General features: G+C 72.4%; 52 protein-coding genes and 3 pseudogenes (2 of these 55 running past the window's edge). 33 read left to right on the top strand and 22 right to left on the bottom strand.

From position 1 onward, the window contains the following. The 3 genes from HHX37_RS21665 to HHX37_RS21675 all read left to right on the top strand — a co-directional run. Positions 1 to 729: the 3' portion of an FAD-dependent monooxygenase gene (locus HHX37_RS21665; RefSeq protein ID WP_182883577.1), read on the top strand. 444 nt of this gene lie to the left of the window's left edge; the window shows 729 of its 1,173 coding nt (coding positions 445-1,173); the start codon falls outside the window, past its left edge; it ends in the stop codon at positions 727 to 729. A 37-nt stretch (positions 730 to 766) separates the two neighbouring features. Continuing rightward, complete coding sequence (locus HHX37_RS21670; protein WP_182886545.1) at positions 767 to 1,348, top strand: TetR/AcrR family transcriptional regulator; 582 nt, start codon at positions 767 to 769, stop codon at positions 1,346 to 1,348. Between the two features lie 116 nt (positions 1,349 to 1,464). Further along, positions 1,465 to 2,217, top strand: coding sequence for an SDR family NAD(P)-dependent oxidoreductase (locus HHX37_RS21675; protein WP_182886546.1), 753 nt, complete (start codon positions 1,465 to 1,467; stop codon positions 2,215 to 2,217). Positions 2,218 to 2,223: 6 nt separating this feature from the next. On the opposite strand, the pseudogene HHX37_RS21680 reads toward HHX37_RS21675, so the two are convergent. Continuing rightward, positions 2,224 to 3,174: pseudogene (locus tag HHX37_RS21680) on the bottom strand (helix-turn-helix transcriptional regulator); the annotation flags it as partial. A 62-nt stretch (positions 3,175 to 3,236) separates the two neighbouring features. On the opposite strand from HHX37_RS21680, the gene HHX37_RS21685 reads away from it, so the two are divergent. Then, on the top strand, positions 3,237 to 4,346 hold the full coding sequence (locus tag HHX37_RS21685; RefSeq protein WP_182877768.1) for an epoxide hydrolase family protein: 1,110 nt from the start codon (positions 3,237 to 3,239) through the stop codon (positions 4,344 to 4,346). A gap of 92 nt (positions 4,347 to 4,438) precedes the next feature. Continuing rightward, a complete protein-coding gene (locus HHX37_RS21690; protein WP_259406652.1) occupies positions 4,439 to 5,518 on the top strand; it encodes a hypothetical protein in 1,080 nt (359 codons plus the stop codon). Between the two features lie 125 nt (positions 5,519 to 5,643). On the opposite strand, the gene HHX37_RS21695 is transcribed toward HHX37_RS21690, so the two are convergent. After that, on the bottom strand, positions 5,644 to 6,078 hold the full coding sequence (locus tag HHX37_RS21695) for a CBS domain-containing protein (protein ID WP_182877770.1): 435 nt from the start codon (positions 6,076 to 6,078) through the stop codon (positions 5,644 to 5,646). 53 nt (positions 6,079 to 6,131) lie between these two features. Then, entirely contained in the window at positions 6,132 to 6,494 is a 363-nt protein-coding gene (locus HHX37_RS21700) for a hypothetical protein (protein ID WP_117408357.1), read from the bottom strand. 90 nt (positions 6,495 to 6,584) lie between these two features. Between HHX37_RS21700 and lhgO the strand changes: the two genes are divergently transcribed. The 4 genes from lhgO (at position 6,585) to HHX37_RS21720 (ending at position 10,225) form a co-directional block, all read left to right on the top strand. Further along, positions 6,585 to 7,769 carry an L-2-hydroxyglutarate oxidase gene (lhgO, locus tag HHX37_RS21705; protein WP_182886547.1) on the top strand — a complete coding sequence of 395 codons (1,185 nt, stop codon included), beginning with the start codon at positions 6,585 to 6,587 and terminating at the stop codon, positions 7,767 to 7,769. Positions 7,770 to 7,787: 18 nt separating this feature from the next. Beyond that, positions 7,788 to 8,510 carry a response regulator transcription factor gene (locus HHX37_RS21710; RefSeq protein WP_117408355.1) on the top strand — a complete coding sequence of 241 codons (723 nt, stop codon included), beginning with the start codon at positions 7,788 to 7,790 and terminating at the stop codon, positions 8,508 to 8,510. Positions 8,511 to 8,588: 78 nt separating this feature from the next. After that, positions 8,589 to 9,683, top strand: a complete 1,095-nt coding sequence (locus tag HHX37_RS21715; RefSeq protein ID WP_182886548.1) for a helix-turn-helix domain-containing protein — start codon at positions 8,589 to 8,591, stop codon at positions 9,681 to 9,683. Next, positions 9,680 to 10,225: a hypothetical protein gene (locus tag HHX37_RS21720; RefSeq protein ID WP_182883571.1), complete on the top strand. Its 546-nt coding sequence runs from the start codon at positions 9,680 to 9,682 to the stop codon at positions 10,223 to 10,225. Before HHX37_RS21715 ends, HHX37_RS21720 begins: the two co-directional genes overlap by 4 nt. Positions 10,226 to 10,278: 53 nt before the next feature. Here HHX37_RS21720 and HHX37_RS21725 read toward each other — a convergent pair whose 3' ends face one another. Beyond that, entirely contained in the window at positions 10,279 to 12,222 is a 1,944-nt protein-coding gene (locus HHX37_RS21725; RefSeq protein WP_182886549.1) for an efflux RND transporter periplasmic adaptor subunit, read from the bottom strand. A gap of 133 nt (positions 12,223 to 12,355) precedes the next feature. Here HHX37_RS21725 and HHX37_RS21730 point away from each other — a divergent pair, with 133 nt between their 5' ends. The 9 genes from HHX37_RS21730 (at position 12,356) to HHX37_RS21770 (ending at position 22,733) form a co-directional block, all read left to right on the top strand. Then, a complete protein-coding gene (locus tag HHX37_RS21730) occupies positions 12,356 to 13,495 on the top strand; it encodes an efflux RND transporter periplasmic adaptor subunit (RefSeq protein WP_182886550.1) in 1,140 nt (379 codons plus the stop codon). Beyond that, the gene (locus tag HHX37_RS21735) at positions 13,492 to 14,232 is read left to right on the top strand and encodes an ABC transporter ATP-binding protein (RefSeq protein WP_182886551.1); all 741 of its coding nucleotides are present in this window, start codon (positions 13,492 to 13,494) and stop codon (positions 14,230 to 14,232) included. The genes HHX37_RS21730 and HHX37_RS21735 overlap by 4 nt, the downstream gene beginning before the upstream one ends. After that, complete coding sequence (locus HHX37_RS21740; protein WP_182886552.1) at positions 14,229 to 15,527, top strand: ABC transporter permease; 1,299 nt, start codon at positions 14,229 to 14,231, stop codon at positions 15,525 to 15,527. Before HHX37_RS21735 ends, HHX37_RS21740 begins: the two co-directional genes overlap by 4 nt. A 53-nt stretch (positions 15,528 to 15,580) precedes the next feature. Next, a complete protein-coding gene (locus HHX37_RS21745; RefSeq protein WP_182883566.1) occupies positions 15,581 to 16,195 on the top strand; it encodes a hypothetical protein in 615 nt (204 codons plus the stop codon). Next, complete coding sequence (locus tag HHX37_RS21750; RefSeq protein ID WP_182886553.1) at positions 16,192 to 16,881, top strand: response regulator transcription factor; 690 nt, start codon at positions 16,192 to 16,194, stop codon at positions 16,879 to 16,881. The genes HHX37_RS21745 and HHX37_RS21750 overlap by 4 nt, the downstream gene beginning before the upstream one ends. Next, the gene (locus HHX37_RS21755; RefSeq protein WP_259406653.1) at positions 16,856 to 18,367 is read left to right on the top strand and encodes a sensor histidine kinase; all 1,512 of its coding nucleotides are present in this window, start codon (positions 16,856 to 16,858) and stop codon (positions 18,365 to 18,367) included. Before HHX37_RS21750 ends, HHX37_RS21755 begins: the two co-directional genes overlap by 26 nt. 3 nt (positions 18,368 to 18,370) lie before the next feature. Next, positions 18,371 to 19,060 carry a PT domain-containing protein gene (locus tag HHX37_RS37835; RefSeq protein WP_220503044.1) on the top strand — a complete coding sequence of 230 codons (690 nt, stop codon included), beginning with the start codon at positions 18,371 to 18,373 and terminating at the stop codon, positions 19,058 to 19,060. A 116-nt stretch (positions 19,061 to 19,176) separates the two neighbouring features. After that, the gene (locus HHX37_RS21765) at positions 19,177 to 20,916 is read left to right on the top strand and encodes an ABC transporter (RefSeq protein WP_117410471.1); all 1,740 of its coding nucleotides are present in this window, start codon (positions 19,177 to 19,179) and stop codon (positions 20,914 to 20,916) included. After that, positions 20,913 to 22,733 carry a YfjP family GTPase gene (locus HHX37_RS21770; RefSeq protein WP_182886554.1) on the top strand — a complete coding sequence of 607 codons (1,821 nt, stop codon included), beginning with the start codon at positions 20,913 to 20,915 and terminating at the stop codon, positions 22,731 to 22,733. The genes HHX37_RS21765 and HHX37_RS21770 overlap by 4 nt, the downstream gene beginning before the upstream one ends. A gap of 22 nt (positions 22,734 to 22,755) precedes the next feature. Here the strand turns inward: HHX37_RS21770 and HHX37_RS21775 are convergent, their stop codons facing one another. The 3 genes from HHX37_RS21775 to HHX37_RS21785 all read right to left on the bottom strand — a co-directional run bounded on the left by HHX37_RS21775 (position 22,756) and on the right by HHX37_RS21785 (position 24,906). Next, entirely contained in the window at positions 22,756 to 23,868 is a 1,113-nt protein-coding gene (locus HHX37_RS21775) for an SPFH domain-containing protein (protein WP_182883563.1), read from the bottom strand. Positions 23,869 to 23,873: 5 nt separating this feature from the next. Then, positions 23,874 to 24,305 (bottom strand): NfeD family protein, encoded by a 432-nt coding sequence (locus HHX37_RS21780; RefSeq protein WP_117410474.1) that lies wholly within the window; start codon positions 24,303 to 24,305, stop codon positions 23,874 to 23,876. 109 nt (positions 24,306 to 24,414) lie between these two features. Further along, positions 24,415 to 24,906 carry a hypothetical protein gene (locus tag HHX37_RS21785; protein ID WP_182886555.1) on the bottom strand — a complete coding sequence of 164 codons (492 nt, stop codon included), beginning with the start codon at positions 24,904 to 24,906 and terminating at the stop codon, positions 24,415 to 24,417. A 123-nt stretch (positions 24,907 to 25,029) separates the two neighbouring features. Here HHX37_RS21785 and HHX37_RS21790 point away from each other — a divergent pair, with 123 nt between their 5' ends. Next, positions 25,030 to 25,683, top strand: a complete 654-nt coding sequence (locus tag HHX37_RS21790) for a response regulator transcription factor (RefSeq protein ID WP_182883615.1) — start codon at positions 25,030 to 25,032, stop codon at positions 25,681 to 25,683. 81 nt (positions 25,684 to 25,764) lie between these two features. Continuing rightward, on the top strand, positions 25,765 to 26,880 hold the full coding sequence (locus tag HHX37_RS21795; RefSeq protein WP_220499834.1) for a sensor histidine kinase: 1,116 nt from the start codon (positions 25,765 to 25,767) through the stop codon (positions 26,878 to 26,880). Between the two features lie 21 nt (positions 26,881 to 26,901). Here HHX37_RS21795 and HHX37_RS21800 read toward each other — a convergent pair whose 3' ends face one another. The 5 genes from HHX37_RS21800 to HHX37_RS21820 all read right to left on the bottom strand — a co-directional run bounded on the left by HHX37_RS21800 (position 26,902) and on the right by HHX37_RS21820 (position 31,643). Then, a complete protein-coding gene (locus HHX37_RS21800) occupies positions 26,902 to 28,053 on the bottom strand; it encodes a L,D-transpeptidase (protein WP_182886556.1) in 1,152 nt (383 codons plus the stop codon). Between the two features lie 143 nt (positions 28,054 to 28,196). Further along, positions 28,197 to 29,288 (bottom strand): fumarylacetoacetase, encoded by a 1,092-nt coding sequence (gene fahA, locus HHX37_RS21805; RefSeq protein ID WP_182886767.1) that lies wholly within the window; start codon positions 29,286 to 29,288, stop codon positions 28,197 to 28,199. Then, positions 29,285 to 30,457, bottom strand: coding sequence for a homogentisate 1,2-dioxygenase (locus HHX37_RS21810; protein WP_182886557.1), 1,173 nt, complete (start codon positions 30,455 to 30,457; stop codon positions 29,285 to 29,287). The genes fahA and HHX37_RS21810 overlap by 4 nt, the downstream gene beginning before the upstream one ends. Positions 30,458 to 30,599: 142 nt before the next feature. Further along, positions 30,600 to 31,253 carry an IclR family transcriptional regulator gene (locus HHX37_RS21815; RefSeq protein WP_259406654.1) on the bottom strand — a complete coding sequence of 218 codons (654 nt, stop codon included), beginning with the start codon at positions 31,251 to 31,253 and terminating at the stop codon, positions 30,600 to 30,602. Between the two features lie 186 nt (positions 31,254 to 31,439). Continuing rightward, positions 31,440 to 31,643 (bottom strand): EF-hand domain-containing protein, encoded by a 204-nt coding sequence (locus HHX37_RS21820; protein WP_117410479.1) that lies wholly within the window; start codon positions 31,641 to 31,643, stop codon positions 31,440 to 31,442. Positions 31,644 to 31,750: 107 nt separating this feature from the next. On the opposite strand from HHX37_RS21820, the gene HHX37_RS21825 reads away from it, so the two are divergent. After that, positions 31,751 to 32,665, top strand: a complete 915-nt coding sequence (locus HHX37_RS21825) for an SDR family oxidoreductase (protein ID WP_182886558.1) — start codon at positions 31,751 to 31,753, stop codon at positions 32,663 to 32,665. Here HHX37_RS21825 and HHX37_RS21830 read toward each other — a convergent pair. Together HHX37_RS21830 and HHX37_RS38250 are read right to left on the bottom strand one after the other, a co-directional pair. After that, a complete protein-coding gene (locus tag HHX37_RS21830; protein ID WP_182886559.1) occupies positions 32,649 to 34,853 on the bottom strand; it encodes a sialidase family protein in 2,205 nt (734 codons plus the stop codon). The genes HHX37_RS21825 and HHX37_RS21830 overlap by 17 nt on opposite strands. A 300-nt stretch (positions 34,854 to 35,153) precedes the next feature. Then, positions 35,154 to 35,441 (bottom strand): annotated as a pseudogene (locus HHX37_RS38250) (cellulose binding domain-containing protein); the annotation flags it as partial. Between the two features lie 22 nt (positions 35,442 to 35,463). On the opposite strand from HHX37_RS38250, the gene HHX37_RS38255 reads away from it, so the two are divergent. Continuing rightward, on the top strand, positions 35,464 to 35,679 hold the full coding sequence (locus tag HHX37_RS38255; RefSeq protein WP_396776528.1) for a hypothetical protein: 216 nt from the start codon (positions 35,464 to 35,466) through the stop codon (positions 35,677 to 35,679). Here the strand turns inward: HHX37_RS38255 and HHX37_RS38260 are convergent. After that, positions 35,637 to 36,284: pseudogene (locus HHX37_RS38260) on the bottom strand (SGNH/GDSL hydrolase family protein); the annotation flags it as partial. The gene HHX37_RS38255 and the pseudogene HHX37_RS38260 overlap by 43 nt on opposite strands. Positions 36,285 to 36,930: 646 nt before the next feature. Between HHX37_RS38260 and HHX37_RS21840 the strand changes: the two are divergent. The 10 genes from HHX37_RS21840 to HHX37_RS21885 all read left to right on the top strand — a co-directional run bounded on the left by HHX37_RS21840 (position 36,931) and on the right by HHX37_RS21885 (position 47,982). Next, positions 36,931 to 38,310 (top strand): cytochrome P450, encoded by a 1,380-nt coding sequence (locus HHX37_RS21840; RefSeq protein WP_220503045.1) that lies wholly within the window; start codon positions 36,931 to 36,933, stop codon positions 38,308 to 38,310. After that, entirely contained in the window at positions 38,307 to 39,209 is a 903-nt protein-coding gene (locus HHX37_RS21845) for a terpene synthase family protein (protein ID WP_182886561.1), read from the top strand. Before HHX37_RS21840 ends, HHX37_RS21845 begins: the two co-directional genes overlap by 4 nt. A gap of 2 nt (positions 39,210 to 39,211) precedes the next feature. Next, positions 39,212 to 40,777: a prenyltransferase/squalene oxidase repeat-containing protein gene (locus tag HHX37_RS21850; RefSeq protein WP_310740470.1), complete on the top strand. Its 1,566-nt coding sequence runs from the start codon at positions 39,212 to 39,214 to the stop codon at positions 40,775 to 40,777. Positions 40,778 to 40,981: 204 nt separating this feature from the next. After that, complete coding sequence (locus HHX37_RS21855) at positions 40,982 to 43,264, top strand: nitrate- and nitrite sensing domain-containing protein (RefSeq protein WP_182883555.1); 2,283 nt, start codon at positions 40,982 to 40,984, stop codon at positions 43,262 to 43,264. Then, positions 43,261 to 43,695, top strand: a complete 435-nt coding sequence (locus tag HHX37_RS21860; protein ID WP_117409735.1) for a roadblock/LC7 domain-containing protein — start codon at positions 43,261 to 43,263, stop codon at positions 43,693 to 43,695. The genes HHX37_RS21855 and HHX37_RS21860 overlap by 4 nt, the downstream gene beginning before the upstream one ends. Then, the gene (locus HHX37_RS21865) at positions 43,692 to 44,066 is read left to right on the top strand and encodes a DUF742 domain-containing protein (RefSeq protein ID WP_117409736.1); all 375 of its coding nucleotides are present in this window, start codon (positions 43,692 to 43,694) and stop codon (positions 44,064 to 44,066) included. The genes HHX37_RS21860 and HHX37_RS21865 overlap by 4 nt, the downstream gene beginning before the upstream one ends. Further along, positions 44,047 to 44,634, top strand: coding sequence for a GTP-binding protein (locus HHX37_RS21870; RefSeq protein WP_117409737.1), 588 nt, complete (start codon positions 44,047 to 44,049; stop codon positions 44,632 to 44,634). Before HHX37_RS21865 ends, HHX37_RS21870 begins: the two co-directional genes overlap by 20 nt. A gap of 273 nt (positions 44,635 to 44,907) precedes the next feature. Next, on the top strand, positions 44,908 to 46,194 hold the full coding sequence (locus HHX37_RS21875; RefSeq protein WP_182883554.1) for an extracellular solute-binding protein: 1,287 nt from the start codon (positions 44,908 to 44,910) through the stop codon (positions 46,192 to 46,194). Between the two features lie 7 nt (positions 46,195 to 46,201). Then, complete coding sequence (locus HHX37_RS21880; RefSeq protein ID WP_182883553.1) at positions 46,202 to 47,128, top strand: carbohydrate ABC transporter permease; 927 nt, start codon at positions 46,202 to 46,204, stop codon at positions 47,126 to 47,128. Next, positions 47,125 to 47,982, top strand: coding sequence for a carbohydrate ABC transporter permease (locus HHX37_RS21885; protein ID WP_117409740.1), 858 nt, complete (start codon positions 47,125 to 47,127; stop codon positions 47,980 to 47,982). The genes HHX37_RS21880 and HHX37_RS21885 overlap by 4 nt, the downstream gene beginning before the upstream one ends. On the opposite strand, the gene HHX37_RS21890 is transcribed toward HHX37_RS21885, so the two are convergent. Beyond that, the gene (locus HHX37_RS21890) at positions 47,972 to 49,642 is read right to left on the bottom strand and encodes a glycosyltransferase family 39 protein (protein WP_182886562.1); all 1,671 of its coding nucleotides are present in this window, start codon (positions 49,640 to 49,642) and stop codon (positions 47,972 to 47,974) included. The two genes, HHX37_RS21885 and HHX37_RS21890, sit on opposite strands and share 11 nt — an antisense overlap. 118 nt (positions 49,643 to 49,760) lie before the next feature. Here HHX37_RS21890 and HHX37_RS21895 point away from each other — a divergent pair, with 118 nt between their 5' ends. Then, positions 49,761 to 50,657 (top strand): GNAT family N-acetyltransferase, encoded by an 897-nt coding sequence (locus tag HHX37_RS21895; RefSeq protein ID WP_182886563.1) that lies wholly within the window; start codon positions 49,761 to 49,763, stop codon positions 50,655 to 50,657. A gap of 369 nt (positions 50,658 to 51,026) precedes the next feature. Here HHX37_RS21895 and HHX37_RS21900 read toward each other — a convergent pair whose 3' ends face one another. From HHX37_RS21900 to HHX37_RS21925, 6 genes are all read right to left on the bottom strand, one after another. After that, positions 51,027 to 51,728 carry a hypothetical protein gene (locus HHX37_RS21900; protein WP_182886564.1) on the bottom strand — a complete coding sequence of 234 codons (702 nt, stop codon included), beginning with the start codon at positions 51,726 to 51,728 and terminating at the stop codon, positions 51,027 to 51,029. Between the two features lie 152 nt (positions 51,729 to 51,880). Further along, positions 51,881 to 53,878 carry a multicopper oxidase family protein gene (locus HHX37_RS21905; protein ID WP_182886565.1) on the bottom strand — a complete coding sequence of 666 codons (1,998 nt, stop codon included), beginning with the start codon at positions 53,876 to 53,878 and terminating at the stop codon, positions 51,881 to 51,883. Beyond that, the gene (locus tag HHX37_RS21910) at positions 53,875 to 54,333 is read right to left on the bottom strand and encodes a DUF6220 domain-containing protein (protein WP_182875491.1); all 459 of its coding nucleotides are present in this window, start codon (positions 54,331 to 54,333) and stop codon (positions 53,875 to 53,877) included. The genes HHX37_RS21905 and HHX37_RS21910 overlap by 4 nt, the downstream gene beginning before the upstream one ends. A 263-nt stretch (positions 54,334 to 54,596) precedes the next feature. Continuing rightward, positions 54,597 to 55,148, bottom strand: a complete 552-nt coding sequence (locus tag HHX37_RS21915; protein WP_182886566.1) for a hypothetical protein — start codon at positions 55,146 to 55,148, stop codon at positions 54,597 to 54,599. A gap of 195 nt (positions 55,149 to 55,343) precedes the next feature. Next, positions 55,344 to 56,393 carry a glycosyltransferase family 9 protein gene (locus tag HHX37_RS21920; RefSeq protein WP_182886567.1) on the bottom strand — a complete coding sequence of 350 codons (1,050 nt, stop codon included), beginning with the start codon at positions 56,391 to 56,393 and terminating at the stop codon, positions 55,344 to 55,346. Positions 56,394 to 56,490: 97 nt separating this feature from the next. After that, on the bottom strand, positions 56,491 to 56,612 hold the final stretch of the coding sequence (locus tag HHX37_RS21925) for a glycosyltransferase family 2 protein (RefSeq protein ID WP_182886568.1). The gene runs 715 nt beyond the window's last position; 122 of the gene's 837 nt are visible here — the last part of the coding sequence; its start codon lies beyond the right edge, outside the window — the gene reads right to left on this strand; it ends in the stop codon at positions 56,491 to 56,493.

Raw genomic sequence — 56,612 nt, forward strand, 5'->3', positions numbered from 1 at the left:
GACGGGCTGCGTTCGCGCACCCGCGCCCTCATCGATCCCGGCGCCCCGCGCGCCCGGTACGTCGGGCTGCTGAACACGGGCGGCTTCGCGGAGGGAGTGCGAGTGCCGGGCCGGCCGGGAGTGTCCTACTTCGTCTTCGGCAGGCGGTGCTTCTTCGGCTACCTGATCCATCCGGAGGGGCAGGTGTGGTGGTTCGCCAATCCGCCGAGTCGCAGGGAGCCCACGCCGGAGGAGCTTGCCGCGATCACCCCGGAGCAGTGGCGGGCCAGGCTCTTGGACCTGTTCGAGGGCGACGCCGGGCCGATGCGGGAGATCATCGCCGCGACGCCGCACATCCTGCCCGGCTGGAACACCTACGACTTCCCGACCGTGCCGAAGTGGTTCACCGATCGCATGGTGATCGTCGGAGATGCCGCCCACGCCACCTCGCCGTCCTCGGGACAGGGCGCGTCGATGGCCGTCGAGGACGCGGTGGTGCTCGGGAAGTGCCTGCGCGACGTGCCGGACACCGCGGACGCGTTCGCCGCCTTCGAGCGGCTGCGGCGCGAGCGGGTCGAGCGGGTCGTGGCGCACGGCAAGCGCAACGGTGACGGCAAGGCGCCGGGCGTCGCCGGGGCCTTCGTCCGCGACCTGTTCCTCCCGGTGGTACTGCGGCAGGTCGAGAAGCGCGACGCCCTGGCCTGGCTGCACGACCACCGCATCGCCTGGGACGACCGCGTCGCCGTTTAATTGACTGATCGTTCTCGAATGGCCTAGGGTCGGGGTCATGGCCAGGACCAAGGAGTTCGACCCCGACACGGTGCTCGAACGGGCGCTCGACCTGTTCTGGCGGCGCGGATACGAGGCCACGTCGATGGCCGACCTGGTCGAGCATCTCGGCATCGGCCGCGCCAGCCTGTACGCCACCTTCGGTGGCAAGCACGACCTCTACCTGAAGGCCCTGGAGCGGTACGTCCAGACCCGCGACCCGAACCTCGTGGAGTTGCTGTCCCAGCCCGGTCCCGCGCTGCCGGCCGTACGCGCCCTGGTCGAGCTGTACACCGAGGACGCGATCGGCGACCGCGACCGGCGCGGCTGCATGATCGTGAACGCCGCGGCCGGGCTGCTGCCGGACGACCAGCCCGTCGCCCGGTTCGTCGAGGCCAGCTGGACCGGCCTGGAGACGGCGCTGACCTCGGCGCTGATCCGCGCCCGGGCCCAGGGGGAGATCTCCGCGGAGGCCGACCCCCGGGCGCTGGCGCGGTTCCTGCTCATCTTCCTGCAGGGGCTGCGGGTGATGGGGAAGGGCGAGGGAGGACCCGCCCGCCTCCGCGACGCCGCCGCCCAGGCGCTCACGCTGCTGCGCTGACCTCCCGGCCGACCTGTCGGCGGGAGGGTTCGTCATGTGTCTATTTTTGACCGTTCGTTCCAGTTTCATTGCGGCCGCGGCTGATCGCCGCCGCGTCGACCGACCAAGGAGTGCGGATGAGGTTCGCGGACAGGGTGGTGCTGGTCACCGGAGCGGGTTCCGGGGCGGGCAGGGCGGTCGCCCGGGGGTTCGCCCGGGAGGGCGCCGTCGTCGTGGCGGCGTCCCGGGGGCGGGAGGCACTGGAGCAGACCGTCAAGCTCATCGAGGCCGAGGGCGGCCGGGCCGCCGCGATCACGGCCGACGTGACCGACTCGTCCGACGTGGCCGGGCTCGTCCGGGAGATCGTCACCCGGTTCGGCCGGCTCGACGTCGCGGTCAACAACGCCGGGATCTTCGCGGGAGGCGCCGTCGCGGACATGCCGGAGGAGGACTGGGCGCGGGTCCTCCACGTCAACACGACGGGCGTCTTCCTCGCCATGAAGCACGAGATCGCCGCGATGCGCGCGCAGGGATCCGGAGTGATCGTGAACGTCGCCTCGAACATCGGGGCCCACGTCCGTATCGCCGGTCTCGGCGCGTACGCCGCGTCCAAGGCCGCCGTCAGCGCGCTCACCCGTACGGCGGCGCTGGAGGAGATCCGGGCGGGCATCAGGATCAACGCGGTCAGCCCGGGGCCGCTGGACACGGCGATGTCCCTGCGGCCCGGCGAGTCAGCGGCCGACCGGGCGGCCCGGCTGGCGGACGTGCTGCCGATCGGCCGGGTCGGCGGCCTCGACGAGCTCACCGGGACCGTGCTCTGGCTCGCCTCCGACGACGCCGGCTTCGCCGTGGGGCTCGACCTGGTGATCGACGGCGGCGCCTCGGCGTGACCGCCCCGCGACGGCGCGGGCGTACCGGACGGTCAGGGTGCGCAGGTGGTCGACCAGTTCCGGCGGGCCGGTGACCTCGAAGTCGAGGTCGAGCAGGCCGAGGTGGACGGCGAGGGTGTTCGGGGTGTCCGCGCCCGTGACCAGCACGCAGGTGCGGCCGTCGACGTCCTCCACGACGCCGACGGCGGGGTTGATCCGCTGGGCGACCACCTCGGCGGGGGCGTGGACGAGCACCCGGGCGTGGTGCCGCCAGGCCGCCGCCGACACGCCCCGCGCGACGTACGCCGCCGCGCCGCCCTCGGGCGGGTCCCGGGGCGGGAAGCGGGGGCCGGTGGGCGTGCGCGGCGCGACGCGGTCCACCCGGAACGTGCGCCAGTCGTCCCGGCCGGTGTCCCAGGCCACCAGATACCAGCGGCGGCCCCAGGAGACGAGCCGGTACGGCTCCACGATCCGGACGCCGGAGGAGCCGTCGTGCGCCCGGTAGTCGAAGCGCAGCCGCTCGCGGTCGCGGCAGGCCGCCGCCAGGACGCCCAGCACGGCGGGATCGATCGCCGGGCCAGGCCGGTCCGGCGGCACCGGCTCGCTGTGCGTCTGCAGGGCTCCGACCCGGCGGCGCAGGCGCGAGGGCAGCACCTGTTCGAGCTTGGCGGCGGCGCGCTCGGCCGCCTCCTCGACGCCCGCCACGCCGGCGGCGGCCCGGAGCCCGATCGCCGCGGCCACCGCCTCGTCGTCGTCCAGGAGCAGGGGCGGCATGGCGGTCCCGGCGACCAGCCGGTAGCCGCCGTCCGTCCCCCGGGTGGACTCCACCGGATAGCCGAGCTCGCGCAGCCGGTCGACGTCGCGGCGCACCGTCCGCTCGCTCACGCCGAGCCGGTCGGCCAGGGCCGCACCGGGCCAGTCGCGTCTGGCCTGGAGCAACGACAACAGGCGCAGCAGCCGCGCCGAGGTTTCCAACATGTTCTCAGTCTGACGGCACTTCCGGACAGAACCTGTCCGGAAGGGTCCGTAACGTCTTCCTCATGAGCGAGAACACGCAGATCACTCCCTTCCGCATCGACGTCCCGCAGGCCGACCTGGACGACCTGAAGGACCGGCTCGCCCGGACCCGCTGGCCCGACGAGATCCCCGGCGCGGGATGGGACTACGGCGTGCCGGTCGAGTACGTGAAGCGGCTGGCCGACTATTGGCGCGACGGGTACGACTGGCGGGCCCACGAGGCCGAGATCAACCGGTATCCCCAGTTCACCACCGAGATCGACGGGCAGAACATCCACTTCCTGCACGTCCGGTCGCCGCACGAGAACGCCCTCCCGCTGATCCTCACGCACGGCTGGCCGGGCTCGATCGCGGAGTATCTGAAGGTCGTCGAGCCGCTGACGAACCCCGAGGACCCGGCGCGGGCGTTCCACCTCGTGATCCCCTCGCTGCCCGGCTTCGGCTTCTCCGGCCCGACGAGGGAGAAGGGCTGGAACCGCTACCGTACGGCGCGGGCCTGGGCGGAGCTCATGCGCCGGCTCGGCTACGACCGGTACGGCGCGGCGGGCAACGACGGCGGGTCGTTCGTCTCGCCCGAGGTCGGCCGGGTGGATCCCGGGCACGTCGTCGGCGTCCACGTCACGCAGATCTTCTCCTTCCCCTCCGGCGACCCGGCGGAGATGGCCAATCTCAGCGACGAGGAGCGGCGGGGCCTGGAGGTGCTGCAGTGGTTCTACGAGAACAAGATGTCGTTCAACATGGTCCACTCGCAGCAGCCGCAGACGCTGTCGTACGGGCTCTTCGACTCGCCGGCCGGGCTGCTCGGCTGGAACGCCCAGTTGTTCGGTGAGGACGTCGACGACGACTTCATCCTGACCAACACGATGCTCTACTGGGCGACCGGCACCGCCACCTCGGCGACCCGGTTCTACTACGAGGACGCGCACGCCGAGCACCCGAAGGAGCCGACGACGGTCCCGCTCGGCCTGGCGATGTTCGAGGGCGACTTCGTGTCCATGCGCACCTTCGCCGAGCGCGACCACAAGAACATCGTCCACTGGAGGTCCTACGGCGAGGGCGGCCACTACGCCGCCCACCTGCGGCCGGACGTGCTCGCCGCCGACCTGCGCGACTTCTACGACGCCCTGCGATGAAGCGGCGCATATCCGGGTTCTTGACCTGATCCGGGGCGTGCGGGGGAATGCCGGTCGCCGCACGCGGAGCGGGCATCGGGAATGATGACCACATGGGGCGAGCAACGGGGCGGACGCGGACGAGATGGATTCCGCGGGCCGTCCTGGCGCTCCTCGCGGCCGCGGGCGTGGCGCTGCCGGGCACCGTGCTGACGGAAACGGCGCTGCCGGGCACGGCGGCGCGGGCCGACGACGGGGAGCGCCTGCTGTTCCGGTTCCGGGACGAGCGCATCACCGAGTCGAGCGGCCTGGCCGTCTCGCCCACCCACAAGGGCATCGTCTACACCCACAACGACAGCGGCCACCTGGCGCAGGTCTTCGCGGTCGGCCCGGACGGCCGCACCCGCGCCACCTTCACGATCGGGAACGCCGAGGCCAGGGACTGGGAGGCCATCGCGGCCTCCGTCGATCCCGCCACCGGCCGCGGGGTGCTGTGGATCGGCGACATCGGGGACAACCTCGCGGACGGCGGGAAGAACGGCTGGCCGGACGTGTCCGTCTACAAGGTCGTCGAGCCCCGGACGATGGCGGACGCGACGCTGCGGGCCGTCCGGTACCGCTTCCGCTACGCCGACGGTCCCCGCAACGCCGAAGGGCTGATGGTCAACCCCCGCACCGGCCGGCTCTACGTCGTCAGCAAGGAGTTCTCCGGGAGCGTCTACGCCGCCCCCGCGAAGCTCCGTACCGACCGGGTGAACGTCCTGCGGCGGGTCGGCGACGCGCCCCTCATGGCCACCGACGCGGCGTACGCCCCCGACGGGTCGAGCTTCGTCGTCCGCACGTACTTCTCGGCGTCCGTCTACCGCGCGCCCGGGAAACCGCTCACGGGCGTCGCGATGCCGCCGCTCGATCAGGCGGAGTCGATCGCGTACACCGGCGACGGCATGGCCCTGCTGACCGGGAGCGAGGGCGAGAGGAGCCCGGTCTACCGGGTGGCTCTGCCCGCCGTCGCACGGCCCAGCCCCTCCCCGAGCCGGGTCCGGGCCTCCGCGAGGCCGCGTGCGGTGGCCGCGCGGGGCGAGGAGGCCGAGGGGAACGGCGGGCTGGGCGTGCCGATGCCGGTGTTATGGGCGGCGGTCGCCCTGGGAGCGATCGGGGCCATCGGGTTCCTCGCCTACCGCACGGGCCGCTGAGGCCGTTCCCGCAGACCGAGGGGCCGGGCGCCGACGGCGCCCGGCCCCTCGGGGGAGCTCCGGCGGATCACGCCCGGCCGCGCGCGGCCCCGGGCGGAACTCGCCGGACTCCCGGCGCCACGGCCTCAGCCGTGCGCGTACAGGCGGTGGACGAACTCGGCGAGTTTGCTGTCGGGCAGTTCCTTGGCGAGGTCGGCCTCGCTGATCATCCCGACGATGCGATGGTTCTCGATCACCGGCATCCGCTTGATCTGGTGCTCCTCCATCTTCACGAGGGCCTCCTCGACGCTGGCGCCGGCGTCCACCCAGACCAGGCCGCGGGCGAGCTCGCTCGCCGTGGTCTGGTCGAGGTCCTTGCCCTCCGCGACGCACTTGATGACGATGTCGCGGTCGGTGATGATGCCCTTGAGCCGGTCGTCGTCCCCGCAGATGGGGAGCGCGCCGACGTTCATGTCCCGCATCATCTCCGCGGCCCTGCGCAGGCTCTCGTGCTCGCCGACGCACTCGGCGCCCTCGTGCATGACCTGGCCCGCGGTCTTGTTCACTCCCTCTGTGGTCATGGCTAACCCCCGATTCCCTCTTTTGGGGGGTTATGCCCCGTTATATCCGTGATTCACAGTCGGGGTAGGAAGTGCTCCCCGCGCAGCGCGCGCTCCACGAGCGTGATCGACTCGGCCAGCCGTACGAGGCGGGGCCCCTCCCGCCGGTAAGCGTCCAGGACGGAGGCGACCGCGTGCGGCGGCAGGTGCTCCTTGAGATCGACGGCGGCGCCGCGGTATCCCTCCCTGGCCGCCTGGATCGAGGCGCCCACCTGCTGCCGGGCCATCCGGGCGAGCGCGAGCGGATACCGGCGCAGCACGCCGTACGCGCGGTAGTCCGGCGGCACGGCGTCGAGCAGCCACGACACGGCCGACGTCTCCCAGTCGGGGCTGCCCGGCGGGCGGACCTCCGGCGGCCAGCCGGGTGGCACGTACACCCCGCAAGCATACCGAACAGAGGTTCGATCACGACGTGGCGGCTCTGGTCGCGAGACAATGACCCACATGCTGTCGACAACCTTGGCGTCATGAGAATCGGGATCGTCGGTGCCGGCATCCTCGGCCTGGCCGTGGCGCGGCGGATGGCGCGCGAGGGCGCCGAGGTGACCGTGCTGGAGAAGGAGTCCCGCGTCGCGGCCCACCAGACCGGGCACAACAGCGGGGTCGTGCACGCCGGGATCTACTACCAGCCCGGCTCGCTAAAGGCCACGCTCTGCCGGGAGGGCGTCGCGATGCTGCGCGAGTACTGCGCCGAGCACGGCCTGCCGTACGAGGAGGCGGGCAAGCTCGTGGTCGCCTCGACCCGGGCCGAACTGCCGGGGCTGCGCCGCATCGCCGAGCGGGCCAGGGAGAACGGCGTGCCCGGCGTCGCCGAACTCGACGCGATCGGCCTGCGGGAGATCGAGCCGTACGCGGCCGGGGTCGCCGCCGTCCACTCGCCGCACACCGCGATCACCGACTTCGCGGCCGTCGCGCGCCGCCTCGCCGCCGACGTGGCCGAGGCCGGCGGGTCCGTACGGCTCTCGCATCCCGTACGCGCGATCCGGCAGACCACGGACGGCGTGCTCGTGGCGGCGGGGCGGGAGAGGTTCGCCTTCGACCGGCTGATCTCCTGCGCCGGTCTCGGCACCGACCGCGTGGCGGATCTGGCGGGGGCCGGCGGCGACGTGCGCATCGTCCCCTTCCGGGGGGAGTACTACCGGCTCGCCGGACCGGCCGCGGGCCTCGTACGCGGGCTGATCTATCCCGTGCCGGACCCCCGCTACCCCTTCCTCGGCGTCCACCTGACCCGCCGGATCGACGGGGAGGTTCTGGCCGGGCCCAACGCCGTCCCGGCGCTCGCCCTGGAGGGCTACTCGTGGCGCCGCGCCTCGCTGCGCGACCTGCGCGGCATCCTGTCCTGGCCGGGCACCGGGAAGATGGCGGCCGAGCACTGGCGGACCGGCGTGCGCGAGGTGTACGGCTCACTGGTCAAGCGGGCGTTCACCGCCGCCGTCCGGCGGTACGTGCCCGCGCTGACCTCGGCCGATCTCGTCCGCACCGGATCCGGCGTGCGGGCCCAGGCGGTGACCAGGGACGGCCGGCTCCTGGACGACTTCGCGATCGACGTGCGCGGGCGGATCGTGCTGGTGCGCAACGCGCCGTCGCCGGCCGCCACGAGCAGCCTGGCCATCGCGCGGCACATCGCCTTAACGGTTCCCTTAACCTCCTAGGTCTAGAGTTCTGGCGCCATGGTCGCTGAAACTTCCGAAGCCCGGCTGCTGATCGTCGAGGACGAGCCGAACATCCTCGAACTGCTCGCGGCCAGCCTGCGCTACGCCGGGTTCGAGGTCCACACCGCCTCCGACGGCGGCGCGGCGGTCGCCGCGGCCTACCGGCACCGCCCGGACCTGATCGTGCTCGACGTCATGCTGCCCGACATGGACGGGTTCGACATCGTACGGAGGCTCCGCGGCGGCGGCACCCACACTCCCGTCGTCTTCCTCACGGCGCGGGACGCGACCGAGGACAAGATCCGAGGGCTGACGCTCGGCGGCGACGACTACGTGACCAAGCCGTTCAGCCTGGAGGAGGTCGTCGCCCGCATCCGGGCCGTGCTGCGCCGCGCCGCCGGAGACCCGCTGCCGGTCCCGCCGCGGCTGACCTTCGCCGACATCGAACTGGACGAGGAGTCCCACGAGGTCTGGCGCGGCGGCCATGTCGTGTCGCTGTCGCCCACGGAGTTCAAGCTGCTGCGTTACTTCATGGTCAACGCCGGCCGGGTGCTGTCCAAGGCGCAGATCCTCGACCACGTGTGGGACTACGACTTCCGCGGCGACGCCGGGATCGTCGAGTCGTACGTCTCGGTGCTGCGCCGCAAGCTCGACAACGCCGAGTCCAGGGCCCATCCCCGGCTCATCCACACGCTGCGCGGCGTCGGTTACGTCATGCGCACCCCACCCACCCGGCCCTGAGCCGTAGCGGGGGCAACAATTGCCAAGGATCAGGCGTGGACCATCGCGCCTTCCGGGCAGTCGTGCGATTATCGCACTATGAAAGAGCCTGGTGAGTGGGCGGACATAGGTGAGCGCGTACGCGAGTGCCGCTTGGCGGCCGACATGTCGCAGGAGCAACTCGCGGCGGCGCTCCGGCTCGACCGGACGATGATCGCAAAAATCGAACGGGGGGTACGCCGAGTAGACGCGCTAGAACTCGCCAAGCTGTCCTCGGTGCTCAAGGTGCCTTTGACCTATTTCCTCGCTCCGGCACCGCTGGTCGTGTCTCGTCGTGCGGAACTGGCCGACGACACGCTTACGGACGCGGCGCGGCAGTCCTACCGCCTGGAAGTGGCGCTTTCCGCATGGCTGGCCGATATCCGTCAAATGATCGATGTAGGAGGCTTCTCTCCTTCAGGGATAGAGCGATATCCGGTAGCGATCCAGGACGCGTCGGACGCTCGGCGAGCGGCGCTGTGGGTGAGGGATCGGCTCGACCTCGGACGTGGCCCCATCGACTCGCTCATGAGCGTGTGCGAGCGGCTGGGGCAACTGGTCGCGGTGGTCGAAGTGCCGGGCGAGGGGGCCTCACTGGTTGAGGACGATCTGGCTGTTGCGGTCGTCAGCAGGCAGGGCGACCCCGGGCGCCGCCGCGCGACCGCGGCTCATGAACTGGGGCACCTGATCGTCGGGGACGAGTACTCCACTGACATAGGCGTCCACGTTTCCCGTGACGATCGAGAGGCGGTGATCGACGCCTTCGCCGCGGAGCTGTTGATTCCGGTCGAGGTATTCGCCGCTGTTCGTCGGAGCGAAGTGGTGAGGCGTGAAGACCTGGTGAGCCTCGCCGCGCGCTTCAGAACCTCCTGGTCGTTGACCATCCGGCAAGCCGTCGAATCTGGAATCATCGACGGGAACGCTGCGAGAGAGATGCGCAGAAGGAATCCGACTCGGGCGGAATTGATGGAAGCGGTCGGGTGGGCACCGCAACCCGACCTCGAAACGGTCCGGGTGCCCCCGAGTTACGCGCATGTGGTGGTGGAATGCTTCAAGAGGTCGCTCATCACGGCTTCTCGTGCCGTCGAGCTGATGCGTGGTCAGATCGTCGCAGCCGATCTTCCGCTGCCTGATGACGCGGAACCCGATATGTGAGCCAGACCCAGCCCGCCCCCGTCTTCGTGTTCGACGCGATGTGTCTCAACCACTTCGCCCGCGCCGAACGCCTGGACGTGTTACGCGATCTCCTGGCCGGTATCACCTGTCTGACCACTCATGTGGTGCGGGAGGAGATCCGTGCAGGAGTAGAGGATCACCCGGCCCTTCAGGCCGTGCTGGACACGGATTGGCTCAACATCGCGAGGCTGGACTCCTTGGAGGAGATCAGCTGTTTCGCGAAATGGGTGCAACGCATTGGATCCTCGGACCGCAATCTGGGCGAAGCGAGCGTGTTCTCAGCGGCTGAACTGGCTCGTGGGATCGCCATAACCGACGATCGGGAAGCTGTAAGGGTGGGAAGGGCACATGGCCTGGAAGTCCATGGCACGATCTGGCTTCTCGCTCGTGCCGAAAGGGACGGGAAGCTCAACGAGGTGGCTGCCGGGAACATCGTGGATGCCTTGATCGCGACCGGGATGCGCCTGCCGTGTTCCGGTTCGACCTACGGAACCTATGTTCGCCGCATCATGAACAGGTGAGTCCAGGGCCGGGCCGCTTAGTTTCATGAACATGGCGCTGGGTCCCTGGTGGTTCAGCGGGGGGCGGGGAAGCCTTCGTCGGGGAAGGCGGTGGTCGTCGTGGGGAGGACGACCCGGTCGCCTTCGGAGAGGCCGGTGACGACCTCCACGTAGGTGTCGCCGCGTACGCCGACTCCGACCGTCCGCCGGACCTGGGCGCCGCCGTCGGCCACCGTGACCACCGCCGTGCCGTCGCTCTGGACGCGTACGGCCTGGGAGGGGACGTAGAGCGCGTCGGCCGCCTCGTCGGTGGTCACCCGGACGGTGGCGCTCTGCCCCAGCAGCAGCCGGGCCGGGCGGCTGTCGAGGTCGATGCGTACGCCGTAGCGGACGAGCCGGTCGGAGGTGGTCGCGGTCGGGTCTATGTGGGCGACCGTCCCGCTGAATTCCCGTCCCGGTTGCGTGGGCAGCGTGACGACGGCGGGCTGACCGGTCTTCAGGAAGCGGATGTCCGACTCGGTGAACAGCGCCTGCACCTGGAGGTTGTCGAGATCGCCCAGGGTGACGAAGGCGCCCGAGGTGTAGCGGGAGCCTGTGGTCCCCGCGATCGACAGCACGGTGCCGTCCGCCGGAGCCTTGATCCGGACGCCCGCGAGGGCCTCCTTGGCCTCGGCCAGTTCGGTCGTCGCCTGGCTGACCTGCGCTTCGGCCTGTGCCTCGGTGAGCCGCGCGCCGCCCTGACCAGCCTGTCCGCCTCGGCCGTCCTGCCCGGCTTGACCCGCCTGTCCGCCTCGACCGCCGGGCTGACCGCCGCCGAGGCCCGTACGTCCCTGAGTGCCGTGACCTTCCTGTCCCTGCCGGTTCTGTCCCTGACCGCCCTGGCCGGGTGCGCAGGTGCCGGAGGGACGGCCGGGGGAGGGGCTCGCCGCGGCGGACGGCTTTCCCGGCTGCCCGGGTGACTGCTCGGGTGGTGCGGTGGGCGGAATCGAGATGCTCACCTCGGGATCGGGCCCGGTCCTGCCGTCGTGTCCGGGGTTCGGGCGGTGCGTCCGCGTCGGATGCGGATGCGGGTGCGGGTGCCGGCTGGGCGAGGACGTTGGCTTGGGTTCGGGCCTGGGTTCGGGCTTGGGTTCGGAACCGCCCCCCTGGTACGACACGAGCATGCTGCTCGCGGTGCCCGTCGTTCCGTCGCCCGCGTAGATCTCAGTGTCTTGGCTGATCGCGAGGGCGGTGCTCGTGCCGCCGGTCGGCGCGTACGCCGCGAGCAGGGCCGCGGCGGGCGCGGGCACCCGGGCCACATCCCAGGAGGAAACGGCCCGTGCCGCGGTGCCGGACGAGGGCCGGGCGGACGGGCGGGCCGTGGGACGCGGAGACGGCTGCGCGGTCGGGTGCGCCGAAGGGTGGGCGGAGGGCGTCGGGCAGGTGGCCTGGCCGCCGCCGGAACCTGCCCGCCCGGCTGATCCGGCGCCCGCCCCGGTTGCCCCTGCGCCGGTTGCCCCTGCGCCAGTTGTGCCCGGGCCCGAGCGACCGCTGGGGGTGCCGGTATTCGATCCGGCGGCGCCGGCTCCCGCTCCACTTCCCGTCCCGGTGCCGCGGGCGGATCCGGCCGCGGCGGTTCCCGCACCGGCGCCGCCTGAAGACGTGGCGGTGCCGTTCCCGACGTCGTCGAGGGTCTCGCGGGCGGCGGCGAGGGCGGCCTTGGCGGCCTCGTAGTCCTCCCGGGCGATGGTGTCGTCGATCCGGGCGAGGACCCTGCCCCGGCGGACCTTCTCTCCCACCTTGACGTAGACCTTCTCGACCACGCCCTCCGCCCCGAAGGCGAGATCGCGCACCCCCGTGTCGACGGTGTTGCCCGCGGCCGAGACGTACGCCGTGACCGTGCCCCGCCTGACCGAGGCGAGCGACATCCGGCCGGCGTCGGAGGGATCGCCGCCGGTGGCGGAGATCACGGCGACGCTCGCGATGACGATCCCCGCCAGCGCGAGCCCTCCGACGCGGTATGGAGCACTCGATCTCATGGCGGTCATCCTGCTGGCGCCACGTCACCGATGGCTTGGCCCTACCTGAAAGTTGTCTGTGTATGCGGACTGTCAGCAAACCCTCAGCATCGGCCGAGGTTGCCCGAAGCGGGGTTTGCCAGGGTTCCACATCGTGAAGCTGTCGACGAAGCGCCGGACGCTGGTCATCAACGGCGTCCTGGTGGTGCTGCTGCTCGGCGGGATCGCCGCGGCCTGGGCGTCACTGGGAGGCGACTCCTCCGCCGGGGCCGCGCCGCTGACGACCCGGGTGACCCGCGGCACCGTGCTCGCGTCGGTGTCGGCGTCCGGTTCCGTCGAGAGCGCCCGGACCCGGGCGCTCTCGTTCGGCACGAACGGTACGGTGGAGGCCGTGCTGGTCGAGACCGGCGACAAGGTCAAGAAGGGCCAGGTGCTCGCCCGTCTCGATGACACGGCGGCCCGGGAGAGCCTGGAGGCGGCCAAGGCGAGCCTGGACGCCGCCGACGACGCCGACACCTCGACGGCCTCGGGCTACTCGCAGTACATCAGCGCGAGGAACGCCTACCGGTCGGCGAAGCGGGCGCTGGCGGGAACGGTGCTCAAGGCGCCGTTCGCGGGGATCGTCACCGCGGTCAACGGCGCGGAAGGCGGGTCCTCGGGCGGGTCCGGCGGATCCTCCTCCCAAACCGGGCAGGGACAGTCCCAGTCCCAGTCACAGGGCGGGTCCGCCGGTTTCGTCGAGATCGCCGACCCCGCGCGGCTGCGGATCGTGGGCGACTTCACCGAGGCAGACGTCACCAGGATCAGGACCGGCCAGACGGCGACGGTGACCTTCGACGCCCTCACCGGGGTGACGGCCGCCGGCAAGGTGTCCGTGATCGACCCGCAGCCGCAGACGAACAACAACGTCGTCCAGTACGCGGTGACGGTCACGTTGACCGGCGTCCCCTCCTCCGTACGGCTCGGGCAGACGGCCACGGTCCAGGTGACGGTGGGCAAGGCGGACGACGTGCTCACGGTGGCGTCCTCGGCGGTCACCACGGCGGGCGGCCAGTCGCTGGTGACCGTGCTGGAGAACGGCAGGCAGGTGGTGAGGCGGGTGGAGGCGGGCCTGAAGGGCGACACGACCACCGAGATCAAGTCGGGGCTCCAGGAGGGCGACCAGGTGGTCCGGCCCCAGGCCACGACCACCGGCGGAGGCGGCGGCATCCAGTTCCCGGGCGGTGGAGGCGGATTCGGCCGCGGCTTCGGCGGCGGCGCGGGTGGCGCGAACAGGGGCGGGGGCGGCCGATGAACCCCACCCCGCCGCCCGTGCTCGTCCTCGGCCAGGTCACCAAGGTGTACGGCGAGGGCGAGACCGCGGTGCGCGCGCTGCGCGGGGTGTCGCTCACGGTCGAGCGCGGCGACTACGTGGCGATCATGGGGGCCTCGGGGTCCGGCAAGTCGACGCTGATGAACATCATCGGCTGCCTTGACGTGCCGACCGGCGGCACCTATCACCTGGACGGCACCGACGTCGGTGCCCTGGACGAGCGGCGGCTGGCGATCGTCCGTAACCGGAAGGTGGGGTTCGTCTTCCAGTCGTTCAACCTGATCCCCCGGATGAGCGCGCTCGCCAACGTCGAACTGCCCCTGGCGTACGGCGGGGTCCACGCCGCGGAGCGGCGCCGCCGGGCGCTGGCCGCGCTCGACCGTGTGGGGCTCGCCGACCGGGTCCACCACCAGCCCAACGAACTGTCCGGCGGCCAGCAGCAGCGGGTGGCGGTGGCCCGCGCGCTCGTCACCGCGCCGACCCTGCTGCTCGCGGACGAGCCCACGGGGGCCCTCGACAGCACGTCCAGCGGAGACATCATGAGCATCTTCGACCGGCTGAGCGCGAGCGGCCGGACCCTCGTCCTCATCACGCACGAGGAGGAGGTCGCCGCCCACGCCAAGCGGGTCGTCCGCCTCATGGACGGCCGGATCGTGGACGACGTGCGCACCACCCCGGTGGGCGGCCTGCCTCCGCGGCTCGCCGGGGTGGTCTCGTGAACGCCGCGGAGGTCCTGCGCTTCGCGCTGCGCGGCCTGGCCGCCAACAGGATGCGCAGCGCGCTCACCATGCTCGGCATCCTGATCGGCGTCGCCGCGGTGATCCTGCTGGTCGCGGTGGGCGAGGGGTCCTCCCGGCAGATCCAGCAGAACATCCAGCGGCTCGGGGCGAACTCGCTGACCATCACGCCCTCGACCTCGGGTGGCGGAGGGGGGCCCGGCGGAGGGTTCGCCCGGCTCCTCGGCGGCGGAGCTGGAGGCGGGGGAGGCGGCGGCCAGGGCGCGCGGCAGAACACCGGCCCCCGCACCCAGGCCAGGGACCTGACCCTGGACGACGCGCGGGCGCTGGCCGACCCGGCGAACGCCCCGTCCGTCAAGAGCGTCTCGCCGGTCGTGACCGCCCAGTCCCAGACGGCGACGTACGAGGGGGCGAGCCACTCGATCGGGCAGCTCGTCGGCACCTATCCGAGCTATTTCGAGACGTCCAACAAGCCGGTCGTCAAGGGCGCCTACTTCTACAACGACGACGTGCTCGCCGCCCGGAAGGTCGTGGTCATCGGGCACACGGTGGCCGAGGACCTGTTCGGCGCGGTCGATCCGGTCGGCCGGCAGATCACCGTGTCCGGCGTGCCCTTCACGGTCGTGGGCGTGCTCAAGGAGGCCGGCTCGTCGGGGTTCCAGGACGCCGACGACCTGGCGATCGCCCCGCTGCCCGCCGTACAGCAGAGCCTGACGGGGTTCGGGCCGCTGGGACAGATCTTCGTGCAGGCGAAGAGCGCCGAGACGGTGGACGCGGCGCAGAGCGAGGTCGCCGGGGTGCTCGACCAGCGGCACGGGATCACGAACGCGGCGAGCGCCGACTACCGCATCCTCAACCAGGCGACCCTGCAGGAGACGGTCAGCGCGGCGACCGCGACGTTCACGGTCCTGCTCGGCGCGGTGGCGGCGATCAGCCTGCTCGTCGGCGGAATCGGCATCACCAACATCATGCTCGTCACGGTCACCGAGCGGACCCGGGAGATCGGCATCCGGAAGGCGATCGGCGCGCCCAGGGGGGCGATACTGGGACAGTTCCTCGCCGAGGCGACGATGCTCAGCCTGGTCGGCGGCCTGCTGGGCGTGCTGATCGCGGTCGTCGGCGCACAGTTCACGATCGCGGGCGTACGGCCGGTCATCGTCCCGGCCTCGATCGCGCTGGCGCTGGGCGTGTCGGTCGCGATCGGCCTGTTCTTCGGCAGCTATCCCGCCAACCGCGCCGCCGGACTGCGGCCGATCGAGGCCCTGCGCTTCGAATGACCCGGGCCCCCAATCCACAACCCGAGCCGCGGACCCACAGAAGGGAGACGGATGTGAGCAGACACGACACAGAGGAGCTTCTGGAGAGCTCGCCGTTCGGCGACGACCTCCAGGAGGTGCTGGCGGCGCATCCGGCGCGGGCGGGCGCGTCCAGGGTGACCCTGGCCCTGGCCGGAGGCGTCCTGCTGGTGGCCGGGCTGCTCCTCGGCATCCAGGCGCACAAGCTCTTCGGCGGTTCCGCGGCGGGACCGGGCCGCGCCGCCGGGGCGGGAGCGTACGGCGGCGGCCAGGGCCCCGCCGGTGTTCAGGCCGGCCAGGGCGCCGCCGGAGGCGGGTACGCGCGAGGCGGAGCCTTCGGCGGTGCGGGCGGGGGCACGGGCAGGGGCGCCGGAGCTGGAAACGGAGGCGGAGGCGGTGCGGGTGGCATGACCTTCGGCACCGTCAAACTGGTCGACGGCGACAAGATCTACGTCGAGACCATGAGCGGTGGGGTGGTCACGGTCACCACCTCCCGGGACACCCGCGTCCAGGTGACCCGGGCGGGCAAGATCGCGGACATCGAGCCGGGCAGCTTCGTCACCGTCGCGGGGACCGCCGACGCGGAGGGGCAGGTGGCGGCCACGTCCGTCACCCAGGGCTCGCCCGCCGGCAGGAGGGCGGGCTCGTGACCACCGAGGGTCGTCTGCTGGTCGTCGACGACGAGCCCGACATCAGGGAGCTTCTGTCCGCGAGCCTGCGGTACGCCGGATTCGAGGTGATCACGGCGGCGACGGGGCGTGAGGCGGTGGAGCTCGCCGGACAGGCGCGCCCGGATCTGGTGGTGCTCGACGTCATGCTGCCCGACCTGGATGGTTTCGCCGTCTCCGACCGGCTCCGCCAGACGGGGCGGCGGATCCCCGTGCTGTTCCTCACCGCGAGGGACGCCGCCGAGGACAAGCTCGCCGGTCTCGGCCGCGGCGACGACTACGTGACCAAGCCGTTCAGCCTGGAGGAGGTGCTCGCCCGGATCCGGGCGGTGCTGCGCCGCACCCGTTCGGGCGAGCCGCTCCCCGCCCGGCTGTGCGTCGCCGACCTGGAGCTCGACGAGGAATCGCACCAGGTGTGGCGCCGCGGCGCGCCGGTGCGGCTCTCGCCCACCGAGTTCAAGCTGCTGCACTACTTCATGGCGAACCAGGGCCGGGTGCTGTCGAAAACGCAGATCCTCGACCACGTCTGGCGCTACGACTTCGGCGGGGACCGCAACGTCGTCGAGTCGTACGTCTCCTATCTGCGGCGCAAGGTGGACGCGGTCGAGCCGAAGCTGATCCACACTCTGCGCGGTGTCGGCTATGTCCTCCGTGCGCCGCGTGCGTGAGCGGCTCCGCGCCATGACCGGGGCAGGCCGAAGGCTGCGCCTGCTCGGCGTCCGCGAGCTTCGGCGGCGGGCCGCGCGGACCCCGCTGTGGCTGCGGCTCGTCGCGGGGACGCTGCTGCTCGTGACGCTCGCGATCGCGCTGACCGGCGGTTTCGCCGTACAGCTCCTGCGCGGTTATCTGGTGGACCGGGTCGACGCGCAGCTCTCGGCGTTCGCCCGGCGCCCGTCGGAGCCGCCTTCCGTGTCGCGGCCGAGAGACCCGGACACGGAGACGTTCTCACGGCCGCCGAGGCAGTTCGGCTTCTTCTACATCGTCCTGCTCGACAACGACGGCAGGCTGCTGCACACGGTGCAGGAGCCGCCGAACTCCGATCCGCCCGTGCTGCCCAAGCCCAGGGCGGACCGCGGGCAGTGGCTGTTCACGGTCGAGTCCCCCTCCGGGGACCGGTGGCGGGGGATCGTCGTGCGCGAGGAGCGGCGCGCCCGCTTCCGCGTCGCGGCGGTGAGTCTCGCCGACATCGACGGCACGGTCTCCCGGCTCGCGATGATCGTCACCGGGGTGGGTCTCGCCGTGGTCGTCGCGCTCGGGGTCGCCTGCTACTGGCTCGTACGGCACAGCCTGCGCCCGCTCGGGGAGATCGAGCGGACGGCGGAGGCCATCGCGGCGGGCGACCTGTCGCGGCGTGTCCCGCTCCGCCACCGGCGTACCGAGATGGGCAGGCTCGGCCGGTCCATCAACGGGATGCTCACCCAGATCGAGACGGCGTTCCGGGAGCGGGAGGCGTCGCAGGAGCGGATGCGCCGCTTCATGGCCGACGCCTCCCACGAACTGCGTACGCCGCTGACCTCGATCCGGGGCTACGCCGAGCTGTACCGGCAGCAGCGGTCGCAGGATCCCGAGACGCTGCTGCGCCGCATCGAGGACCAGGCCGTACGGATGGGCCTGCTGGTGGACGACCTGCTGCTGCTCGCGCGGCTCGACCAGCAGCGCCCGCTCGAACGCCGCCCGGTGGACGTGCTCAGCCTCGCGGCGGGGGCGGTGCTGGACGCGCAGACCCTCGCGCCGGACCGGGAGATCGACCTGCTCCGGCTGGACGGGTCGGACGGGCCGGTGCGGGTGCTCGGCGACGAGGCGCGGCTGCGGCAGGTCGTCGGCAACCTGGTGAGCAACGTCCTGCGCCACACGCCCGACGGCACCGCCTTCCGCGTCGGAGTGGGCAACCTGCCCGGCCCGTTCGCGATGATCGAGGTGGCCGACGACGGGCCCGGTCTCGCGCCCGGCGACGCCGGCCGCGTCTTCGAGAGGTTCTACCGCGCCGACCCCGCCCGCAGCCGGTCCGACTCCGGCGGAACGGGACTGGGGCTGTCCATCGCCGCCGCCCTCGTGCAGGCGCACGGCGGCACCATCACGGCGGACAGCGAACCCGGGCGCGGCGCCGTGTTCCGCATCCGCATCCCCGCCTGCCCACCCGTCGAGAAAGGCTGACAGATGCCAGGCACTTCGAGATCCGCCTTACGTCGTCCGTACGCCGCGGTGGTCGCGGTGCTCCTCACGGCCACGGTGGCCGGCTGCGGTGGTGGAGACGCCGGCGCCGGTGGTGCTGCGGCCGGTGGTGGCGCGGGTGGCGGTGCTGCGGCCGGTGGCGCGAGTGGCGGCGGCGCGGGTGGCAGCGGTGGTGCGGGCGGTGCCGCGACCGCCGGCCGGGCCGCGGGCGCCGGCTCCCTGGCGGCGTTCGCCGAGTGCATGCGCCAGAACGGCGTCGCGCTGCCGAGCGGCCGCCCCTCCGCGTGGCCCAGCGGCAGGCCCACCGCGTGGCCCACCGCGTGGCCCAGCGGGCGGCCCACCGCGTGGCCCAGCGGAAGGCCCTCCGACTGGCCCAGCGGCAGGCCGGGCGGGGGCTTCGGCGGGTTCCGCTCGATGGACCCGGCGACGCGGAAGGCGTTCGAGGCGTGCCGCTCGCTGATGCCGCAGGGCGGCCAGGGCGGCTTCGGCCGGCGCGGTGGAGATCCCCAGGCCCTGCAGGCGTTCCGCACCTGCATGAAGGACAACGGCGCCGAGATCTCCGGCGCGGTCCGCGTCCGTGACCTCGCGACGGCGGACCCCAAGGCCGCCAAGGCGTACGAGAAGTGCAGGGTGCTGCTGCCCGCCGCCACGCCCACCCCCGCCCCCGGCTCCTGACGACCCGCGCGCTGTCACCGCTCCCGCCCCCGGCGCCGGCGAAACGGGCCTGCCGCCGCTCCAGCCCCGGCCCCGGCGGCTGATTCGAGGGCCTTCCCCGGGGAAGGTCGGGTGGTATGGCGGGGAACGACAGGCTGCGAGCGGCCCTGGAGAGCCTGCGGCGTCACCTCGATCAGGACCTGTTCCCTCTGGAGATCGGGGACGCCGCGGCCGACCGGCGTGTGCTGAAGGAGCTGCGCGGACAGCTCGACGACTACCTGCTGCCCCGGCTCGCGGCCATCGACGCGCCGCTGCTCGCCGTCGTCGGCGGTTCGACCGGGGCGGGCAAGTCGACGCTGGTCAACTCGCTGGTCGGCACGACCGTGACCGAGCCGGGCGTGCTGCGGCCCACCACGCTCGCGCCGACCCTGGTGTGCAACCCCGCCGACTCTCCCTGGTTCACCTCCCCGGTGATCCTGCCCGGCCTGGCCAGGGTGACGGGCGGCGCGATCGGGGGAGCGGCCGGCGGGGGACGGGGCGAGCCCGGCACCCTCCGGATCGCCCCCGTGGAGGCGCTGCCCCCCGGGCTGGCGCTGCTCGACGCCCCCGACATCGACTCGGTCGTCACCGCCAACCGGGAACTGGCCGCGCAACTGCTCGCCGCCGCCGACCTGTGGCTGTTCGTCACGACCGCCGCGCGGTACGCCGACGAGGTGCCGTGGAGTTTCCTGCGCCTGGCCCGCGAGCGGAGCACGGCACTCGCGGTGATCCTCCAGCGGGTGCCGGACGAGGCACGTGAGCCCGTGGCCGCCGACCTGGCCCGGCTGCTCGCGGACAACGGGCTGGCCGGCACGCCGCTGTTCGCCGTACCGGAGCTGGCGCTGCCCTCGGAACGGGCCCGGCTGCCCGCGGCCGTCGTGCAGCCGATCGCGACCTGGCTCGCCGATCTGTCGGTGGACGCCAAGGCCCGGGCCGAGGTGGTCCGGCGCACCCTCACCGGGGCGCTCGACAGCCTCGCGACCCGGGTGCCCGATCTCGCCGACCGCGTCGAGCGCCAGCGCGCGGGCATCGCCGAACTGCGCGCCATCGCCGACAAGGCGTACGACGTGGCGATGTCGGCGTTCGACGAGGGCATGCGGGACGGCAGGCTGCTGCGCGGGGAGGTGCTGGCCCGCTGGCAGGACTTCGTCGGGACCGGCGACCTCATGCGGTCGCTGGAGTCGCGGATCGGCTGGCTGCGCGACCGGATCGCGGCGGCGTTCCGCGGCCGTCCCGCCCCCGACCGGGAGCTGCGTGTGGCGCTGGAGAGCGGGGTCGAGTCACTGATCCGGTCCACGGCCGACGGCGCCGCCGAGCGGGCCGTCGAGGCGTGGCTGGCCCTGCCCGCCGGGCGCGACGTGCTGGACAGGTCCGGCGTCGCCGTCTCCGGACGTCTCGGCCGCGCCTCCGCCGACCTGCCCCGCCGGGCGGGCGAGGCCGTACGCGCCTGGCAGGGTCACGTGCTCGACCTGGTCAGGTCGGAGGGCGCCGATCGGCGCACACTCGCCCGGGCGGCGTCCTTCGGGGTGAACAGCCTGGGGGTGCTGATCATGCTGGCGGTCTTCTCCACGACGGGCGGGATCACCGGCATAGAGCTGGGCATCGCCGGAGGCACGGGCGTGCTGAGCCAGAAGCTGCTGGAGGCCGTCTTCGGTGACCAGGCCGTACGCACCCTGACCCAGGAAGCCCGGGAGGACCTGCGCCGCCGGGTGCGGGCGCTGCTCGACGAGGAACGCGCCCGCTTCTCCTCACTGGTCGAGGGGCTCGGCCCGGCCACCGAGACGGCGGCCCGGCTGCGGGAGGCCGCAAAGGCCGTACAGGAGAGGGGCGATCTTTGAAGCTCCTGCGCAGGAAGGCGGAGGTGTCGCTGGACGCCCGCCTGGAGGCGCTCGCGGAGGCCGCCGGCCTGGCGGAGGGCCGGCTCGGCCATGACACCGTCGAGCGCGCCCGCGCCGTGGTGACCCGGGCCGGCGTACGGCGTGGCCTGTCGGTGGACCACACGGCCGTGGCTCTCGCGGGAGCGACGGGCAGCGGGAAGTCGTCGCTGTTCAACGCGTTGTCCGGGACGGAGCTCGCGACCGCCGGCGTGACCCGCCCGACCACGTCGAAGGCGCAGGCGGCCCTGTGGGGCCCGGACGGCTCCGGCCCGCTGCTCGACTGGCTCGGCGTCCCGGTGCGGCACACCGTCGAAGGGGAGAGGTCGGGGCTGATCCTGCTCGACCTGCCCGACCACGACTCGATCGAGCTGTCCCACCGCGAGGAGGTGGACCGTCTCGTCGCCGTGGTCGACCTGCTGGTCTGGGTGCTCGACCCGCAGAAGTACGCCGACGCGGCCGTGCACGAGCGTTATCTGCGGCCGCTCGCCCGGCACCGGGACGTCATGGTCGTGGTGCTCAACCAGGTGGACCGGCTGCCCGAGCACGCCGTCAAGCGCTGCCTGGACGACCTGCGAGGGCTGCTGGAGGCCGACGGCCTCGACGACGTGCCGCTCCTCGCCGTGTCCGCCCGCACCGGTGCGGGCATCCCCGAGCTGCGGGAGCTGCTCGACCGGAAGGTCTCCCGCCGCCGTGCCTGGTCGTCGCGTCTCGCCGCCGACGTGGCCTCGTCCGCCGCGGCGCTCTGGGCCGACACCCGGCCCGCGGTCACGGGCGACGCGCCGGTGGCCGTACGGGCACTCGCCCCCACCCCGGACGCCCGGGCGCTGACGGCGGCCCGCGCTTCCGCTCCGGCGGAGGCGGCGGCGCGCGTGCCCGCTCCGGTGGAGGCGACGCCCTCGCGCGCGGACGCCCGGACCCCGGAGACGGCGTGGCAGGGCCCCGCGCCGGCCGGGACGGCGCACGCGGGGACGACGCCGGCCGGGCAGGATCGGGCGTCGGCGCCGGGGGATGTGGTCGTGCCGGAGGTCACCGTGAGCAGGGCCCTGACACGGGCGCTCGCACAGGCGGCCGGGGTGCCGGTCGTGGTGGACGCCGTCGCGAAGTCACACCGGCACCGCTCGACCGCCGCGACGGGATGGCCGGTGACGCGCTGGCTGCGGAAGCTGAGGCCCGACCCGCTGCGCCGCCTGCACCTGGCCCGCGGCAGCCGGTCGTCGCTGCCCCCGGCCACCGCCGTGCAGGCGTCCGCCCTCGACACCGCGCTGCGAGACGTGGGAGTCGCCGCCTCGGCGGGGGTGCCCGAGCCGTGGGCGACAGCCGTACGGCACGCCGCCCGCTCGCGGTCCGGTGAGCTGACCGACACCCTGGACCGGGTGGTCGCGACCGTCTCCGGCGGCGTGTCCCGGGCTCCGCGCTGGTGGCGGGTGGCCGGGACGGCCCAGTGGCTGACCGTGGCCGCCATGGCGGCCGGGGCGATCTGGCTGCTCGTGGTGTTCGGGCTCGACTATCTGATGCTGCCCCGGCCGTTCACTCCGACCCTGGGCCGGGCGCCCTGGCCGACCGTGCTGCTGATCGGCGGCGCGCTGCTGGGCGTGCTGATCGCCCTGGTGTGCCGTGCGGCGGCCTGGCTGGGCGGGCGACGCCGGGCACGCAGGGCCGCCAGAGCCCTGCGCGCCCGGATCGAGCAGGTCGCCGCGGAGTTGATCGTCACCCCTACGCGGGATGAGCTGTCCCGCTACGCCCGGTTCGCCGAGTGCGTGACCGTCGCCGCGTCCTGACCGTCCGCCGGGACGCGCCGGGTCAGGGGCGTTCGGCGGGCGGGATGGTGCCCGACGGGTCGGGCGTGACGGCGTGGGCGGGGTCGGGGTTGGCCAGGGTGTCGAGGTCGGGACGGCCGGCTTCGATCCGGCGCGGGCCCATCTCGCTGTCCTCGGCCGCCGCCTTCGCCTCGGCGGCGGCGCGCTCGGCCTCCGCGACCGCCTCGCTGCCCGCCGCGCTCAGCTCACGCCTGCCGCTTTCCGCCGTGGTGGCGGAGGAGGCGGGCAGCGCCTCGGTGAACGCCTTGGACACCGAGTTGAGCGCCGAGGTGACCTCGCTCGGGATCACCCAGAACGTGTTGCCCTCGCCCTGCGCGAGCTGGGGCAGCACCTGGAGGTACTGGTAGGCGAGCAGCTTGGGGTCCGGGTCGTTGCGGTGGACGGCCTGGAACACCTCGTCGATCGCCTGCGACTGGCCCTGGGCCTTCAGGATCTGCGAGGTCCGCTCACCCTCGGCCCGCAGGATGGCGCTCTGCTTCTCGCCCTCAGCCGTGAGGATCTGCGACTGACGCTGGCCCTCGGCCGTGAGGATCGCCGCGCGCTTGTCCCGCTCGGCGCGCATCTGCTTCTCCATCGCGTCCTTGATGGTCTTCGGCGGGTCGATCGCCTTGATCTCGACCCGGTTGACCCGGATGCCCCACTTGCCGGTGGCCTCGTCGAGCACGCCGCGCAGCTGGCTGTTGATCACGTCGCGGGAGGTGAGCGTCTTCTCCAGGTCCATGCCGCCGACCACGTTGCGCAGGGTCGTCACGGTGAGCTGCTCGACGCCCTGGATGAAGTTGGCGATCTCGTACTCCGCCGCCCGGGGATCGGTGACCTGGAAGTACAGCACGGTGTCGATGTCCACCACCAGGTTGTCCTCGGTGATGACGGGCTGCGGCTGGAACGACACCACCTGCTCGCGCAGGTCCAGGAGCGGACGGACCCGGTCGATGTACGGGATCACGAAGTTCAGGCCGGGACCGAGCGTGCGGTAGTACCTGCCCAGGCGTTCGACGTTGCCGGCCCGGGCCTGCGGCACGATGCGGACCGACCGTAGGACCGTGAAGACCACGACCAGGGCGATGACGATTCCGGCGATTACTGCTCCGTCCATGCTCACTACTCCCGGGGGTACACGAGGGCGGTGGCGCCCTCGATCTCTATGACGTCGACCGTGGCCCCCGCCGGGATCACGAGCGTCTCGTCGTATGCGCGGGCCGACCACTCCTCGCCGCCGATACGTACCCGGCCGTCCCTGCCGGTGACCTCGGCGGTCACGTACGCGGGCTTGCCGATCAGCGCGGACACCCCGAAGCGGCGCGGCGGAGGCTGCTTGATGTGCCGCAACGCGAGGGGCCGTACTCCGGCGAGGCCGGCCGCGGAGGCGATGACGAACACGGCGAGCTGGAGCGCGGGCGGCAGCCCGACGAGCGCGACCACCGTCGTGAGAAGAGCCGCGATCGACAACAGTCCCAGCGCAGCGGTCAGCGTGAAGATCTCCGCGACGCCCAGCACCGCCGCCAGGATGAGCCATACGATCCAGGAGTCCATTGCCGCCTCCATAGCAATGAACGAATGTCATCACCGTCTGGTTCCTCCCTCAAACCTAACGTGCCGGGGAAACGGCCGTACCGGAGCATCGCGGGCGGGGCGTGGCGGTTCAGCTTCTCGTGACGTCCGGCGCGGACGGCGCGGACGGCGCTGACGGCGCTGACGGAGCGCCCGGCAGCCGTGACCCGGCGGGCAGCAGCGGTTGGCACGCGTTCACCGCCGCTCCGTATATCCGCGACGATCCGTCGACCCGCTCACCTCCGACGTCCAGGTTGACCAGGCCGTCCGACGAGAAGGTGACGTCGGGGAAGCCGGGCAGGCCGTGCGCGCGCATGCAGGCCGTGAAGGCGGCGCCTGTCTCCGCGCCGGTCGTGCCGCTCACGGCGGCGGTCCTCACTGTGGTCGTGGCGGTCACGGCCGTACGCTTCGCGGTCGCGGTGTCCGCGCCGGTCGCGCGGTTTCCGGCGGCCTTGCCGCCCGTGGCCCCGCCTGTGATCAGGCCGGTCAGCACGGCGATCACGGCCACGGCCGCCACGGCACCCAGCACGATCGCCGGGCCTGCGACGGCATGTGACATCCGCCTGATCGTCGGTCGCGTCATCTCGGCTGCTCCTCAGAGAATGGGGATCTGTCGACGCGTCCCAGCCAAGCGGGGCACCGGTTACGGGGACGGAACCGGAACGGTTACCCCGCTGTAACCGGTGGACGCGGCATGCTGAAGATCGTGAGGGTGCTGCTGGTCGAGGACCACGAGGAGCTGGCCGGGACGGTCGCCACGGGCCTGCGCCGTGAGGGCATGGCGGTCGACGTCGTGCTGGACGGCCACGCCGCGCTCGTCAACGCCGCGGTGAACGGTTACGACGTGATCGTCCTCGACCGGGACCTGCCCGGCCTGCACGGCGACGAGGTGTGCAGGTCGCTGGTCGAATCGGGGCACCCGGCGCGGGTGCTGATGCTGACCGCCGCCGGCACGATCGACGACAGGGTGACCGGCCTCGGCATCGGCGCCGACGACTACCTGCCCAAACCGTTCGCCTATGCCGAACTGGTGGCGCGGATCCGGGCGCTGGCCAGGCGGTCGCAACGGGCCCTGCGGCCGGTGCTCGTCCACGGCGACCTTCGTCTCGATCCGGCCGCGCGGAGCGCCACCCGTGCCGGGCGTCGCCTGCTGCTGAGTCCCAAGGAGTTCGCCGTCCTGGAACTGCTGCTGGCGGCCGAGGGCGCCGTGGTCTCCGCCGAGGAACTGCTGGAACACGCCTGGGACGAGTTCGCCGACCCCTTCACCCAGACGGTGAAGGTGACGGTCAGCCGGCTGCGCCGCAAGCTGGGCGATCCGCCGCTGATCGAGACCGTTCCGCAGGCCGGATACCGCGTCTGAGCCGCTCCCCTCGCGGCCGCCCCGGCCCGCGGGGCTCCCATCACCACGCCGATCAGAGACGACCGCCGGTCTGGAGGTTCCGTGAGGACCGTACGGCTGCGCCTGACCCTGCTCTACACGGGCCTGTTCCTGGTGGCCGGGGCGCTGCTGGTCGCCCTCGTCTACGTCCTGGCCCGTTTCTCGCCGTTCCCCGGCCCGGCACCCGCGCCCACGGCTCCCGGGGGTGGCGGACCGCCCGCCGGGACACTCGGACCGGATCACGTCGAGCAGGCCGCGAACCTGCGCCGCCTGCTGGTGAACTCCCTGGTCGCGTTCGCGGTGGCGGCCTTCGCGGCGATGGTCCTGGGCTGGTTCGCGGCGGGGCGCGCCCTGCGGCCCCTGGGGGCGATGACCGCGACGGTCCGGCGCATCACCGCCGAACGGCTCGACCGGCGGCTGCCCGTCTCCGGGCCGGACGACGAGCTCAGGCGGCTGGCCGTCACCTTCAACGACCTGCTCGACCGGCTGGAGGGGGCGTTCACCGCGCAGCGGAGGTTCGTCGCCAACGCCTCCCATGAGCTGCGCACTCCGCTGACACTGCAACGGGCCACGGCCGAGATCGCGCTCGCCGATCCGGAGGCCGACGCCGAGTCGTTGCGGGCCGTGCTGGGACGCGTGCTGGCGGCCGGGGAACACCAGGAACGGCTCATCGAGGCGCTGCTCACCCTGGCCCGCAGCCAGGAGGGCCTGCACCGGCGGGAGCGGCTCGACCTCGCGGCCGTCACCGCGCAGGCACTCCGGCACGGGGACGACCCCGGCCCCCGGATCGAGGCGTCGCTTCACCCGGCGCCCGCCTTCGCCGATCCCGCTCTGATCGAACGTCTGGTGGCGAACCTTCTCGACAACGCGCGGAGGTACAACGTGCCGGGCGGGTGGATCACGGTGTGGACCGGCGTGACGGGCGGCCTCCCCACGCTCAGGATCCGCAACAGCGGCCCGCCGATCCCGGCGGAGCGCGTCCCCCTGCTGCTTCAGCCCTTCCAGCGGCTGCAGAGCGGCAGGAAGGCGGGCCGGGACGGGCTCGGACTCGGACTGTCGATCGTGGCGGCGATCGCCGAGGCCCACCACGGCACGCTGGACGTCCGCCCCCGCTCTGAGGGAGGGCTCGACGTGACCGTCGCCCTGCCCGGTCCAGTCCTGAAGGAAGGCCAGGCCTGACCGTCGCGCTCCAGAGGTGCGTCAGGGGGGAGCGGCGCGGGCGCCGCCGGCGAGCCATTGGGGCCAGGAGAGCTGCCAGTAGCCCCAGCCGTTGTCCCACTCCAGCCTGCGGGAGGTGCCGGTGACGACGACGGGGTCGCCGCGGAGGGCGTGGTCGTAGAACCATCGGGCCTCGTCGGGGCGGACGTTGACGCAGCCGTGGCTGACGTTCACCCTGCCCTGCGCCCACGTGTTGTCCATCGCGTGGACGTACTCGCCGCTGTTGGAGATCCGCACGGCGTAGCCGATGAGCTTGTCGTAGTAGCCGGGGTCGCCCTCGCGGCGGCCCGGCGACACCATGCGGACGGGGTTGCCCTTGTCCATAGTGAGATGGGTGCCGCTCGAAGTGGTGTACTCCCTGGTGGTCGCCATGCCGGCGCTGATCCGCATCCGCCGCGTCACCACCCCGTCCTGCCGTACGACCATCTGGTGGGCCCGGGTGTCGACGGTGCTCACCATCGCCCGGCCCACGGTGAAGGCCACGCTCCGGTCGGCGGCGCCGTACGTGGCGGGTCCGGCGCGGACCCCGGCCAGGTGGGCGGTGAAGCGCACGGTCGTGTTCGCCGGCCACATCCTGCGGGGACGGTAGACGACCTGGGCGGGCCCCGGCCAGCGCCAGGCGCCCTCGACGGGCCCCCGCACCTCCAGCGCGCGTTCGACGGCCGCGCGGTCCTCCACCGGCCGGGTGAACGTCACGACGATCGGCATGCCGATCCCCACCGTCTCCCCGTCGTACGGCGCGACCGAGGCGACGGCCACCTCACGGCGCGGGCGGAGGGTGCGGAAGCTCGCGGCGGCCTGGCCGGTCACGCCCTCGGCTCCGGTGGCGACCGCGTCGACCACGTACTGCGTGCCGGGACGCAGCGTCCAGGAGGACCGCCACACGGTGCGGGACGGATCGAACGCGCCGGGCACCGGATCACGTCCCGCGAACGCCAGCACGGTGGTGAGCCTGCCGCCCTCCGCTCTGACGACGAGGCCCGCGTCGGGCGGCGCCTCCGCCGTGCCCGACGCCGGGGCGATCGTGATGCGCGGCGCGGGCGGCACGCGCACGGCGCAGCCGGCGGAGAGCACCGCGCACCACGTGAGCAGCACCGCGAGCACCGCGCGGCCCACGAGCACCAAGCGGCTCACGGGCACCAAGCGCCTCACGGGCGGCGCCGCGAACCGGCCGTCGGGCGTGTGCCGGTCCGGCCGGCCGGACCGGATGCCTCGCTGGGGACGCTTGGGTAACTCCACGGGCCCCAAAGATAGCGAGGGGTGACGACAGAAATACGCTAAGTCGCCGGAAGGATAGTCCCCGACACCTCGCCGAGGCTCATCCCGTGCGAGGTCCAGGCCGTGATCGTCACGGTGTCGCCGTCCTCCAGGAACGTGCGGGTCTCGCCCGGCAGCTTCACCGGCTCGGCGCCGTTCCAGGTCAGCTCGATGAGCGAGCCCGGCTGCCCGGCGGACGAGACGGTCCCGCTCGCGAACAGGTCGCCGGTGCGGAGACCCGCGCCGTTCACGGTCAGGTGGGCGAGCATCTGGTCGGGAGTCCAGTACATGTCGCGGTACGAAGGCGTGGAGACCGTCTCGCCGTTCAGGTCGATCCGCAGGGTGAGGTCGAGGCCCCAGGGCGTCTGCCTGGTCAGGTACGGAAGGGGCTCCGGGTCCTGCGACCGGCCCTCGACCCTGGCCTCCTCCAGCGCCTCCAGCGGGGTGATCCACGCCGACATGGAGGTGGCGAACGACTTGCCCAGGAAGGGACCGAGCGGGACGTACTCCCACGCCTGGATGTCCCGGGCACTCCAGTCGTTGACGAGCGCGACCCCGAAGACGTGGTCCTCGAACGCGCCGGCGCGCCCGCCGAGCGGCGCCGGCACGCCGACGACGAAGCCGAGTTCCGCCTCGATGTCCAGCTTGGCCGAGGGCCCGAAGGACGGCCGTTGCCCGCACGGCCGCCTGATCGGCGTCCCGGACACCACGACGCTGCCCGCCCGGCCGTGGTAGCCGACGGGCAGGTGCCGCCAGTTCGGCTTCAGCGGCTCCTCGCCCGGCCGCAGGATGCGCCCGAGGTTGGACGCGTGCTCCAGCGAGGCGTAGAAGTCCACGTAGTCGGCCACCTCGACCGGCAGGTGCAGGGTGACCTCCGCCAGCGGGATCAGATGGTCGCCCGCGGCCGCGGCCTCGCGCGCCCGTCCCCGCGCCTCCTGCCAGGCCGTACGGCCGAGGGCGAGGAACGGGTTGAGGCTGGGCGCGGCGAAGACGTCCCTGCCCAGGGCGGCCGCCAGGTCGAGGACGTGGTCCCCGACCCGGACGCCGACCCTGCGGGGCTCCCCGGCCCGGGAGAACACGCCGTACGGCAGGTTGCCGAGGCCGAAGCTCATCGCCGCGCCGCCCACGTCCACGCGTAGCCGGTGTCCTCGCACGCGAGGGCGGCCTGCCCGAGGTCGAGCGGGCGGAACGTGTCGATCATCACGGCCATCTCGGTCGTGTCGGTGTGTCCCTGGCGCACGGCCTCGACGGCGGCCTCCACCGCGCCCGGCTGGGGGCCGTGCGTGAAGCCCGCGGGGTGCAGCGAGATCGAGCCGACGTCGATGCCCGATCCCTTCCTGGCCGTGTAGTCGCCGCCCACGTAGAACATGAACTCGTCGGAGTCCACGTTGTGGTGGTTGTACGGGATCGGCACCGCCTCCGGGTGGAAGTCCAGCGGGCGGGGGCAGAACGAGCAGACGACGAAGCCGGGCCCTTCGAACGTCTGGTGGACCGGCGGCGGCGCGTGGGTCCGCTTCACGATCGGCTCGAAGTCCCGGATGTTGAACGCGTACGGATAGAGGCAGCCGTCCCAGCCGACCACGTCGAAGGGGTGGTTGGCGTAGGTCAGCCGGGTCAGTCCGCCCCGCGTCCTGACCAGGACCGGCACCTCCTCGCCGTCCACGAGCAGCGGCTCGGCCGGCGCCCGCAGGTCCCGCTCGCAGTACGGTGCGTGCTCCAGGAACTGGCCGTACTGGGACAGGTAGCGTTTCGGCGGCCTGATGTGCCCGGCCGCCTCGATCACCAGCGCGGTCACCGGTCCCTCGGGCACCCAGCGGTGGATCGTCCCGGTCGGGACGACCACGTAGTCGCCCTCGGCCACGTCCAGCGCGCCGTACGCCGACTCGAACCTGGCCCGGCCGCTCGCGACGTACACGCACTCGTCGCCCATCGAGTCGCGGTACAGCTCACTGGGGGCGTCGCACGAGGCGTACGAGATGCGGACGTCGGAGTTGCCCGCGAGCGGTAGGCGCCCGGAGACCAGGTCGCCGCCGGGCTTCAGGTCCTGGGTGCGGAAGTGCCGGGGGGAGAGCGGCAGGTTCGGCGTGAGAGCGGGCGTTCCCGCGTCCACGGCCTCGGCCTTGACGATCGCCGTCGGCGCGTGGCGGTGGTAGAGCAGCGAGGAGTCGGAGGAGAAGCCCTCCTCTCCCATGAGCTCCTCCTTGTACAGTCCGCCGCCGGGGGCGCGGAACTGGACATGGCGCTTGCGCGGGACCTCCCCGACCACCCGGTAGTACGGCATGACGCCTCCATGTGTCCGGCTATCGGACGAGCATGTCCTATATATGTACGACGATTCGCCATGCCTGCCCCGATGTCAAGCGTGCGGCCATGCGCGAGCGGAACACGGCCTTCGCCGGGCCGCGGCCGGCGCGGGGCGACCGTCAGCGTGGAGGTTCGGTCAGGGCGGTCGTGAGCCGGGCCGCCGCGTCCAGGACGAGCGGGCCCACCTTCTCGGCGTCCAGGTCGGCGAAGCTGATCACCCCGACCGACGCCTCCAGCCAGGGAAGACCCCGGATCGGGGCGGCGATGCCCTGCGCCCCCTCCTGGAGCTGTCCCCTGCTCGTGTACAGCGGCGGCTCCGCGAGGCCCTCCCTCAGCGCGAGCAGCGCCTGCCCGCCCGCGCCGCGCGTCAGGGGGTGGCGCGATCCCTCGCGGTAGGCGACGTGGAGATCGGTCCACGAGGGCTCGACCACTGCGACCGCGAGTCCTTCGTCGCCTTCGGCCACGGTCAGGTGGGCGGTCGCCCCCGCGTGCTCGGCGAGCGCGCGCAGCTCCGGCAGGGCCGCCGCCCGCAGCAGCGGATGCACGGCCTGGGCCAGGACCAGCACGCCGAAGCCCAGGTGCACCCGGCCGTTCGCGTCCCGCCGGGCGAACCCCTCGGCCTGCAGCGTCGTCAGCAGCCGGTAGACGATCGGCCGGCTGAGGCCCAGCTCCTGGGCCAGCTCGGTGGGCGTCCGCCCCCGGTTGGCGTCGGCGAGAAGCCGCAACAGCCGTAAGCCCCGTTCGAGCGTCTGCGCCGATTCGGCCGCCATCATGACTCGATTATCGCCGCCCCGGCACCCTGGAGCGGCGTGCTTCCCGGCTCTTCAGGGGTGCGCCGCCGCATTGGTCCGGGGCGGCGAGGGCCGGGCAGGACGGTCGCCCATCGGCAGGGACGCGCACGGGCTCGCGGGCGTCCGCCCAGACCTCGTCGCCGCCTTCAGCGCCCGCCCGGGGCCGGATCAGCGTCCGCTGAGCCAGGTGGCGAACTCGTCGAGGTCGATCAGGCCGTCGCCGTCCGCGTCGACCTTGTTGATCGCCCCCTGTGCGCCCTCGGGCGTGAGCGGCTGCCCGAGCACCTCCATCAGGCGGACGAGTTCCGCGGCCGAGATCCGTCCGTCCTGGTCGGTGTCGATCAGGTTGAAAGTCGCCGCGTATTCGCTCATGCCGTCCTCCTCGGGATCGCGATCAGCACCCTAACCGAAAGCACGCACTGCCCACAGGGATCGCGGCCAACACTTTTCGTCGGTGGCGTCTGGCAGCATGACGACCCATGACGGTAAGCCTGGAGGGGAAGGTCGCTCTGGTCGCCGGGGCGACCCGCGGCGCGGGCCGCGGCATCGCGGTGGAGCTGGGCGCGGCGGGCGCGACGGTGTACGTGACCGGCCGCACCACGCGTGAGCGGCGTTCGGAGATGAACCGCCCGGAGACGATCGAGGAGACGGCCGAGCTGGTCACCGCCGCCGGAGGGCGGGGGATCGCCGTGCCGGTCGACCATCTCGACCACGACCAGGTGCAGGCCCTGGTGAAGCGGATCGACGCCGAGCAGGGTGGGCTCGACGTGCTGGTCAACGACATCTGGGGCGGGGAGCTGCTGTTCAGCTGGAGCGACCGGCTCTGGGAGCACTCCCTCGACGACGGCCTGCGCATCCTGCGGCTCGCCGTCGACACGCACATCGTCACCAGTCACTACGCGCTGCCCCTGCTGATCCGCAGGCCGGGCGGGCTGGTCGTGGAGGTGACCGACGGCACGGCGGAGTACAACGCCGCCAACTACCGCCTCTCGTTCTTCTACGACCTCGCGAAGACCTCGGTGCTCCGCATGGCGTTCGCGCAGGCCAAGGAGCTGGCGCCGTACGGCGCGGCGGCGGTGTCGCTCACGCCCGGCTGGCTGCGCTCGGAGATCATGCTGGAGCACTTCGGCGTGACGGAGGCGACCTGGCGGGACGCGCTGGTTCGCGAGCCGCACTTCGCCATCTCCGAGACCCCGGCCTTCGTGGGGCGGGCGGTCGCGGCCCTGGCCGCCGACCCCGAGGTGAGCCGCTGGAACGGGCAGTCGTTGTCCAGCGGCGGGCTCGCCCAGGTGTACGGCTTCACCGACGTGGACGGCAGCCGCCCGGACGCCTGGCGCTACATGGTCGAGGTGCAGGACGCCGGCCGCCCCGCCGACGTCACCGGATATCGGTAGCGGCGGAGCGGCCGAGGGTGGCGGTGACCAGGGTCCAGTCGACGTGGGCGACGGCGGCGTTGCCGCCCGCCGTGCCCGCGACCCAATGCGTGACCTGCGGCGCCTCCCTGCTGTCCGGCACGACCCAGGTCGCCCCGGTGTCGACGCCGTCGCGGGACAGCCGGGCCACGCCCGCGCTGTCCACCGCGACCCTCCAGGTGGCCGCCCGCCCGGCGCCGGTGAGCGAGACGACCTTCTCCCAGGTGCCGGAGCCCTTCTTCATCGCCCACACACCGCTCCGCTGCACCGTCAGCATGAGCCGCCGGGCGCCGTTGGCGACCTTGCAGCCGAGAGCGACCCCCTGTCCGGTGCGGGGATCCAGGGCGCTGTCGTCGATCACCCGGCCGTGGAACTCCAGAGTGAAGTCGCAGGCCGTGGTCACGTCGAGCGGCAGAGTGGCCGCCGTGACCCGGCTCGTGGTGCTGCGCAGGCGCAGGCCGCCGTCCAGGAGCGACGCTCCGCCCGCCGGGTCGAGCCGCCAACCCTGCCAGGACCCGCCGGCCACATGGTCGGTGACCTCCAGCAGGTCGAGCACGGCCTCTCCGTCGCTCCGGACCGACACGCCCCTCGGGCCGGACGACGCGGGGAGGGCCCACCGGGAGGCCGTGGGGGAGGCGGAGGGGAGGGACTGCGCGACCACGGTGCCCGTGGCGTCGACGATCAACCGCCACCGGTCGCCCGCGCCGGGGACGGGCACCGGCCCCTGCGCGGTCAGCACCTGCGGCCCGCCGGGACGGACGACGGCGGTGAGGAGCCGCCTGCCCGTGTCCACCTCGATTCTCAGGCCCTCACCCGAGGCGGGAAATCGGGTCACCCTGCCGTGGAAGGTCAGGACGAAACCCCCCGGCGGTCCGTACGGACGGCTGATCCGCCCGGCGGCGAGGCGCAGCGCGCCCGCCGGCTCCGGCACCGTCACACCGCCGCTCCGGGTCCATCCGTTCCATCCGGGGGCGATCCCGGTGAAGACCTCCGGCAGGTCGAGCCGGGCGGCCCTGATCTCGATCTGGTTGTGCTCCCAGACGACGAAGAACCGGCCCGGCTCGTACTCGTCGGCCGAGGCGTAGACGTCCCAGCCGCGGGCCGCCCCCGAGGTCAGTCGCCTGCCGTCGGCGAAGAGCCGTCCCGGGCCCCACGGCGTGCCCGGCAGTTTGACCTTGTAGTGGAGGACCTCGCGGTACTGGTCGGGCTTGCCGGACGCCGGTCCGGTGAACGGCCCGGCCAGCGTGTTGTAGATCGTCAGGTAGCGCCCGTCGGAGTCCCGGGTGAAGAACGTCTTGACGTAGTAGTTCGGCAGTTCCGGGTCCACGGCGAAGGCGGACCAGGTCAGCCCGCCGTCCACGCTCGTCGCGGTCGCGGCGTACGCCGCGTGCGAGCGGTAGTAGGCGTCCTTGTCCGCCGCGGTGCCGCCGCGGGTCGTGCGGGCGACCATGAGCAGCGTGTCCGGGTCGTCCTGGGCCACCACGACCTGCGGTTCCTCCACCGACAGGCCGGGCGGGTTGGCCGCGAGAGCGCCGGGCGTCCAGGTGACCAGGTCCGCCGAACGCAGCACGCCGGCCCTGGTGGTGCCCCCCGCCGCCTGCCAGTACGGCACCAGCCACAGGCCGTCGTGCCTCAGCGGCTTGCCGGCCACCACGACCCCTCTGGTGTTGGCGGGCACGGCCACCGACACGGGGAAGCCGGTCCACGTGCGGCCGCCGTCGGTGCTCTTCTTCGCGACCATCGTGACGGGGAAGCCGTCGACGTTCCCGGCGGCGTCGCGGTCGGCGCCGATGGTGATCCGGCCGAGGAGCGCCAGCAGCGTCCCGCCGTCCTTGAGGAACATGACGTAGTGGTAGCGGTGCTCGGACGTGTCGGCCGCGAGCGTGCCGATGGTCCAGGTGCGGCCCGCGTCGCCGGAGCGGCCGTACATGATCGCGCCCTGGTCGGTGGGGGAGGAGTCGTGCGCGTCGGCCACTCCGGCACGCCAGGCCACCACGAGACGGCGGGCGTCGAGCGCGGCGATGTCGGGCACCCGGTTGCCCTCGTGCGGAAGCTCGCCCGGCGCCGGGCCCTCGGCGCGGCCATCTACCCGGCTGTACACGGTGACGGGGTCGCGGACGGCGGCGCCGACCACGTCGATATCGGGCCATGACCGGTCAGACTGTGCCATCGTCCCAGGGAACACGCCCGCCAGACGGCAGAGAGGGCGGGTCGTAGGGAATTCAGTTCATGTGCATCTACCGGTAATGTCCACCGCCGCCTCGCCCCGGGCGGCTTGTCCTAGGGCGGCGGGTCGCGCCGCCCGAGGGCGGTGACGCGGAGTGGGGGGACAGGCGGGCCGTCCGCCTGGGGCGGTGCCGCCGCCGTTCGCGCGCGTCCCCCGGGGCCCGCTCGGGGCACCGGGGGACGCCGGGGGACGCGCGCCTGCCGGGCGGGCCGCCGCGCCGTGACCGGCCGGGCCCGGTGGAGGTCAGGGGATGGCCACGCAGCCCGGAGCGGGAGCGGAGTTGACGCCGTTCCAGGAGGCGAGGAAGCCCAGGGTGGTGGTGGCGCCCGCGGCGAGGGAGCCGTTCCAGCTCACGTTCTTCGCCGTCACGTTCGCCCCGCTCTGGGTGACTGTGCCGTTCCACGCCTGGGACACCTGCTGGCCGTTCGCGAAGGTCCAGGTCACGGTCCAGCCACTGATGGGGGCCGTGCCGGTGTTCTTCACCGTGACTTCGGCCTGGAAGCCGCCGCCCCACTGGTTGGTGACCACATAGGAGGCGGCGCAGCCCGAGGAACTGGGCCGGGCCGACGGCGACTGGGACGGCGACTGCGACGGCGATGCGGACGGTGACGGCGAGGAAGAGGGCGACGCGGAGGGCGACTGCGACGGCGAACGCGAAGGCGACGCGGAGGGCGACGGCTGTCCGCCGCCGAGCAGCGCGGCCAGGGCCGGGTACCACCTGTCGGCCATCTTCTGGTCGCCGCTCGCGTTGGGGTGGACGCCGTCGTAGGTGTCCGCGCTCGTGCTGAAGCCGGTCCACTGGTCGACCACCTGGATCGGGGACGCCGCGGTGGTCTTGGCGGCGGCCCAGCCGGGGATGGCGTTGTTCAGGTCGACCACCCGCTGCCCGCACTCGGGGCAGGTGCCCGGGTTCATCGGAATGATCTTCGCGACCAGCACCCGCATGTTCGGGTTGCTGGCCCGCATCTGGTCCACGAGCTTGCCGTACGCCGCGAGGACGGTCGCGGTGGGCTTGTTGCTCCACACGTCGTTGGTGCCGAAGTGCATCAGCACGATGTCAGGACGGGTCGCCGAGAGCCATCCGGGCAGCTGGTTCTGGTCGGCCACGTTGGTGACCAGCGCGCCGCCGTGACCCTCGTTGTCGCCGTCGTAGGCGACCGAGCAGCCCTGGGGAGGCAGCGTCCCCACCATGTCGATGTTGGTGAAGCCGTTGCTCTGCAACCTGTTCCAGAGCAGGGCCCGCCAGCAGCCGGGCGATCCGGTGATGGAGTCGCCCAGCGCCATGATCCGCACCGGGGCCGCCTGCGCGGGCCGGGTGACGAGCAGCCCGAGCACCACGAGCAGGGCCGCCAGGGCCGCGCTTCTCTTCGACATACCGCTCTCCCTCGTGCCGTCCGGCGCGATGGTAGGGAGCGGTGACCCGTCCGGCCCAGGGACGGCCCCGGGAGAACGGGCCTACCTGGGACGTTTCATGTACGTTTCAGTTTCGATCTTGCATCCGGATCCTGCGCGGGATCTTGGACGGGACCCGGCCGGGACGGGCGCCGCGACCGGCCCGCACCCGCCGTCGCCTGGGGCGATGTGGGTTCCGCCGGGGCGGCGGGACCGAATATGCTGCAGGTCCGTTCGCTTTTTCGCACGTCACCGAGAGGATTCGGTCCCCATGTACAAGGAGTTCCTCGGCGAGGTCGTGGTGTGGCTGATCCCCATCGTCATCCTCGTGGGCATCGCGCTGCTGGTGACCAGCCACGGCTGACGCCGAGCCGTGAGGGCCGGGCCGTTATGGTCCGGCCCTTTTCCGTTGTGCCTGGTTGTGGTGGTTTCGGCGTTCCCGAATCACGCCAAGGGGTCCCCGATGGTCCATCTGGTAATGAATCCCTACAAAAGTATCACTAGGCCAGAATCTTGATCAAAACTTCCTCGGCGTGTGATACTCCGCCAGTGACGATCGGTGTGGTCACTGGACGAGGCCCAGGCGAGGGGCGTCCGGCCACATGCCTACCGCGAGAGGGAGACGGCCGTGACTTCCGAGGCGATCGACATCAGGCCACCGGCGAGATCGTTATCCCTGCCATTGCGCCACACCCTCCGTCCCCTGCTTCGTGACCCGGTAAACACGCTCGCCGGACTGGCCCGGCAGGCGCGCGGCGAGGTCGTCCGGCTCAACCTGGGTCCGTTCCGCCCCTACCTCGTAAGTCATCCGGACCACGTACAGCACGTCCTGCGCGGCGACTGGGAGAACCACCCGCGGGAGGGCGTCTTCTGGAAGCCGGTGGAGCGGCTGGCCGGCCGGAGCATCCTCACCGAGGGCCCCGACTGGGAGTCCAGCCGGAGAATCCTGCAGCCCCTCTTCACCGCCAGGTACGTCGCGAGCCTGGCCCAGGACATGGCCGAGACGATCGACAAGGAGCTCACGGCCTGGGAGGCGTACGCCCGGGAGGGGCGTTGGATCGACATCTGCGAGGAGCTGGCCCGCCTGGTGAGCCGGATCGTCATCCGGGTCCTGTTCGGCGACAAGATCTCCGTCGCGGACGCCGAGCGGCTGGCCCCGGCGTACGCGATCGCCGCGACCTCGTTCACCTCCCGGTTGCTGGTGCCCTTCGCGCCCGAGTGGTTCCCGATGCCCGGAGACCGGGCTTTCAGGCGAGCGGTCGAGGTGATCGACGACGTGGTGCTGCCGCTGGTCAGGCAGGCCCGCAGGGATCCCGGCGACGGCAACGACATCATCTCGGCGCTCGCCCGCGCCCGTGCCGACGAGGACGGCCCGGGCGCCGAACGGCGGATCCGCGACGACCTCGTCAGCATCTACGGCGCGTCGGGCGAGACCACGGCGGTGGCGCTGACCTGGCTGTGGCCGCTCCTCCACGATCACCCAGAGGTCGCCGCGCGTCTGTACGAAGAGGTGGAGACCGTCGTCGGGCGCGGCCCGGTGGACGCGTCCTGCCTGCCCCGGCTGACCTACCTGAAGTCGGTGTTCCAGGAGATGCTCCGGCTGTATCCGCCGGGCTGGATGATGCCGCGCATGGCGCTGCGGGCCAACCTCCTCGGCGACGTGCCGATCGAGCCCGGTTCCACCCTGCTCATCAGCCCTTACGTGACCCAGCGGCTGGAGGAGTTCTGGGACCGTCCGGACGAGTTCGACCCCGAGCGGTTCGCGGTGGACAGGCGTGAGCGGCGGCACCGGTACGCCTACTTCCCCTTCGGCGGAGGCCCGCATCTCTGCATCGGCCAGCACCTCTTCTACATGGAGGCGCCGCTGATCGTGGCCGGCATCCTGGCGCGGTTCCGGCCGCAGGTGCGCGCCCCCAGGCCGCTCACGCCGTTCCCGGGCGCGTCGCTGCGGCCCAAGGAGACAATCGAGGTGCGCCTTGAGCCCGTCGCCGGAGGCGCCAGGGCATGAGCACGGCACCACGCCCCGACGCCGGGCATCCGGCGTCGGCGGTGGCAAGTGGCAGGACCTGCGCCCTCGCGGCGCGCTGTCAGCGGGACCTCCAGGAGTGTGCCGCAGCGTTCCCCGAGCTGTTCGCGGCCAGGCCGTTCGACGCGACGCTGTACGCGTCGGTGTCCCTGGCCAACGCGTTCGGGTCTCCGGACGCGACCGCCGAGCGGCTGAGGATCGCCAACCGCACATCCCTGTGGATCTTCGCGGCCGACTGGCTGATCGATCACGAGGCCACCTCCCGGACGGAGATCGGCGACATCGTGCGCGGGGCGCTCGCGGTCGCGGACGACCGCGCGCCCGATCCGGACACGCCGCTCACGCGGTTCCTCGCCGTCATCCGCGACGAGCTCGCCGCGTCCCCGCTCTTCCCACCGCTGCGCGCGGCCTGGCGGGACGAGCTCGAACGGATGCTCACGGCAATGGCGCGCGAGTGGGATTGGAAGCACCAGGTCTCCGGCGGGGACTCGATGCCCTCCTTCGAGGAGTATCTCGGAAACGCCGGGAATTTCGGATCGACGTTCGTCAACGTCTCGCACTGGATCCACGCCGGAGACCCCGGCGTCGTTCCCCGCCTGGACGAGCTGACCGAGGCGAGTGACGCGGTGCAGCGTGTGCTGCGTCTGCTGAACGACCTCGCCACCTACGAGCGCGACGTCACCTGGGGTGATCTCAACGCCCTCCTGCTCGGCGTGACCAGGGACGAGGTGGTCGCGCACATCGGGATCCTCACGAAGGAGTGCCGGGAGCGGCTCCGGTCGCTGCGGAGCGGCCGCCCGGACGAGTCGGCCTATCTCGAACGGCAGATCGGTTACAGCACGGGCTTCTACGGGCTCGCGGACTACTGGGGCGAACTGTGAAAGTGAACGACCTTGCCCCGCCGCCGGCGACCGACGTCGTGGGCGCGGCCCAGGACCTGGTGCTCGGGCTGATGTCGATGCCGTGGGGACAGGTATCCCCGTCCGTCTACGAGACCGGCCGCCTGGTGACCCTGGCCCCCTGGCTCACCGGGCACGGCGAGCGCGTGCGCTGGCTGCTGGGCAACCAGCGCCCGGACGGAGGATGGGGAGCCCCGGACGGTTACGGGCTGGTGCCCTCCCTCAGCGCGACCGAGGCCCTCCTTTCGGTGCTGGGCCGGGGCGAGGACACCGGTGTGCGGGTGGAGGCGCTGCGGGAGGCCGCCGTGCGGGGGCTGGCGCGGCTGTCCCGCTGCCTCGGCGACCCGCGGCTGTCGCTGCCCGACATGCCGGCCATCGAGCTGATCGTCCCGTCGCTGGTCGCGCGCATCAACGACCATCTCGCCGCGAACGGGATGAGCGCCGCCCTCGCGCTGCCCGCCGGGATGAGCGAGGCCCCGCTGGCGGCGGTCCGCAGGTGGGTGGCGTCGGAGGAGGAGATCCCTCAGAAGCTCCTGCACGCACTGGAGATCGCCGGGGACGCGGCCCACGGTGCGGCCGCGGTCCACGTGACCGAGATCGGCACGGTCGGGGCGTCGCCCGCCGCGAGTGCGGCATGGCTGGGTGACAGAGGACCCAGTGAGCCCGGGCATCCCGTCCGCTGGCACCTCGAGGCGGTGGTGCGGCGGCACGGCGGCCCGGTGCCGGTGGGCCTGCCGATCACCGTCTTCGAGCGCGGATGGGTGCTGAGCTCGCTGGCGCGGGCCGGCATATCGTTCGAGGTCCCTCCGGAGATGCTGGTGGACCTCAGGACGGCGATCGGTCCGGCGGGCACGCCGGCGGGCGCGGGACTGCCGCCCGACGCCGACACCACCTCCGTCGCCCTGTACGCGTTGACGCTGCTCGGCCTGCCCCAGGATCCCGGCAGCCTGTGGGCGTTCGAGACGCCGACGCATTTCTGCACCTGGCAGGGAGAAGAGGGCGCGTCCGTCAGTGTTAACGCTCACGTGCTCGACGCCTTCGGGCGGTACGCCGCCGTACGGCCGGAGGCCGCCCCGGCGTACGCGCCGGCCATCCGCAAGCTGTCCGGATGGCTCCGCGAACAGCAGCGGCAGGACGGGAGCTGGGACGACCGGTGGCACGCGTCGCCGTACTACGGCACCGCGTCCTGCGGCCTCGCGCTGCACGAGTTCGGCGGGGCGGAGGCGGCGGACGCGGTGCGGGCCGGTGTCGAGTGGGTGCTGGACACCCAGCGCGACGACGGCGGCTGGGGCCGCTGGGCCGGTACGGTCGAGGAGACCGCCTACGCCCTGCAACTCCTCCTGTTCGCCGGCAGCGGGCGGCGGGTGACGGAGGCGGCGGCGCGGGGGTACGCCTACCTGCTGCGGTCGGCCGACGTGTCCGAGGGACCGCCGCTGTGGCACGACAAGGACCTCTATCGGCCGCTGGCGGTCGTGCGGGCGGCCGTTCTGGCGGCGATGCACCTCGCACAGTCTCGATCACTTGTTGTGAGGCTCGCTGGTCAAGTATGATCAACGCTCGGGAAATCCGTCATTTTCGGAAAAGTGGACATTATTGACCATATTGCTCCGGCTTGAGGGGTTTTCTTAGCATTTGCTAAGGTGTCCGAGATGTAGCGCGGGTTTTTGGGTGAGCAGCGCGTGCGACCCCTTGACGTCGGGCGATGTTAATCGCCGCGAAACGCTCGCGTATCGCCGATTTCGCAGGGTGGTCTCATGCGCTTCCGTAATTCCAGCGTGCGGACCAAGGTGGCGGCTTTGCTGTTGTCCCTTGTCGCGCTGTGGGCGTTCGCCGCCTGGGTGACGCTACGGGAGGGCCTCAACCTGGTCTGGGTCGCCGTCTACGACAGCGGTGTGGCGCAGCCGAGCGAGACGCTCCTGGTCGAGCTCCAGCGGGAACGGCGGCTCACCGTCGTCGCCATGGGGAACCCCTCGGCCGACCGCGGCAACCTGCGCGCGCAGCGGGCGCGGACGGACGCGGCGGCCGACGAGTTCCGCCGCCTGGCCAAGGGCGGCAACGTGCAGTTCGCCGCCGACGCGGTGCTGAAGCGGCGTATCGACGACATGATCCGCCAGCTCGACGGGCTGCCGAAGAACCGCAGTCTCGTCGACGGCGGACAGTCCGACCGCAGCAGGGCGTACGACTCCTACACGACGGTCGTCGACTCCGTCTACCGCACCTACGACGCGCTGGCCACCCTGGACGACAAGGACGTCGCGCACGACACGCGTACGCTCATCGACCTGAGCCGGGCACGGGAACTGCTCTCGGAGGAGGACGCGCTGCTCGCCGGAGCCCTCGCTTCCGGGCGGCTGACCGTGTCGGAACGCGCGAGGTTCACGGAGATCGTCGGCGTTCAACGCTTCCACAAGGCCGAGGCCGTCATCGCGCTGCCCGACTCCGACCGCGCCATCTTCGAACGCCTGGAGCGGGGACAGAGCTTCACCCGCCTGCGTGCGCTCGAAGAGAACGTCATGCAGAGCTCGCGGCCCGGCGGCCTTCCGCCGATCGGCGCGGAGCAGTGGCGGGCCGCGACGGAGCCCGCTCTGGCGGAGCTGCAGAGCGCGATCCTGGAGGCCGGTGACCGCCTGGTCGAGCGGACCACGCCCGTCGCCGCCGCCGTCATCGCCCGGCTCCTGCTGGCCGGCGTGCTCGGCCTGGTGGCGGTCGTCGCGTCGATCGTCCTGTCGGTCACGACGGCCAGGGCGCTGGTCCGCCAGCTGGAGAAGCTGCGGGAGGCCGCGCTCGAACTGGCCAACGAACGGCTGCCCGGAGTGGTCGCCCGCCTCGCCCAGGGCGAGAAGGTCGACATCCGCGCGGAGGCGCCGCCGCTGGACTTCGGCCCGGACGTCATCGGCCAGGTGGGCGCGGCGTTCAACACCGTGCAGGAGACCGCGATCCGCACCGCGGTCGAGGAGGCGCAGCTCAGGCAGAGCATCCGCGACATCCTGCTGAGCCTCGCCCGGCGTACGCAGTCGCTGGTCCACCGCCAGCTGACCCTGCTCGACGTGATGGAGCGGCGCGAGTCGGACCCCGCGGAGCTGAAGGACCTGTTCCGCATCGACCACCTCGCCACCCGCATGCGGCGCAACGCCGAGAACCTCATCGTCCTCTCCGGAGCGTCCCCCGCCCGTGCCTGGCGGCGCTCGGTGCCCATGGTCGACGTCGTGCGCGGCGCCCTGGCCGAGGTCGAGGACTACACCCGGGTCACCGTGCTGCCCATGGGGCAGACATCGCTCAACGGACGCGCGGTCGGCGACGTCATCCACCTGCTCGCGGAGCTGATCGAGAACGCGGTGTCGTTCTCCCCGCCGTACACGATGGTGCAGGTGGGCGGTCAGGTGGTGGCCAGCGGGTACGCCCTGGAGATCGAGGACCGGGGTCTCGGGATGAGCCCCGACGACCTGGAGACGGCCAACCAGCGGATCGCCGATCCGCCCGAGTTCAACCTGTCCAGCACCGCGAGGCTGGGCCTGTACGTGGTCAGCCGTCTCGCCGAGCGGCACGGCATCAGGGTGTCGCTCAAGGCGTCGCCGTACGGCGGCACGACCGCGGTCGTCCTGCTGCCGCGCGAGCTCGTCATGGAGAGCGGCGACGAACACCCCGAGCAGGAGACCCGTCCTCGTCTCGACCGACGGGAACGCGGGGCGCGCGAGATCGCGCTGGTGGGCGCTCCCGACGCGGACCCGCTACCAGTCCAGGAGGTGGTTCCCGTGCCGAGGGCAGCAGAGACGCCCAGGCCCGCGCCGATCGCCGCCGAGCCGGCCGGGCCCGAGCCCCCGGCCGCGTTCACCCCGTCCGGGCTGCCGTTCCGGGTGCCCCAGGCGAGCCTCGCTCCGGCGCTCGCCGAGGAGCCGAAGGGCGGCGCGGAACCGGAGGACGAGGAGGACCGCTCGCCGGAGGACGTCCGCAAGATCATGGGCTCGTTCCAGTCGGGGACCAGGCGCGGCAGATCCGAGGCCGCCAAGCTGCTAGGTGAAGGGGAGGACAACCTGTGACACAGAAGACCGGCGCGTCCGCGGACCTCGCGTGGCTGCTCGACGACCTCGTCGCGCGGGTCCGCGAGGTGGAGCACGGCATCGTGTTGTCCACGGACGGTCTGCTGCTGGCGACCTCCCAGGGCCTGCGCCTGGAGGACGCCGAACATCTCTCCGCCGTGGCGTCCGGACTGCAGAGCCTCGCCCGCGGTGTCGGCGAGCGCTTCAAGGGCGGGCAGGTACGGCAGACCATCGTGGAGATGAAGTCCGCCTTCCTGATGGTGACGGTGGCGGGGCAGGGCGCCTGCCTGGCCGTGCTCTGCACCGGCGACGCCGACGTGGGCCTGGTGGCGTACGAGATGGCGATGCTCGTCGCGCGGGTCGGGCAGTACCTCACCTCGCCCGCGCGGACGACGATCGACCGGGCCACGGGCAGGGAGGTCCGCCTGTGAACCTTGACTGGAGCCCGGACGAGGAACGCTTACTCGACGCGCCGACGATCCGCCCGTACGTCATCGCGCGCGGCCGTACGGAGGCGCAGGACCGCTTCGACCTCATCTCGCTCGCGGTGACGATCCGCCCCACCACCGGAGCGGAGATCGGGCTCGACCCCGAGCACCAGGCGATCGTACGGCTGTGCCGCCGGGCGATGTCGGTGGCGGAGATCGCCGCCCACCTGGACCTGCCGGCCGGGATCGTCCGGGTCCTCCTCGGGGACCTGTTCGACCGGGGGTTCGTGGCCGTGCAGCAGCCCCAACCGGAGATGGACGTGCTCGACGAGCGGATGTACAAGGCGGTGCTCGATGGTCTCCGGGCGCTCTGACACCCTGAAGATGCCCAAGGCGATCAAACTGCTGATCGCCGGCGGCTTCGGGGTCGGCAAGACGACGATGGTCGGCGCGGTCTCGGAGATCCGCCCCCTGCGCACCGAGGAGACGCTGACGAACCTCAGCGTCGGTGTGGACGACCTGTCCGGGGTCGAGGCGAAGGCGACCACCACCGTGGCCATGGACTTCGGCCGCATCAGCATCGGGCAGGACTTCGTCCTCTATCTCTTCGGCACCCCGGGCCAGGAGCGGTTCTGGTTCGTGTGGGACGAGCTGGCCCGGGGAGCGCTCGGCGCGGTGGTGCTGGCCGACACCCGCAGGCTGGCCGACTGCTTCCCCTCCGTCGACTACTTCGAGCGGCGCGGCACCCCCTTCGTCGTCGCGGTGAACTGCTTCGACGGCGCACCGGTCTTCGACCTGGACGAGGTCAAGCTCGCGCTGAACCTCGGCCAGGACGTGCCGATCCTGCTGTGCGACGCGCGCAAGCGGGAGTCGGGCAAGGAGGTCCTGATCGCGCTCGTCAAGCACGCGTACGGCCGGCGGCCGACCGCCGCCGCGCACTGACGCGTCCCGCGTCTGCAGGAGGCCGTGTCCCCACACGGCCTCCTTCCGTTTTCAAGTGACTTGAGAGGTTCGTGCAGTAAAGACGGATTTATTCCTTTATAGCCCTTTTGTGATTAGAGCGGCGAACATGCCTTCCTTTCGCCTCCGGCGGCTCGTAACAGCTGCACAACAGCCGTTGATATGAGCGTGAGCCCGCTGTAGCCTCTGCCCCATCGCAGAAACTATCGGTCTGAATTCCGAAAGTTTCGGTTGGAATCCAGAAGGGAAACCACCGTGAATTTAAGTCGTCGGAGTGCGGCGCTGCTGGCGGCGTCCGCGCTTGTCCTCGGGGGATGCGGTAGTACCGGGAACGATGCCGGCGAGAGCAAGAGCTCAGCCGAGGGCAAGGTGACGGTCGAGTGGTGGAACATCTGGACCACCGAGCCATTGAAGAGCTACGGCGCTCAGGCGATCAAGGATTTTCAGGCCAAGCACCCGAACATCACCATCAAGAGCGTTCCTTATGAGAACGAGGCGTTCAAGGCGAAGCTGACGACGCTCACGCAGTCCGGCAAGGCGCCGGACGTCTTCCAGACCTGGGGTGGCGGCGTGCTCGGCCAGCAGGTCGACGCTGGCCTGGTCAAGGACCTCTCCGGCGACGCCGGTTCCTGGCTCGGCACGTTCACCGACGCGGCGCTGTCGGCGTACCAGATCGAGGGCAAGACGTACGCGATCCCGGACGACATCGGCATGGTCGGCTTCTGGTACAACAAGGCCCTGTTCAAGAAGGCCGGGATCGCCGAGCCGCCGGGGACCTGGTCGGAGCTCATCGACGACGTCAAGAAGCTCAAGTCGGCCGGCGTCACCCCGATCGCCCTGGGCGGCAAGGACAAGTGGCCGGGCCACTACTACTGGGCCTACCTCGCCATGCGGATCGGCGGCCTCGACGCGCTGAAGCAGGCCGGTGCGAGCAAGGACTTCACGGGCGCGCCCTTCGTGCAGGCGGGGCAGAAGCTCAAGGAGCTCGCTGACCTCCAGCCGTTCCAGAAGGGCTTCCTCGGCGCGACGTACGGCGACCCGGGCGGCCAGGCCGCGACCATGGGCGACGGCAAGGCCGCCATGGAGCTGATGGGCCAGTGGGCGCCCGCGGTCGAGAAGGACGCCGGCAAGGGCCTCGGCGACGACCTCGGCTTCTTCCCCTTCCCGGCCGTCGACGGCGGCGCCGGCGCGGTCACCGACGCCTTCGGCGGCGGTGGCGGCTTCGCGATCGGCGCCGAGGCGCCGGCCGAGGCGATCGAGTGGGTGAAGTTCCTCACCGAGAGCACCGAGCACCGCAAGGCCGTCGCGACCGGCGGCGTGCTCCCGGTGCTCAAGGGCGAGGAGGACGCGGTCACCGACCCCAACCTGAGCGTGGTCGCCAAGAACCTCGCCGGGGCGACCGGGTTCCAGCTCTACCTCGACCAGGCGTACCCGCCGGCCGTGGGCCAGGAGGTCAACGACAGCGTGGCCCAGCTGATCGGTGGAACCAAGACGCCGGAGCAGGTGGCTCAGGCCATCACGGAAACGGCGAAGTCGGAGTAACTGCCGCGTGAAGACGACGAGACCCCGGAGCCACCGGCTCCGGGGGTTCACCACGATCCTCCTGTTCCTGCTGCCCGCGCTCGTGCTCTTCTTCGGGCTTGTGGTGGCGCCGATCCTGCTCGCCTTCTACGCGAGCGTCTTCAAGTGGAACGGCATGCGCGGCCTGCCCACCGACTTCGTCGGGCTGGCGAACTTCACCCGCCTGCTGGCGGACGAGGTCTTCCTGGGCGACCTGTGGCGCGGCCTGTTGCTGATCATCCTGTCGCTGGTGGTGCAGCTTCCCCTCTCGCTGGGCATCGCCATGCTGCTCAACCAGAGGATCCGCGGCCGGGCCTTCTTCCGCCTGCTGTTCTTCGCCCCGTACATGCTGTCCGAGGCGATCACCGCGGTCCTGTTCATGATGATCCTGTCGCCGACGGACGGCCTGGCCAACGTCGTCCTGGGCTGGTTCGGGGTCGACCCCCTCGACTGGTTCGCCGACCCGTCGTCGGTGATGATGTCGGTGTTCATCGTCATGACCTGGAAGTACTTCGGCTTCCACATGATCTTGTACATCGCCGGGCGACAGGGCATCCCGCGGGAGCTCACCGAGGCCGCCCAGATCGACGGCGCGACCGGCTGGAAGGTCTTCCGCTACGTCACGCTGCCGCTGCTCGGCCCCACCATCCGCATCAGCGTGTTCCTGTCGGTCATCGGTGCGATCCAGCTGTTCGACCTGGTCTGGATCATCACCGGCGGAGGCCCGTCGCACTCCTCCGAGACCATGGCCGTGACGATGTTCCAGTTCGGTTTCAAGCGCTTCCAGGTCGGCTACGCGAGTGCGATCAGCGTGGTGATGTTCTTCATCAGCCTCGTGTTCGCGCTCTTCTACCAGAGATACGTCATGCGGCGTGACCTCCAAGGAGCCTCCACCGTGCTGCGAGAACAGCGATGAGCACCAACCGCCACAAGCAGTCGCCGGCGTCGGGCGGTCTCCTGCGCAGCCTGTCCCTGCACACGATCGTCGTGATCACGGCGTTGTTCGTCGCTGTCCCGCTGGTGTACGCCGTGCTCGGCGGCTTCAAGACCACCCGGCAGCTCTCCAGCAACCCGATCGGCCTGCCCGACCCCTGGATGCCGGAGAACTACGGGGGCATTCTCGCCTCGGGGTCGTTCTGGCACATGCTCTGGAACAGCACCTACATCGCGGTGCTGACCACGCTCGTGGTCGTCGCGGTCTCGGCGCTGGCGGCCTTCGTGTTCGCCCGGTTCGCCTTCCGTGGCCGCGAGGCGCTGTTCACGATGTTCGCCGCCGGGCTCATGTTCCCGTTCGCGGTGGCGATCCTGCCGCTGTTCGTGCTGCTGCGGATGTTCGGGCTGCTCGACAACCCGCTCGGCGTGATCCTTCCGCAGGCCGCCTTCGGCATGCCGATGACGATCATCATCCTGCGCGGCTTCTTCCGGGCCATCCCGGGAGAGATCGAGGAGGCGGCGATCCTCGACGGGTGCACCCCGTTCGGCTTCTTCTGGCGGATCCTGCTCCCGATGGCCCGGCCCGCGATCGCCACGGTGTCCGTGCTGGCGGTCGTCAACAGCTGGAACCAGTTCATGCTGCCGCTGGTGGTGTTCAGCGACGACGGCCTGTTCACGATCCCGCTGGGCGTCCAGCAGTTCCAGGGGCAGTACGCGACGGACGTCGCCCGGGTCATGGCCTACATCGTGGTCGCGATGCTGCCCGCCCTCGGTTTCTACGCCGTGGCCGAGCGGCAGCTCGTCAGCGGCCTCACCGCGGGGGCCGTCAAGGGCTGAGCCGCGTGTACAGCCGTACGGTGTAGCCGAGCACCCGGAAGGCGCGCTCCTTCCGGTAGCCCTCCCGAAGCAGGTCCCGCTTGGCCGTGTCCCGCGCGGACGCCAGGTCGGCGGGCGCGGGATGCGGGCGGCTCACCACCCACACCCGGGGCGCCGCGCCCAGCGCGGCGACGAGGTCGGCCGCGGGCAGTTCCCGGCCGGCCAGCGTGCCCGACTCCGCGCCGCCGGCCCTGATCGCCGCGTCGCGGACCCCGTCGAACGAGGCGGGGTACGCCTCGGCGACCAGGCGGCGGATCGAGGGCAGGAAGAGCACGGCGTCTCCGGGCCGCCGTCCCGACCCGACGACCCGGGCCGCGGCGGCCGGGTCGTCCGGGCGGCTGTCGATCCGCCGGACGGCGGCCTGGTCCGGCAGGGACGCCGCCAGCAGCAACACCGGCAGCGCCACCGCGGCGGCTGCCCGCGGCGCGATCCGCCACCAACCCCGCCACCCACCCGGCGACCGGCCTGTTGACTGGTTTGGCGACCGGTCCGGCGCCGGTCCGGGCACGAGCTTCACGGCCCGGGCCAGCCCCGCGCCCGTCAGCAGCGCGAGCCCCGCCATCGAGAACAGGACGTAGCGGTCCTGGTAGAAGGGGTGGATCCGCGAGACGGCGATCAGCAGGGCGGGCGGCAGCACGGCGAGCGGCACGGCCACCGCCACGAGCCCCACGGCGTTGGCGCGTCGGTCGCCCAGCCCCGGTGTCAGTCCCGGTGCGAGTCCCGGTGTGAGTCCCAGTGCCAGTCCCAGCAGGACGAGCACGACGGTCGCCGCGAGCGAGAGGCCGGACCCGGCGAACCGCGCCACGAGAGCGCGCACCTCGGGCCAGCCGGGCCGCTCCAGCCATGAGACCTGGTCGCGCTGCCCGAACGCGATCCACGCGAGGGGCAGGACGGCGAGCAGGGCGCACGCGCTCGCTCCGGCCCACCGGAGCGGCACACCCCACCGCCGCGGCCCGTCAGGGACACCGGCGTTCTCGTCCGTCACCTCGTCTCTCGCGGTCCGCCCGCGGGCGGCGATCGCAACCGTGGCCGCGTGCGCCACGAGTGCCAGGGCGGCGAAGAGGTTGAGCAGGCACGCCGCCGCCACCGCGACGGCGTACCAGATCCATCTCCTCGTGCGCGCCGGGTCCTCCAGCGCCCGCGTGAACAGACGCGTGGCCTCCACCACGGCGGCCCCGACCAGCGCGTACGACCGGCCCTCCTGGCCGTAGGCGACGACGGCGGGGGCCGTGCCGTACACGAGGCCCGCGTAGAGGCCGGCCGGGGCGGAGACCAGCCGCCGTCCGATCGCCGCCACGCCGGACGCCGCGACGGCCGTGGCGAGGACGGAGGGAATCCGGATCGCGACCTCCGCCGGGACGGCGTCGCCCACGAGCCGGAGAAGAGGATGGAGCAGCAGGTAGTAGCAGCCGTGCACCGCGTCGACGTTCCCCAGCGTGTGCCAGAGGTCGGGCAGCGGCCTTCCCGCGACGACGTACGTCGTCGCCTCGTCCTGCCACATCGACCCACGCCGGATGCCCCACAGGCAGGCGAGCAGCGCGGCCAGGGCCGGGACGGCCGGCAGGGCCGCGTCGCGAGCGCTCCGCCCGGGGCGGGCGCCGGCGTGGTGCCTGATCCTCACACGTCCTCCGTGTCGTCTGGCTGGTTCGCGTCCCACCCGATGCCCCACAGGGCAACGGGAAGGGGAACGGGGCCTAAGGTGAACCGAACGTGAGGAAAACTCGTAGGGAGAGACACCGATGACGGAGTCCGTCGTCGTCCGTACCGCGACAGAGGCAGACGTTCCCGGACTGCGCGCCGTCGCGGACCACTTCCGGCTTCTCGGCCGGTGGCCGGTGCGGCCGGACTTCCTGGACGCGGAGCGCGACTTCGGCGCCGTGGTCGTCGGCGAGGTGAACGGCACGATCGCGGGCTTCGGCGCGACCCTGCCCCGGGGGAAGATCACGCATCTCGGGGATCTGTTCGTCCTGCCGGACCGCCAGTCGTCGGGAGCGGGCCGGATGATCCTGTCGCGGCTGCTGCCGTCCGGCGCCCCCATGATGACGTTCGCCTCGGCCGACCTCAGGGCGCTCGCCCTGTACGTCCGGAGCGGCATGCGGCCCCGATGTCCCCTGCTCTACCTCAGCCGCCCGGGGAGCGGACGCCCGTCACAGAGCCGCCCCGCACAGAGCGGACGGGCGGCAGGGGCGGGGAGCGAGGCTCCCATGGGGGCCGCCCTCGCGGGCCCGGAGAGCGACCGGTTCGCGCCGGGAGCCCGCGACGTGGACGCGGCGGTGGCTCTGGACGCCCGGATCTCCGGCGGGGAGCGGGCCGCGACCCTCGGCTGGTTCGCGGGCCTGCCCGGCGTGACGGTGCGGGCCGCCGCCTCGGGGTACGCGTTCGTGCGGCTGGCCGGTGACAAGGCCGTCATCGGGCCCGCCGGAGGCGACACCCCCCAGGACTGCGTCGAGGCGGTGCTGGAGGCGGCCGGCGCCTGCTCGGGCGCGGACTCCGTCGAGATCGCGGTGCCGGGCACGCATCCGCTGCTGCCCCTGCTGCTCGACGCCGGATGGCGCATCGACGACCAGGACACGCTGATGACCAGCGAGGACTTTCTCCGTCTCGACTGCTACGTCCCGCACCCCGACCTCGGCTGACCAGCCTGAGCGACACCGCGGTCGGTTCGGAGCGGGCGTGGGCGTCCTGCCCGGCGGGCGAGCCGGGGGCGGGACACCCGGCCTTGGCGACGCTTGGGACGGATGGGATGCCTCCCGTCCCCGGCCAGGGGGACACCGGGGACGGGACGGCTTAGGCGGCCCCTGCGGGAACAGGACGTCCAGCGCGCCGGGCCTGCCGGTACACGGTCGCCGGAACCACGCCGCCCACCGAGACCACCGAGATCACGGAGACCACCGAGATCACGGAGACCACCGAGATCACGGAGACCACCGAGACCACGGAGACCACCCCGACTACCGAGACGACGGTGGAGGCGGTGGCGGCGCGGCGACGGACCGCCGCACTCCCTACGGGATCTTCCGCAGATAGCGGGCCGCGGCCCAGCCGGGGATGCCGTCGGCGGTGTCCACGGCCACCCAGCCGTGGTCGGCGGCGCAGGCTCCGGCGATGTTGCCCTGTGCCGGGCTGATCTTCCCCACGGGGACGTGACCGAGCCCCGCGCTCTCGCGGACGTTGAGGTAACCGCCCTTGTGCACGTGCTTCAGGCGGTAGGCGCACGACAGCGAGGGCCGGCCGCTGAGATCGAGCCTGTGCAGGTAACGGGCGGAGGCGAAGCCGGACGCGCCGTCGGCGGCTCTCACCGCGATCCAGCCGTGGGTGACGGCGCAGGCCCCCGCGAAGCCCCCGTCAGACACCCGCAGCCTGCCGACGGGGGCGTGCCGGCGCCCCGCGCCCCCGCGTACGTGGAGAAAACCTCCCGCGCTCACGCCCCGGAGGCGGTAGGCGCACACGCGTCCGGGGGCCTGCCCGGCCTGGCGCGCGGCCTCCTGGCGGGGGCCGGCGGCCGCGTGCCGCCCGGGGCGCTCCAGCGGGCGGACGGCCTCCCGGTGCGGCACGGTGGCCACGGATCCGCCCGGTGCGGGCGGCCGGGCCGCCGCGAAGCCGTACGCGGGATGGCCGAGCCACCCCGCCGAGGCCCACCCCGTCGAGGCCCACCCCGTCGAGGCCCACACCGCCAGCGCGGGAACGACGATCCTGGCCACTCTCACGATCTCTCCCTTCGGGTCGCGTCGCTCGACGCCCGGCGAGGGGACCCAGGCCTGCTCCACTCACCCGAAGTTGTGATCTGATTACCGTGCGTTTACACCTCGCCCGGCGCCGAGGCCGCATTTTTTACCCGGCTTCGCGTCCGGCGCGGTTCTCACCCGCCGTGACCGCCGTGGAAGGGCGTGGTCACCCCTTCGTACGCCAGGTGCAGCATCATCCCCAGGTCGGCGTGGCTGAGGTTGTGGCAGTGGTTCATCCACAGACCGGGGTTGGCGGCGCGGAACGCGACCTCCCACACCTCCCCGGGCCGTACGTCGAAGGTGTCGAGCCACAGGGGGCTCCCGGTGGGGGCGCGGCCGTCACGCGCGAGCACCAGCACCCGGTGACCGTGGAGATGCCAGGGATGGGTGTCCCTGCCTCGGTTGACCACGGTGAGACGGACGAGGTCGCCCTCCGCGACCACCTGGGTGGGCACGTGGGGATAGGCGCGGCCGTTGATCGTGTGCGCGTAGATGGGCAGTCCGTCCCCGAGCGCGAGCCCCCGGTCGAGCACGAGCGTGAACCGCCGGTCGAAGCGGGACCGCGACGTGTACGGCGTGGACGCCGGCGTGCCGTACCGGGTGAGGTCGAGCTCCGGCCACCCGGCCGCCGCCGCGGCGTCCCCGGCGTCCGTGACGTCGCCGTTTCCGGGGCCGTTCGCCGCGGTCGTGAGCCGTACGGCCTCGGTGCGGTCGTCCACCCGCAGGACCACCGGGCCGGACGGCATGGTGAAGGCGAGGTCGTACCTGCCGCCCGCCGGGAGCCTCAGCCCGGCCCGGCTCAGCGGGCCCGGCCCGCTCAGGTCCGTGCCGTCCACCGCCACCAGCCGGTAGACCGTGCCGGCCAGGGTGAACCGGTGCGGGGTGTTGTCGGTGTCGACCAGGCGGAGCCGCACCGGTGTACCCGGCGCCACCTCCTGGAGGACGGGCTGGTCGTGGTCGCCCACCACGGTCGTGCCCGCGAAGGTGTGCACGGGAAGCATGAGATCCACGCCGGTGGTCGCGGACCCCCTCGGCGTCACGACGAGCATGCCGTAGAGGCCCATCCGTACGCCGATGTCGGACACCTCGTGCGTGTGGTACCAGTAGGTCCCCGTCTGGGCGGCGACGAACCGGTAGACGAACTCACCGCCCGGCGGCACCGCCTCCTGGGTGAGTCCCGGCACGCCGTCCTCTCCCGAAGGCACGTCGTAGCCGTGCCAGTGCAGGGTCACGCCCTCCGTGATGTCCGCGTTGCGCAGCCGCACCTCGACGAGGTCGCCCTGTTCGGCGGTGATCGGCGGACCGGGAACCTGTCCGTCGAAGGTCCAGGCGGCCACCTTCCGACCCGAGGACAGCGTGACCGTCGCCGTGCGCGCCGTCAGCGTGAACCGGCGTACGGTCCCGCCGGGCGCGGGCGCCGACGGTCCGCGCAGATCCGTGACCGGGCGGACGGGAGCGGATGCCTGGGTGGACATGTCATGCCCCGGCATGTCGTGGCCGCCCTCGGCGGTGGCCAGGGCGACTGCTCCGGCGGTGGCGGCGACCGGGGTGGCGGCTTCGGCGGTGGTGGCGGGGAGGAACGTGAGGGCCCCGCCGGCCAGGGCGGCGACGACCGTCGCCGCCGTCGCCGCACGCAGCAGCGGGACCCGCGGGGTCATCGCCCGCCAGGTCAGCAGCACGGCCCCCGCGACGACGGCCAGGAGGATGAGAGCGCTGCCGGGCTCCGCCGGGTACCCCAGCAGGAACGTCTGCACGGGGCCGGCCGCCGCCGCGTACCCGGCTCCGAGCAGGGGGATCACCACCGCGGGCGACCTCGCGGCGTCCCGGCCGGCCTCCGAGGCCGCGCGGGACGCGGCCAGCAGACGCGGCCCGGCCGTCACGGCGGCGACGACACTCGCCGTCAGGAGGAGCGGCAGGGCGATCGTGACCTTCTCCTGGACGAACCACCAGCCGGCCCCGGCCAGCGCGAGGACGGACCCGGCCCGGGCCGGTGACGCGACCAAGGCCCCCGCCATCAGGGCCGCGGCCGTCCTCGGGCGTCGGGCGGCGGCCGCCGCCCCCGCGCCGACCCACGCCGCCGCGGCCAGGACCGAGACGAGCAGGTCGAGCACCATGAGCCGGTCGGTGGTCACGACGCGCGCACCGCCGGGCCGTCCACGGCGCCTTCCTCGACCCGCGCGGGGCCGGCCGACGCGAGCCGACGAGCCCGGCCGAACACCGTGCCGCAGACGCCCATCACCGCCATGCCGTTGAGGGCGTGCAGCCCGAGGATCGCCAGGGAGAGCGGGGTGGTGTTGCCCGCGGCGTCCTCGAACGCGCCGCCGAGCACGACGATCAGCGCCTGTACGACGACCAGGCCGACCGGCAGGACGGTCAGGCCGATCAGCCGTCCCGGCGCCCGGGCCGCCGCCGCGGCGGCGGTGGCCACCAGCGACAGTACGGGGATGACCAGCATGCCGTTCATGCTGTGTGCGGCGAACGAGGAGTCGTCCTGTGGTTTGTCGAACGCGCCGACTGCCGCGAGGTACATCTGGACGACGGCGGCGGCGAGCAGCAGTCCCGCGAATACGGCGTAGACCTTGCGCACGGCGGTGCTCCCTTCGATGAGCGGACTGTGGGGATCACCGGGATCGTGTCCCATGTCGAACCGGCGCGTCGTCCCTCCGTGAGAGACACGTCGGCTACCGCTCGGGGAGTACGCGGGCGGGTCTTCCGCCCGGCCGCGTACTCCCCGGCGGCGCTCCGATCGTCCTCGCCGCCGGCCGCCCGCGTCGTCGCACGCCGGAAGGCGCTTGCGGCTACCGCCGCCGCATCAGCGGCGCGTCCCACTACCGCTCGGGGAGTACGCGGTCACTGCGGCCAGTTGGCGATGATGCCGGGGGTGATGGCGTCGCTGTGGCAGTTCAGCGTCGCGTGGCGGGCCCGGTCCACGACGCAGACCTTGACGTCCACGCGCTTGATCTGGCCGTCCGACGACAGCCGGAACGTGCTCCGGGGCGCGCAGGTCGTCCGCGGCAGGGCCCAGCCGGTGCCGCCGCCTATGTAGTGGAAGCGCGCCCGGACGTAGGCGCAGTGGCCGCCGTGCGCGTCACGGTCGTGGAGGCTGCCGGAGACGACGAAGGTCTCCGCGCTGAACCGGGTGATCCAGACGTCGGCCTTGGCGTAACCGCGGTGCCCGGCCCGCGACCGCACCGGCCCCCAGTGGATGAGCGGCGCCGCGGCGGACCGGGTCCTCGCGGCCGATGCCGTGGTGGTCTGTGCCGGGGCGGCCTGTGTCGGGGCGGCCTGTGTGAAGGCGGCCTGGGTCGCGGTCCTGGGCGTGGCGGCGTGGGCCGGAGCGGCCAGCGGGCCCAGGGCCGACACGGCCGCCAGCAGTCCGCCGATGACGAGGTTCTTGCTCATGTCGGCCGACCCTAGGGCCGGCGCCTTGGAGGGACCTTGCAGCCGTCTTGTCCCCGGACAGTGCGGGCCTGCCCCTCCGCACACCGGCCCGCGCACCGGCCCGCGCACCGGCCCGAACACCGGCCCGCACGGCTCCCGCGGGCGTCCTCCCGGACGGAGGGCCGGTGTGGACCAGGCGGTGCGGTGACGGGTTCGTCATCCGCCGCGCAGCAGGTCTTCGGCCTGTTCCACCACCTCGTCGACCGTGACCCCGGTCACCCACGACTCGTCGTGCGGGCACCGCCCCGCACGCGGGTCGAGCCCGCTGACGCCGCAGACCGGGCACTCGGCGGTCCAGGACATCAGGGACCGATGCCGGGTGCGGGTGAGCGGCCCGGCGTTGATGAGGTTGCCGCACCAGTAGACGCCCACGGTCGCGGTCCCCACCGCCGCGGCCAGATGCCGCGGGCCGGTGTCGTTGGAGATCACCAGGTCGCACCGTTCGTAGAGCGCGGCCAGGCCGCTGACGCCGAGGGTGCCGACGGCCATGACGGCGGGCCGCCGCATCGCCGCCGCCACCTTCTCGACCACCTCGCGCTCCGCCTCGACACCGGTGATCACCACAGGCCGGCCGAGCCGGTCGGCGGCCTCGGCGAAGTGACGCGCCGGCCAGCGTCGCCGCGGATCGGTCGCCCCCGGGTGGATGGCCACCAGGCCGGGTGGCGGCTCGCCGTACACGCGGGCCAGTTCGGCCCGGTCGGCGTCCGTCACGGCGATCCGCGGATCGAGCACCTCCGACGTCCCGCCGACCAGCGCCGCCACCTCCAGGTAGCGGAGGGTCTCGTGCTGGAAGTAGACGTACGGCACCCAGAGGTCGAGTCGCTCGGCGTCCGGCGAGCACAGCCCGGCCGTGACCCGGGCGCCGATCGCCCTGACGAACGGATTCGAGTAACGGCCGCCGCCGTGGATCTGCACGGCGAGGTCGAACCGCCGCTCGCGCAGTTCCTCGAACAGGCTCTCCGGGGCCGCGTGGCCGCTCGCGGCCGAGGAGACGCCCGAGATGGGCGGCAGGGCGACGACGTCGTCCACCGGACTCGGCCTGCCCGCCAGGAAACGCGCGTGCCAGGACCTGGCGAGGAGGGTCAGCCGCGCCCCCGGATAGGCCCGGCGCAGCGCCTCCAGGGCGGGCATGGCGAGGACCAGGTCACCGAGGGCGTTGGCCCGCAGGACCGCGATCCGGCCCACCCCCTCGATCACGCCGCCCATCGCCGTCCCCGTCGCCGGGCCCCCGTCTCAGGGCCGATCACCGTCCCAGTCGCGGTGCCGGTCGCGGTGCCGGTAGGCGGGTCGATCGGCGTGGCCATCACCGCGCCCCTGCCGCCGCCTCGAAGACGTAGTCGTAGCACTCGGCGCCGCGGTCGGTGATCGTCGTGGGCAGTTCGAGGTGGTACGCCCGGCTCGGCAGCAGTCCCGCCCCGCCGTACC

The organism is Microbispora sp. H10885, from assembly GCF_014161415.1.
Taxonomy (GTDB): Bacteria; Actinomycetota; Actinomycetes; order Streptosporangiales; family Streptosporangiaceae; genus Microbispora; species Microbispora triticiradicis.

Excerpts from the sequence above, each read along its gene's own strand:
- HHX37_RS37835 (WP_220503044.1), top strand. The coding sequence starts at position 18,371 with ATGCCAGGCACTTCGAGATCCGCCTTACGTCGTCCGTACGCCGCGGTG.
- HHX37_RS21870 (WP_117409737.1), top strand. The coding sequence starts at position 44,047 with ATGGTCTCCGGGCGCTCTGACACCCTGAAGATGCCCAAGGCGATCAAA.
- HHX37_RS21670 (WP_182886545.1), top strand. The coding sequence starts at position 767 with ATGGCCAGGACCAAGGAGTTCGACCCCGACACGGTGCTCGAACGGGCG.
- HHX37_RS21815 (WP_259406654.1), bottom strand. The coding sequence starts at position 31,253 with ATGATGGCGGCCGAATCGGCGCAGACGCTCGAACGGGGCTTACGGCTG.
- HHX37_RS21755 (WP_259406653.1), top strand. The coding sequence starts at position 16,856 with ATGTCCTCCGTGCGCCGCGTGCGTGAGCGGCTCCGCGCCATGACCGGG.
- HHX37_RS21690 (WP_259406652.1), top strand. The coding sequence starts at position 4,439 with ATGGGGCGAGCAACGGGGCGGACGCGGACGAGATGGATTCCGCGGGCC.
- HHX37_RS21715 (WP_182886548.1), top strand. The coding sequence starts at position 8,589 with ATGAAAGAGCCTGGTGAGTGGGCGGACATAGGTGAGCGCGTACGCGAG.
- lhgO (WP_182886547.1), top strand. The coding sequence starts at position 6,585 with ATGAGAATCGGGATCGTCGGTGCCGGCATCCTCGGCCTGGCCGTGGCG.
- HHX37_RS21695 (WP_182877770.1), bottom strand. The coding sequence starts at position 6,078 with ATGACCACAGAGGGAGTGAACAAGACCGCGGGCCAGGTCATGCACGAG.
- HHX37_RS21675 (WP_182886546.1), top strand. The coding sequence starts at position 1,465 with ATGAGGTTCGCGGACAGGGTGGTGCTGGTCACCGGAGCGGGTTCCGGG.
- HHX37_RS21685 (WP_182877768.1), top strand. The coding sequence starts at position 3,237 with ATGAGCGAGAACACGCAGATCACTCCCTTCCGCATCGACGTCCCGCAG.
- HHX37_RS21735 (WP_182886551.1), top strand. The coding sequence starts at position 13,492 with ATGAACCCCACCCCGCCGCCCGTGCTCGTCCTCGGCCAGGTCACCAAG.
- HHX37_RS21710 (WP_117408355.1), top strand. The coding sequence starts at position 7,788 with ATGGTCGCTGAAACTTCCGAAGCCCGGCTGCTGATCGTCGAGGACGAG.
- HHX37_RS21765 (WP_117410471.1), top strand. The coding sequence starts at position 19,177 with ATGGCGGGGAACGACAGGCTGCGAGCGGCCCTGGAGAGCCTGCGGCGT.
- HHX37_RS21785 (WP_182886555.1), bottom strand. The coding sequence starts at position 24,906 with ATGACGCGACCGACGATCAGGCGGATGTCACATGCCGTCGCAGGCCCG.
- HHX37_RS21855 (WP_182883555.1), top strand. The coding sequence starts at position 40,982 with ATGCGCTTCCGTAATTCCAGCGTGCGGACCAAGGTGGCGGCTTTGCTG.
- HHX37_RS21830 (WP_182886559.1), bottom strand. The coding sequence starts at position 34,853 with ATGGCACAGTCTGACCGGTCATGGCCCGATATCGACGTGGTCGGCGCC.
- HHX37_RS21780 (WP_117410474.1), bottom strand. The coding sequence starts at position 24,305 with ATGGACTCCTGGATCGTATGGCTCATCCTGGCGGCGGTGCTGGGCGTC.
- HHX37_RS21885 (WP_117409740.1), top strand. The coding sequence starts at position 47,125 with ATGAGCACCAACCGCCACAAGCAGTCGCCGGCGTCGGGCGGTCTCCTG.
- HHX37_RS21915 (WP_182886566.1), bottom strand. The coding sequence starts at position 55,148 with ATGAGCAAGAACCTCGTCATCGGCGGACTGCTGGCGGCCGTGTCGGCC.
- HHX37_RS21895 (WP_182886563.1), top strand. The coding sequence starts at position 49,761 with ATGACGGAGTCCGTCGTCGTCCGTACCGCGACAGAGGCAGACGTTCCC.
- HHX37_RS21920 (WP_182886567.1), bottom strand. The coding sequence starts at position 56,393 with ATGGGCGGCGTGATCGAGGGGGTGGGCCGGATCGCGGTCCTGCGGGCC.
- fahA (WP_182886767.1), bottom strand. The coding sequence starts at position 29,288 with ATGAGCTTCGGCCTCGGCAACCTGCCGTACGGCGTGTTCTCCCGGGCC.
- HHX37_RS21810 (WP_182886557.1), bottom strand. The coding sequence starts at position 30,457 with ATGCCGTACTACCGGGTGGTCGGGGAGGTCCCGCGCAAGCGCCATGTC.
- HHX37_RS21825 (WP_182886558.1), top strand. The coding sequence starts at position 31,751 with ATGACGGTAAGCCTGGAGGGGAAGGTCGCTCTGGTCGCCGGGGCGACC.
- HHX37_RS21725 (WP_182886549.1), bottom strand. The coding sequence starts at position 12,222 with ATGAGATCGAGTGCTCCATACCGCGTCGGAGGGCTCGCGCTGGCGGGG.
- HHX37_RS21845 (WP_182886561.1), top strand. The coding sequence starts at position 38,307 with ATGAGCACGGCACCACGCCCCGACGCCGGGCATCCGGCGTCGGCGGTG.
- HHX37_RS21775 (WP_182883563.1), bottom strand. The coding sequence starts at position 23,868 with ATGGACGGAGCAGTAATCGCCGGAATCGTCATCGCCCTGGTCGTGGTC.
- HHX37_RS21820 (WP_117410479.1), bottom strand. The coding sequence starts at position 31,643 with ATGAGCGAATACGCGGCGACTTTCAACCTGATCGACACCGACCAGGAC.